Origin of the sequence: Shewanella alkalitolerans, from assembly GCF_019457575.1 — a bacterium.
Lineage (GTDB): Bacteria > Pseudomonadota > Gammaproteobacteria > Enterobacterales > Shewanellaceae > Shewanella > Shewanella loihica.
On the sequence record NZ_CP080422.1, the window covers coordinates 4,375,195 to 4,432,865 of the forward strand.

The window sequence follows — 57,671 nt, forward strand, 5'->3', positions numbered from 1 at the left end:
TCACGTTAAGTGAAAAGCCAAATTCTGGCGCCCCAGCAAGTAACTTGCTGGGGCTTTTTTTCGCCTGAAATTTAATTTAGAGCAAATACTTTAATTTAGGTGGGATTCGGGCTATCCTATGACCACTGAGAACTATTGGTCGATGACCGATGGAACTTGAGTCTTGTTGAAATTTAGCTTCTCCCCAAAAGAGCTAATGTATTTTTTGCCGATGGTGTAGCCGTCGGCATTTTTTTCACCTGCCACTTCTAATCAATTCAAAGAGTTACCCGCTAATAGCCTCTGCAGCTAAGCGTCTTAGTCACTAATAACCAGGCATAAAAAAACGCCCCCAATATGGAGGCGCTCTCTAATCACAAACAAAAGTTGTTACTCTTGTTCGGCGTCGGCCAAGGCCTCCACCAGCCAGTCCGGATGACACCATTCGTTAAGAATCCCCAGCACCTTAGGCTTGCCGGTTCCCTTCAGGGAAGAGAATGGCTCCACCTTCACGCCGTCGCCGAAGTCCGCCAAGGCCTTACGCACATCGTTAACCGTCTTCATTCGAGCACTCTGCGCCAACTTGTCACACTTGGTCAGCAAGGCCAGCACGGGAATATCGCAATCCACCGCCCACTCGATCATCTGCATGTCGAGATCTTTGAGCGGATGACGAATATCCATCAGCACGACCAGGCCACTCAAACAGGCGCGTTCCTGCAGATATTGCCCCAGCGCCTGCTGCCATTTCTTCTTCATGGCCAGTGGTACCTGAGCGAAACCATAACCAGGCAAATCCACCAGGCGTCTGTGCTCATCGAGCGCGAAGACGTTGATCAACTGGGTACGCCCAGGTGTCTTACTGGTTCTTGCCAGGTTCTTCTGCTCGGTTAATTGGTTTAATGCGCTCGACTTTCCGGCATTAGAGCGGCCAGCAAAGGCGATTTCGACGCCTACATCACCGGGCAAGTGCTCATCCAGATGCGCAATATCCGGCGCACTGATCAAAAACTTGGCCTGTCGAAAATCGATACGAGAATCAGTCACTACCCACCCCAAAATTTGTTATTTCTTCAGTTTAAATATCGAAGACTTGCTTACATTTGCACAATTTCGTGTAAAATATTACCCCGATCACATAAATCATATTTTATCACGCTTGCAGGTCACTCTCGTAAGCTCAGGACAAAAAATTTAACTAAAAGTTGGAACGCCATGAAAAAGTTCGCTATTGCGCTATCGATGTTAGCCACTCTATCAACTCCGGCTCTAGCAGCAGGTGATGCTGAAGCGGGAAAAACTAAAGCAATCATTTGTTCTGCCTGTCACGGTGTTGATGGTAACAGTATGATCGACATGTACCCCAAGATTGCGGGTCAACAAGAAACTTACCTGAAGAAGCAGCTAACCGAGCTGCGTCAAGCTGCCCACACAGGCGGTAAAGAAGGCCGTAACGATCCTATGATGAGCCCAATGGCGGCGGCATTGTCGGATCAGGATATCGAAGATTTGGCGGCTTACTTCTCTTCGCAAAAGCTTGCGATGAGCGAAGTGAAAGACGTGCCTGAACTGGGTGAGCAACTATACAAGGGTGGTGACGCCGTACGTGGTGTGACTGCATGTATCGCCTGTCACGGTCCTAACGGTAAAGGTTCTGAGGCCGCAGGCTTCCCAGCTATCGCGGGCCAACACGCTAACTACATCAAGATCCAGCTGAATAAGTTTCACGATACAAGTCGTAACAACGACCTAAACGGCATGATGCAAGACGTTGCCAAGAAGCTGACCAGCGAAGATATCGAAGCACTATCTAAATATATTTCAAGCATTAAGTAATTAATCGCTGGATAACGAAAGGGTGGTCTATACCACCCTTTTTAACCGCCCCAAGTTTACGTTTACGTAAACTGTTGAAAATTGATGCTTGACATAGATCACAGATTTCGTTTTAATTGTGCCCGTACCGAGGTAAACCCAGCTGTTTGTATAAAATCTACCTAATAACAATAAACAGATTTCGGTATGTGATTACATTTAAGATATAAGAATAAAGTTAAGCAAAAATAATAATAATTTTTTGACCACTCACTAAAAATAATAAGAGAAGTACTTCGCATCTGAAGTCGGGTCGTAATAACTTGGTAAGGATATTGGTTAGGAAGGCCAATGCGCTAATTAGCATTTTCCTTACGGTTCAGAAAACAGTTGAACTGCTTACTGCTGAACTTAATGTAAACCGAACAGGGATGGTTTATTAGGCGTCAAAGATGACGATATGGATTGTGATGTGTCAATGAAGACCATCTACGGAAGCTGTGGTCAGGAAGGCGACAGGGAAAGAAAAAAAGCGTCTGGAAGACCGAAAACGAAAATAACTATGCATGGAAAGCAGATTAAAAAATAAGATGGAATCCGACTGGGAGAGTCGCATAGCAAGTAAGGAAACTTGGAATCAGAATTGAGTACCTTTGGTACTTTTTGGAAGGCGACAGTGATACTGTCGCCTTTTTTTATATACGGCAAAAAATACGCTTCTGTTTCCGCTTGGCCTACAGTAAATTAAACCGGTTAGCAGCAATTAACCCAGCCTTTAAGAGTCATGCCCCAGCCATGCGAAGATGCCCCCTGTGCAGCAGCGAAGAGACCGCCCCCTTCTATCAAGATAGAAAACGCTGCATCTATCGCTGTAAGCGCTGCATGCTGCTGTTTGCCGATGCCAACTCTCATCTGCCGCCCAGCGCCGAGGTAAAACGCTACCGCTCGGCCAATAGTAAAGACAAGCCGCTGCAACAATTTCTGTCGAGCCTAATCACTCAGTGTGAGCAGCAGGTTCAGGGCCCATTGCTAGGACTCAACTTCGGCCGACTGCTAAACCCACAGGCGATAGACGCCATCAAGGCGCGAGGCCATCAGCTCAACCAGTATGATCCACACTTCGCCCCGGATCATACCCTGCTAAGACTCGAATACGACTTCATCTGTTGTTATCGGGTCTTCGAGCACTTTCGCTTTCCTGGAAAGGAGTGGCAGCTGCTTTGTTCCCTGCTTAAACCCGGCGGCTGGATGGCGATCAGCACCCAGCTGCTCACCGAGCTTCAGGGCTTTCCCAAATGGCACCACAAGAACAATCTGACCCATGTCAGCTTTTATCAGCAAGCCACCTTCCAATATTTGGCAAGCCAGGCCGAGTTTAGGCTATTATTCGCCTCGAAAGATCTCATTTTGGTGCAAAAACCAACAGGATCTGGTATAACACGCGACCCAAGTTCACTTATCTAACTCAGGGTTAGGTAGGTTCACGATTTTTTGTAGTTGAGATTAACGTTATGACCCGTAAGAAATCGCGCAAGATCAATGAGAATGCGCCAAAACGTCCGCCTAGAACCAAGAAAGAAGACCGTGTCGTCACGGGTAAGAAGCAGAAGTCGGGCAATAAAGCGGGCAGTCGTCATAACGAAAAGCAGATCCAACAGAAGCAATCGGGCACGGCACAGGCCAAAGATCCTCGCCACGGCAGCAAGAAGCCTGTCGCACTTGAGCTATCGACTAAGGCGCCTGTGGCCAAGCAGCCCAAGGCACCTAAGATGAGCGACGAACAGAAACTGCTGAAGCTAGAGGAAGATCCTAGACTCAACAAGCTGCTCGACATGCTCGAAGAGGGTCGGGATCTCAACGATGCGGATCAGGCCTGGTTAGAGAAGCAACTAACAGAGATCGAGCGCCTGATGGATCGCCTGGGCATCACAGAAGAGGATGACCTCGAGCATGTGATGAAGACCACGGTCGGCTCAGACGACGATCTGCTGGATAAGTTTGAATCTGGCGCCGATCTGCTCAAAGATTATCAAGATAAAGACTAGCCTCAGGCTAACCCAAATGGCATCGATTCGATGCCATTTCTCTATCTCGCCTCTGTGATTAACACCTAGCTAACCAACACCTCGGATTGCATTATGACTACGACACTCCTCATCCTGGGCGCCATCATCATCTTAGGCCTGGCCGCCTATGCCGCCAGCCTGTTACTCAAGCTGAAACAGCAAACCGCACGACAAAAAGCGCAACGCGAAGCCCAACAAGCCGCGGCGGACGCCAAGGAGCTGGAACTACTCGGCAACATTCACTATATCGCCGCCGCCATGCTCGAAGAGCGCTGTGAACTGTCAGAGGGCGTGATGCGTATCGGTAAGCTGTTCAGTATTCTCGGCCACACAGAGCAGGTGAAACACCAGTATCCGGCGCTCTTTAAGCATTATGAGATCATCGAATCCCACCCTATCATGGAGCAGCGTAAGGCGTTGGCCAAGCAGCAGCGTATGAAGCTAGACTTAGAGAGAATGAAGTCAGAATCGGCGCTGGAAGCCGAGATCATGGCCGAGGTGGCCCTGCTGGCCAAAGCCTATGCCCACCTCAGCCACTGACGTGAGTCGGTGCACAAAAACGGCTTAAGACCAAGACATTTAAGCCGAAAACAAGGATATTCGACAGCTAACATAAATTGCAGTGCTAATTTGCAACCTGGATCAATGTTATTCACTCAATAACATTGCATACTTCGCTAGTTGCTAATTTACCACCCTCGGAGGACACGCCTTGAAGCAGCCCACCCAAATTAGTTGGGATCAGTCAATGATCGAAAAATATAATTACAGCGGTCCTCGTTATACCTCTTACCCGACCGCACTAGAATTTGACGCCTCCTTCACCGAAGAAGACCTGCTCACCTCTATTGCCAACAGTAAGAGCAATAAACTGTCGCTGTATCTACACATTCCTTTCTGCGCTAAGCTCTGCTACTACTGCGGCTGCAACAAGGTGATCACCCGTCACCAGCACAAGGCCGACCAATATATCGAATACCTGGCGGCAGAGATCGTCAAACGCGCACCGCTGTTTAAGCATTATCAGGTCACCCAGATCCACTGGGGTGGCGGTACGCCAACCTTCCTCAGCCCAGAGCAGATCCTCAGGCTGTCGGCGCTGCTCAGAGAGCACTTTAATATTGCCGAAGAGGGTGAATACTCTATCGAGGTCGATCCACGCGAGATCGAACTCTCTATGCTAGACACCCTCAAAGAAGCTGGCTTCAACCGTATCTCGGTCGGCGTGCAGGACTTCAACAAAGAGGTGCAGATTGCCGTTAACCGTGAACAGGACGAGCAGTTTATCTTCGACCTGATCGCCAAGGCCAAAGCCATGGGCTTCGTGTCGACCAACATCGACCTGATCTACGGCCTGCCTCACCAGACACCGCAGAGCTTTGCAGAGACTATGCAGCGCGTACTGGATCTGTCTCCAGACAGACTCTCTGTGTTTAACTACGCTCACCTACCGGCACGTTTCGCGGCCCAGCGTAAGATTAAGGACGAGCATCTGCCGACACCACAGCAGAAGCTGGAGATGCTACACCAGACTATCGAGACGCTGACGGGTGCTGGCTACCAGTATATAGGCATGGACCACTTCGCCAAGCCGGATGACGAGCTTGCCATCCTGCAGAACGAAGGTCGCCTGCACCGTAACTTCCAGGGTTACACTACCCAGGAAGAGTGTGATCTTCTGGGTCTTGGGGTCTCCTCCATCAGCCAGATCGGCGATTGCTACGCCCAGAACCAGAAAGATATCCGCCCTTACTATGAGTCGGTGGATGAGAAGGGCCACGCCCTGTGGAAAGGCTGCAAGCTTAATCGTGACGACGAGATCCGCCGCGCCGTGATCAAGCAGCTGATCTGCCACTTCGATCTGGATATGGCCAAGATGGATGAGCGATTAGGCATTAAGTTTGAAGAGTACTTCGCCGAAGATCTCAAGCTACTTCAAACCTTTATCGACGACAAGCTGGTCGAAGTCAAAGACAGAAAGATCACAGTTGGCGAAACCGGCCGTCTGCTGATCCGCAACATCTGTATCTGTTTCGATGTCTACTTCCGCGACAAGGCACGTCAGCAGCAGTTCTCACGGGTTATCTAAACCCCGAACATGAAAAAAGCCGATGAATCATCATCGGCTTTTTTGTTTCTGCTTTCTTAGGCTTTGGCGGCATAGAGCGCCTTACGCTCGCTATCGGAGATAAAGGCCATCTCCACGCCGTTACGTTGCAGCTGTGCAAGCTCGGCATCGCTAAAGCCCATCTCCTGCTTCACGGTGCGATACTCGTGTTTGATGTCGATGGCACTCACGCCCGGATCGTCTGTGTTAAGACCGATCAACACGCCCGCCTCCATGAAGGTGCGCAGCGGATGCTCCTGATAACTGGTCACAGTCGAGGTGTGCAGGTTACTGGTTGGGCAGGACTCTATGCCTATCCTGTTGGCAGCCAGATACTCCATCAGCTTAGGATCGTGGATCGCATTGACGCCATGGCCGATACGGGTAGCGCCCAGCTCCTGAATAGCCTGCCACATACTCTCGGCCCCTGCAGCCTCACCGGCGTGAGCCGTAATGGCTAACCCTGCGTCACGCACCTTCTTGAAGTGATCGTTAAACAGGGCGCCCGGGAAGCCTAGCTCATCCCCCGCCAGATCCATCGCCACCAGATGCTGCTTATGGGCAAGCAGAGCGTCAAGCTCCTGCATGCAGGCATCCTGACCGAAAGAGCGAGACATGATGCCGATCAGGTTGATCTTCACCTCATAGTCCTTGAGCCCCGCCTTAACCCCGTCGATAACGGCTTCGACGACGCCTTCTATCGGCAACTTGTGGTTCATCGCCATATAGTAAGGACTGAATCTCAGCTCGGCGTAATCCAAGCCAGAGATTGCCGCATCGGCGACGTTCTCATAGGCCACACGTTTAACCGCATCGAGATCCGCCAGAACGGCAACCATCCAGTCGAGCTTCTTTAGAAAAGCCACCAGACTCGATTCTTTCCCCTGAATTTGAACGAAAGGCGCCAAACCTTCCAAGCTATCGGCAGGTAAAGCAATATTGTGTTGGTGGCCCAGGTCCCAAATCGTTTCCACCCTGACGTTACCATCAAGATGACGATGCAGATCCACCAACGGAATGGATGTATCAATCATATTTAACCCCTATTTGAACCCCTCAGCCAATATTGTTTTTTGTCTGGTCTGAAGTTGTTGCAACTATAACATGCATTTTTTAACGATATGCATGACTTATGTTCAGCTTTCGACTTAACTCTGCTGCAATACCTGCTCACAATTTATCTAGCGCCGTGGGTGACCCGCCAAATTGAATATTGCATAATCGTGAAACCCATTCCTGGGCCCATAATAATGACAACAGGACCACCCATGTATAAACCCTTAGCCCCTTGCCTACTCTTACTCAGCCTCACGGCCTGCCAAATGGCCCCTACGGCGGATGTCGCCACGGCGCCCAAAACCAGTGTCAGCCAGAGCCATCAGCAGTTACAGCGCATCATAGACGATGCCTGGCAACTTAGATTAGAGTCTAGCCCAGAAATGGCCTACGCACAGGGAGACGAGAAGGCGGCGGGTAAACTGGACGACCTCTCACCCGAGGCGCTGGCAAACCATAACCAGGCCGAACAGGCCCTGTTGGTACGCCTCAAGGCCTTGGATTTGGCATCGCTCGATAAGGCCGATCGCATCGACGCTCAGATACTCATCTATCAGTTACAAAACAGTGTCGATCAGTACCGTTTCCACGACCATTATCTGCCGATCACCGCAGAGAGCGGCTTTCACGCCTATATCGCCTCCATCGCCAAGGGAAACTTCAACAGCGAGGCCGATTACCGCAATTACCTCAGCAAGCTTGAGGCTCTACCCCGTTATTTTGCGCAGCAGACCTATTGGCTGAAACAGGGTCTGGCCGAAGGCATCACCCCGGCTAAGGTGGTCTTAAATGGCTTCGAAGAGAGCATTAGCGCCTTCATAGTACCGGTTGAACAGAGCGGTTATTTCAAGCCCTTCACCCACTTTCCCAAACACTTTACCGAGACTCAGAAAGCCGAGTTGACGGCGCAGGGCAAGGCTTTGATTGAGCAGAACGTACTGCCCAGCTATCAGGCCTTCTATGATTTCATGACCCAGGAATATATCCCAGGCGCACGCCAAAGTATTGCCGCCTATGATCTTCCCGACGGTAAAGCCTTCTATGAGAATCGCGTACGCTACTACACTACGCTGCCCATGACCGCAGACGAGGTGCACCAACTCGGGCTAAAAGAGGTTAAGCGCATTCGCGCCGAGATGCAGGCGATCATAGATAAGCTCGGCTATCAGGGCAGCTTCGCCGATTTCCTCCACTTCCTGCGCACCGATCCTCAGTTCTACGCCAAGACCCCGGAGCAGCTGTTGAAAGAGGCCGCCTATATCGCCAAGAAGGCCGATGCCATGCTGCCGAAGTTCTTCGGCAAACTGCCGCGCACGCCCTATGGCATCCAGGAAGTGCCCGCCGAGATCGCCCCCAAATACACCACAGGGCGTTATTCTGGCGCCAGTGGTGATGATCAGCCCGGCTATTACTGGGTCAACACTTATGCCTTGGACAAACGTCCCCTGTATGAATTAGAAGCCCTGACCCTGCACGAAGCCGTACCTGGCCATCACCTGCAGATCTCCCTCAACAAAGAGCTGACCTCCCTGCCGAACTTCCGTCGTTACAGCTATATCTCGGCCTTTGGCGAGGGCTGGGGACTCTACTCTGAGTATCTCGGACTGGAAGGCGGTTTCTACCAAGACCCCTACAGCAACTTCGGCCGTCTGACCTACGAGATGTGGCGCGCCGCCCGCCTGGTGGTCGACACAGGCATGCACGCCAAGGGTTGGACACGTCAGCAGGCCATCGACTATATGGCCGGCAATACGGCGCTGTCGCTTCACAATGTCACGACGGAGATAGACAGGTATATCTCCTGGCCGGGACAGGCACTGTCCTACAAGATAGGCGAACTCACCATCAAGCGTTTACGCGCCAAGGCCGAACAGGCACTGGGTGAAAAGTTCGACATCCGCGCCTTCCATGACGCCGTCTTGGCCAATGGATCTGTGCCCATGGCGCTGCTGGAACAGCAGATAGATGACTTCATCGCCGCTCAGGCCGCTCGCTAGCCCCTCCAGCGTATTAATGGCTTGAGGAACTTAGCCCCCTCAAGCCATTAATCGCCATAAGATATCGTGTTACACTCAGGCATCTTGTCCTTAATTCAGATCGCCCATGTCCACAGCCCCAGTCTCTACAAGCACTGACACTATCGCCACCTCACTGCCGGCTTTTTCCAGCGAACTGACTGACAATCGTCAGCAGCTAGATGCTTTCTGGCAGGGTGTCGAGCAGGGTTATATGACGACAGGCGATGGACTCAAGCTGGCCTACTGCGTGGCCGCTCACCCCGAGTCGAATCAGGCGATAGTGATCAGCAGCGGTCGTGTCGAGGCCTACCTTAAGTATCAAGAGCTGATCTTCGATCTCTATCAGCTGGGATATAGCGTCTACGCCCTGGACCACAGAGGACAGGGGCTTTCAGACAGGCTAACCGACAATCCGCACCAGGGACACATAGAGAAATTTACCGACTATGTGAATGACCTTGGCCACTTCGTCGATAGCCTAGTCATTCCCAAGCAACATGATAAGCTGTTTCTGGTGGGGCACTCCATGGGCGGCACCATAGCGACCCTGTATCTGCAGCAGGCACCAAATGTGTTTGATGCAGCCGTGTTATCGGCGCCCATGTATGGCATCTGCCTGCCTATGCCTAAGCCCTTCGTGCGTTGGTTGGCCGGACACCTGGACAATGGCTCGAGCAACAAGCCCAACTACGTCTTAGGGGGCAAGAACTATCAACCCGTCCCCTTCGAGCAAAACGAACTCACCCATAGCGCTAAGCGCTATCAAGACTATCGTCGGTTGTATGAGACCTACCCGCAGCTGCAGCTGGGCTCCCCCACCAACCGTTGGCTAACCGAGTCCCTCGATGCCTGCGAGCAAGCAGTAGAAGCCGCGAAACACACTCAGACGCCTATCTTGATCTTACAGGCAGAGGAAGACTCCATCGTCGACAATCGCGCGCAAGATGCAGCCAGGGGAGAGCATTGCCACCTGTTTAAGGTCGCCCATGCCCGTCATGAGATCTTTATCGAAAGGGATAGCGCCCGCAACCAGGCGCTGGGACAACTGGCAGACTTTTTCAGCCTACACGCTTGATAGCAGCGGCCTATCTCCAAGCCTTACCAGCAGGCGAGCCAACTCTTCGCCCGGCATGGGGCGGTGGAATAGATAACCTTGATACAGGTCGCAGCGATAAGCCTTGAGCAGCTCGAACTGAGACTGGATCTCCACGCCCTCGGCGACAAACTCAAGATTCAGGCTGTGAGACATATCGATCATGGCCTTGACGATAGAAGCAGAGGCCTCGCCATCACCCATGTCTCTGATAAAGCTGGCATCTAGCTTGAGGCGATTCAGCGGCAACTCCTGCAGATAGCTCAGCGAGCTATAACCCGTACCAAAGTCATCCACGGCGATGCTGATCCCCGCCTCTCTCAATTGCGTCATGGTCTGGCGCACCTGCTGCAGATCTGTCAATAACACATGCTCGGTAAGCTCAAGTTCGATATGGGTAGGGCTGATGCCTTGAGCCTTTAGCATGGCCAGTAACTTAGGTGCAAACTCATCCTGGTGGAACTGACGCGCGCTGACATTGATCGAGACCATAGGTGGGCGAATACCTTGTTCCTGTAACCCACGAATGAAACGGCAGGCCTCCAACAACACCCACTCACCCAGTTCGACGATCAGGGCGCTACCCTCGGCCACAGGGATAAAGTCGGCCGGCGAGATAGCCCCATGCTGTGGATGGTGCCAGCGCAGCAATGCCTCGACCGAGGCGATCTCGCCCTTGGCGTTTAGCAAAGGCTGGTAGAAGAGAGACAACTGATGACGTGCGACGGCGTGGACCAGCTCGGTGCGGATCATCAGATTTTGTGCGGCACGCTTATCCATCTCACTGCTGTAGACCACACAGGCATCGCGTCCACTCTCCTTCGCCTGAGCCAGCGCCATATTGACCCGTTTTAATTGTTGCTCCGGCGGGATCGCCTCGCTTGGATCGATGATGGCGATCCCCACACTGGCGGAGAGATTAAAGGTATGGCCACTGATGTGGAAGCTGCGGGCGATCAGCTGACGCATCTGACTCGCCAGGGCCTGAGCTCGACGCTGGGCACCGAGAAGATCCTCCGGCAGCTTCTTCACCAGAACCACGAACTCATCGGCGGCCACACGGGCGATCAACGAGTTAGAAGAGAAGTAACTGGATAACCTGGCAGCAATCTGGATCAGCAGTCTGTCGCCACCATGATGCCCGAGGGCATCGTTGACTACCTTAAAGTTATCCAGATCCAGCATAAACAAGGCCGCGCAGCTTCCCGACTCATCCTGCTGCTGATACAGGGCGTCCATCAAGGCCCGGCGATTGGCAAGATCCGTGAGCGGGTCGTGCTTGGCCTGATGCATCGCCGCCTTCTGGTTACGAATATCCTCTGTCACATCGGACAGCGTGCCTATCATGCGTAGCGGCTTACCCTTCTCGTTCCACTCGACTGTCATCCCCCTGTCGAGCACCCAGATGTAATGCCCCTGCTGATGACGCAGTCGATGCACGCTCTCAAACTCCTCGGTTTCCCCATTGAGGTAGGCGTTAAGGTTTTTGAGTATCCCCTCTTTGTCCTCGGGGTGCAGCCGGCTCTCCCAGGTTGCCAGCTCGGGCACTAAGTCTTCAGGCCCGTAGCCCAACATATCCTTCCAGCGGTCGGAGAGAAATACGCTATTGTCCTCCAGGTTCCAGTCCCAGATACCATAACGTGAGACCTCTACGGCAAACAGCCATCTCTGCTCGCTATCCTTAAGCTGTTTCGCCCCCTGTTGGAACCTATCCTTAAAGCGACTAAGATTCTGCTCCAGGCTATGCAATTCAATGAAGGGAGACTCGATTGTCTTTTGCCTGGAATCGGTTTCACGCTGGCCCAGGGCCGCCGCCTGGCGACTCAGATAGCGAATCGGCGACAACACGAAATAGTAAAACAGGCCGAGCAAGACCAAGGCGGTCGCCAAGGCAATCGCGCCCGTTCGCATCAAGCCGACTAAAACGGTTTCATCGCTAGCGGCCAGCATGGGCGCCATATCATATTCGAGATAGATGAGTTCGGGACGTTCGACCGACAGAGAGGAGAGCTGTGGGGTGATAGGATAATAGGCCTGGATCGACTGACGCTTATCATTGAAGTAGATGCGAGATCTGCCCTCTGCGACGCTGTCATCGTGGGCCAGGCTCTCGTAACCATCGATCACCAACTGCGCCGAGCTGTCGCGCCATACCCCATGATTTGCAAAGCGTATGTTACCCCTGCGATCGATAAGCGTATACACAGAGAGACGAATATCGCTACCGAGCAGGGCCAGTTCCTCTTCCACCCGCGTGAAGTCTTGCGCCTTGGCCGCCATCGCTACTAGGTGATTCATCCGCATCAGCCCCTGAGACAAGTGCTCTACCTGGGAGGCGGACACATAATCTCGACGTTGCTGACGCTCGACAAAGTAGCTACTGGTAATAAAAAACGCAAACAGCAAGACACACACCAGAGGTGCGAAGAGAATGAGCGAGGGACGTGAGAAAAATTTCAGCAAAGCCACTGCACCTAAAAAAGGGTCGTCAGACGTAACACATCTTATCAATACAGGATCAATTGCGTGTGTTTGTGCCGATTATGCCACATTTAAGTTACTTAGTGACTAAACATTATTGCATTTAGCTATAAGCATATAGAGATAAGCTAGGACGGCTTAAGCTAGTGAAAGCCAGAAACGAAAAAAGCCTCTGCACTCTTATGTACAAGAGCATGCAGAGGCTTTCGTCTTAATGTTGGTGGGCGCATATCGCAAAGTGATGGGCTCATGCGCGCGAAGTGAAACGAGCTGGGGAGGACGGGACTCGAACCCGCACTCTCACTTTCTATTGAGACAGAGCCTAAAAACGCCATGGAAGGAGTGAATGCTGTAGATTATCAGGAATAATCTCAGCACAGCTGAACTTCTGCTCTCGACCACAAGCTTTTTGCACACAACGAAAAAAGCCTCTGCATTACTGCAGAGGCTTTCGTCTTAATGTTGGCGGAGCGGACGGGACTCGAACCCGCGACCCCCGGCGTGACAGGCCGGTATTCTAACCAACTGAACTACCGCTCCTTTAGTAAAACGCTTACGCGGGATACTAAATTAGGCGCCTGGAAATGACCTACTCTCACATGGGGAGACCCCACACTACCATCGGCGCGATTGCGTTTCACTTCTGAGTTCGGGATGGGATCAGGTGGGACCACAATGCTATGGTTTCCAGACAAAATTGGAAATTCGGAAAGCTGTACTCTTTATTCAAGAGTCAATCTGAGTTCGCACTTCAATCAAGTACTTTGTATTCTTTTGATTCGGTAAACCATTACTTACTTTGCAGTAAAACCCTTTTGGGTTGTATGGTTAAGCCTCACGAGTCATTAGTACAGGTTAGCTCAACGCCTCACAACGCTTACACACCCTGCCTATCAACGTCCTAGTCTCGGACGGCTCTTTAGAGACCTTAAAGGTCTAGGGATGACTCATCTTAGGGCTCGCTTCCCGCTTAGATGCTTTCAGCGGTTATCGATTCCGAACGTAGCTACCGGGCAATGCCATTGGCATGACAACCCGAACACCAGCGGTTCGTCCACTCCGGTCCTCTCGTACTAGGAGCAGCTCCCTTCAATCATCCAACGCCCACGGCAGATAGGGACCGAACTGTCTCACGACGTTCTGAACCCAGCTCGCGTACCACTTTAAATGGCGAACAGCCATACCCTTGGGACCGACTTCAGCCCCAGGATGTGATGAGCCGACATCGAGGTGCCAAACACCGCCGTCGATATGAACTCTTGGGCGGTATCAGCCTGTTATCCCCGGAGTACCTTTTATCCGTTGAGCGATGGCCCTTCCATTCAGAACCACCGGATCACTATGACCTGCTTTCGCACCTGCTCGACGTGTATGTCTCGCAGTTAAGCTGGCTTATGCCATTGCACTAACCGTACGATGTCCGACCGTACTTAGCCAACCTTCGTGCTCCTCCGTTACTCTTTGGGAGGAGACCGCCCCAGTCAAACTACCCACCAGGCACTGTCCTCAACCCCGATTCAGGGGCCAGAGTTAGAACATCAACACTACAAGGGTGGTATTTCAAGGATGACTCCACGAGAACTGGCGTTCCCGCTTCAAAGTCTCCCACCTATCCTACACATGTAGGGTCAATGTTCAGTGCCAAGCTATAGTAAAGGTTCACGGGGTCTTTCCGTCTAGCCGCGGGTATACGGCATCTTCACCGCAATTTCAACTTCACTGAGTCTCGGCTGGAGACAGCGTGGCCATCATTACGCCATTCGTGCAGGTCGGAACTTACCCGACAAGGAATTTCGCTACCTTAGGACCGTTATAGTTACGGCCGCCGTTTACCGGGGCTTCGATCATGAGCTTCTCCGAAGATAACCCAATCAATTAACCTTCCGGCACCGGGCAGGCGTCACACCGTATACGTCATCTTGCGATTTTGCACAGTGCTGTGTTTTTGATAAACAGTTGCAGCCACCTGGTATCTGCGACTCCCGTCAGCTTAGAGAGCAAGTCTCATCACCAACAGGAGCGTACCTTCTCCCGAAGTTACGGTACCATTTTGCCTAGTTCCTTCAGCCGAGTTCTCTCAAGCGCCTTGGTATTCTCTACCCGACCACCTGTGTCGGTTTGGGGTACGATTCCTGCTAACCTGAAGCTTAGAAGATTTTCCTGGAAGCATGGCATCAACTACTTCATCACCGTAGTGACTCGTCATCAACTCTCAGTATTAGGTGCCCGGATTTGCCTAAGCACCCTACCTACAGCCTTAAACGCGGACAACCAACGCCGCGCTAGCCTAGCCTTCTCCGTCTCTCCATCGCAGTTAGCAGAAGTACGGGAATATTAACCCGTTTCCCATCGACTACGCCTTTCGGCCTCGCCTTAGGGGTCGACTCACCCTGCCCCGATTAACGTTGGACAGGAACCCTTGGTCTTTCGGCGAGGAGGTTTTTCACCCCCTTTATCGTTACTCATGTCAGCATTCGCACTTCTGATACCTCCAGCGTGGGTTACCCCTTCACCTTCAACGGCTTACAGAACGCTCCTCTACCGCACCAGCGCAAGCGCTAGTACCCATAGCTTCGGTGTATTGCTTAGCCCCGTTATATCTTCCGCGCAGGCCGACTCGACTAGTGAGCTATTACGCTTTCTTTAAATGATGGCTGCTTCTAAGCCAACATCCTAGCTGTCTAAGCCTTCCCACATCGTTTCCCACTTAGCAATAACTTTGGGACCTTAGCTGATGGTCTGGGTTGTTTCCCTTTTCACGACGGACGTTAGCACCCGCCGTGTGTCTCCCGAGTAGTACTCATTGGTATTCGGAGTTTGCAAAGGGTTGGTAAGTCGGGATGACCCCCTAGCCTTAACAGTGCTCTACCCCCAATGGTATTCGCTCGAGGCGCTACCTAAATAGCTTTCGAGGAGAACCAGATATCTCCCGGTTTGATTGGCCTTTCACCCCCAGCCACAAGTCATCACCGCATTTTTCAACATACGTGTGTTCGGTCCTCCAGTTGATGTTACTCAACCTTCAACCTGCCCATGGCTAGATCACCGGGTTTCGGGTCTACACCTTGCAACTAAACGCGCAGTTAACACTCGGTTTCCCTACGGCTCCGCTATTCGCTTAACCTCGCTACAAAATGTAAGTCGCTGACCCATTATACAAAAGGTACGCAGTCACGGTCTCAAGAACCGCTCCCACTGCTTGTACGTATACGGTTTCAGGTTCTATTTCACTCCCCTCACAGGGGTTCTTTTCGCCTTTCCCTCACGGTACTGGTTCACTATCGGTCAGTCAGGAGTATTTAGCCTTGGAGGATGGTCCCCCCATATTCGAACAAGATATCACGTGTCCCGTCCTACTCGTTTTCACCTAAAGTTAGTTTTCATGTACGGGGCTATCACCCTGTATCGCTGTGCTTTCCAACACATTCCACTAACACCCTCTAGGCTTAAGGGCTAATCCCCGTTCGCTCGCCGCTACTAGGGGAATCTCGGTTGATTTCTTTTCCTAAGGGTACTTAGATGTTTCAGTTCCCCTCGTTCGCCTCACTAAGCTATGTATTCACTTAGTGATGACACCTTATGGTGCCGGGTTTCCCCATTCGGACATCGTTAGCTCAAATGCTTGTTACTAGCTCGCCAACGCTTTTCGCAAGTTACTACGTCCTTCATCGCCTCTGACTGCCAAGGCATCCACCGTATACGCTTAGTCACTTAACCATACAACCCAAATGAGTTTCATCTGAGCTGCATCGCAACTAATGGTTTCAACTTTCGCCAAAAGAATACTCAAGTCACTTGATTAAAGTGTGTTTTGAGAACTCAATTATTTTCGCAATAACCTTTCGGTTATTACTATCAGCTTTCCAAATTTTTAAAGAACAAGCATCGTCGCTCGGACGTGCCACTCGCTCTAACAAGAACAAGTTATCTGTGTGAACACTCAACAAATATCAGTCAATCGTATAGGTAAGGAGGTGATCCAGCCCCAGGTTCCCCTAGGGCTACCTTGTTACGACTTCACCCCAGTCATGAACCACACCGTGGTAAACGCCCTCCCGAAGGTTAAGCTATCTACTTCTGGTGCAGCCCACTCCCATGGTGTGACGGGCGGTGTGTACAAGGCCCGGGAACGTATTCACCGTGGCATTCTGATCCACGATTACTAGCGATTCCGACTTCATGGAGTCGAGTTGCAGACTCCAATCCGGACTACGACCGGCTTTGTGAGATTAGCTCCACCTCGCGGCTTCGCAACCCTCTGTACCGACCATTGTAGCACGTGTGTAGCCCTACTCGTAAGGGCCATGATGACTTGACGTCGTCCCCACCTTCCTCCGGTTTATCACCGGCAGTCTCCCTAAAGTTCCCGGCATTACCCGCTGGCAAGTAAGGATAAGGGTTGCGCTCGTTGCGGGACTTAACCCAACATTTCACAACACGAGCTGACGACAGCCATGCAGCACCTGTCTCAGAGTTCCCGAAGGCACCAATCCATCTCTGGAAAGTTCTCTGGATGTCAAGAGTAGGTAAGGTTCTTCGCGTTGCATCGAATTAAACCACATGCTCCACCGCTTGTGCGGGCCCCCGTCAATTCATTTGAGTTTTAACCTTGCGGCCGTACTCCCCAGGCGGTCTACTTAATGCGTTAGCTTGAGAACCCAGTGTTCAAGACACCAAATTCCGAGTAGACATCGTTTACGGCGTGGACTACCAGGGTATCTAATCCTGTTTGCTCCCCACGCTTTCGTACCTGAGCGTCAGTCTTTGTCCAGGGGGCCGCCTTCGCCACCGGTATTCCTTCAGATCTCTACGCATTTCACCGCTACACCTGAAATTCTACCCCCCTCTACAAGACTCTAGTTGACCAGTTCGAAATGCAGTTCCCAGGTTAAGCCCGGGGCTTTCACATCTCGCTTAATCAACCGCCTGCGTACGCTTTACGCCCAGTAATTCCGATTAACGCTTGCACCCCTCGTATTACCGCGGCTGCTGGCACGAAGTTAGCCGGTGCTTCTTCTGCGAGTAACGTCACAGCTAACGGGTATTAACCGTTAACCTTTCCTCCTCGCTGAAAGTGCTTTACAACCCGAAGGCCTTCTTCACACACGCGGCATGGCTGCATCAGGCTTGCGCCCATTGTGCAATATTCCCCACTGCTGCCTCCCGTAGGAGTCTGGGCCGTGTCTCAGTCCCAGTGTGGCTGATCATCCTCTCAGAACAGCTAGGGATCGTCGCCTAGGTGAGCCATTACCTCACCTACTAGCTAATCCCACCTAGGTACATCCAATCGCAGAAGGTCCGAAGATCCCCTCTTTTCCCCCGTAGGGCGTATGCGGTATTAGCAGTCGTTTCCAACTGTTATCCCCCTCGACTGGGCAGTTCCCTAGGCATTACTCACCCGTCCGCCGCTCGTCAGCAAAGTAGCAAGCTACTTTCTGTTACCGCTCGACTTGCATGTGTTAGGCCTGCCGCCAGCGTTCAATCTGAGCCATGATCAAACTCTTCAATTAAAAGTTTTTGTGGACCTAAGTCCGACTCAATGAATTCTGATTCACATAAATGACTCGGAAGAATCATCTACATGTTTGTACATATTGCTATGAACACTCACTATCTCTAGTGAAACTAGATTTAGTAAATCATGCATTGAGATTTAAATCGTTTTCGATTAACTCAATACCTGTGAGTGCCCACACAGATTTCTTGTTTTATCTTGTTAAAGAGCATTGCATCATTATTTTCGATGCCGCCGCTGGCGCCGGGCCGTTGGCTTAGGGATGCGTATTCTACACTTCCCGATGTTGGCGTCAAGTGATTTTTAAGAAGTTTTTCAACTTTTCACTCGGACCATCTGAAGGCTGTTATCGTCGCTAAGCAGCGCCGTTTGCCGTGTCAGTGGGAGCGCATTATAGGGAGCAGAAACTTTTACGCAAGGGCTTTTTTAAAGAAAAGTGCTACTTTTGCATTGTTTGCACGCTTTTTCGCCTGACTAGCTACTTTTTCCCCATTATACTGGGTGACCCTCACTCATTTGGCCGTTTTAAGGACCTAGCCATGACAAAATCTATCCGTGCCTATAAGGGCGTTAGCCCACAATTTGATGCCAGTGTGTATATTGATGAAGCCTGTGTACTCGTCGGCGATATTGCATTAGACACAGATGCCAGCGTCTGGCCCATGGTGGCAGCGCGAGGCGATGTGAATCATATCCGCATTGGTAAACGTTCGAACGTGCAGGATGGCACCATATTACATGTGACCCGTAAGTCGGCCAGCCGCCCCGAGGGTCATCCACTGCTTATCGGCGACGATGTCACCATAGGCCATAAGGCGATGTTGCATGGCTGCCAAGTGGGTAATCGTATCCTTATCGGCATGGGCGCCATCATACTGGACGGCGCGGTGATAGAAGATGACGTGATCTTAGGCGCGGGTTCTTTGGTGCCCCCAGGCAAGACACTGGAGAGTGGCCATCTCTATGTAGGCAGTCCAGCTAAGAAGGTAAGAGCGCTGACCGAGGCAGAGATAAAATTCCTCCCCGAATCGGCCGACAACTATGTCCGCCTGAAGAACGAATACATTGAAGAGGCGTTACAGGATTTACCGACCTAGACGTTTATCGGCTGGCTGGACATAGTTAGGCCTTAACTAGCTAAACCTTAAAAAGCCTGGATTTAAAAGGCGTCGATATCTCGACGCCTTTATGACGACTAGAAGTAGTCAGTAGCGAAAGATAGCAGCGCAAATTAATCGACACGCTCTACCTGGATATGACCCTGAACGTCGAACGCCTCCTGCTCGATCAACTTTTCTGCCTGCTCCTCGATATCGAAACGAAACTGCTCAAACAAGGAAAGCGCCTGTTCGCTGTTGTTAATCTTCTCTGCCGCAAGATGCTCCAGCACCTTCTGCCCTATGTAGCAATCGATCACCATTCCTTGCTGCTGCGCCGTAAAATGAATGGCGCTTAGCTGGGCATCCCAGGTCAGTTGCTCGGTAAATATGATGCTTTGGTTCATGGCCCATTACTCCTGTTGCCAATCGATATGAGTGCTTATCACACCTGCGCCGCGAGGTCACTACGCAGCGTCGCCAATACGGGCTCGACGGCGGGCTCGACACCGCGCCAGATGGCGAAGCTCTTGGCAGCCTGTCCCACCAGCATCCCCAGACCATCGATCGTCTGACTCGCCCCCTGGTCTAAGGCCCAGCGATTAAAGGCGGTGAGCTCCCGGCCATACATCATATCGTAGCAGACGCTATGGGTGGCGATAATCGCCTTGGGCAGATTCGGCAGCTCGCCACTCAAACTGGCTGAGGTTGAGTTGATCACTATATCGAAGCTATGAGTCAGTTGATCCAAGGTACTGGCTTTCACCTGACCATAGGCCTTAAATGCCTCGGCCAGTTGCTCCGCCTTGCTATGGGTACGGTTATGTATTGTCAAAGAGTCGATACCGGCATTCAGCAGCGGCAATATGGCGCCGCGCGCCGCGCCACCTGCGCCGATGAGTAAGACACTCTTACCGCACAGGCTACCAAGGTGACGCTCGAGATCCGCCACCAGCCCCAAGCCATCGGTATTGTCGCCCTTGATGCGGCCATCGCCCAGGAGAGTGAGGGTGTTCACGGCGCCGGCAAGCTTGGCCTCATCACCCAGGCAATCACACAAGGCATAGGCCTGCTCTTTGAACGGCAGGGTCACGTTGGCCCCCTTGCCACCATGTTCGAAGAAAGCTTGCAGAGATTCGGCGAAACCATCGAGGGGCGCCAAGATGGCTTCATATTGCAGCGACTCGCCCGTCGACTTGGCGAACGCCTGATGAATAGCCGGGGATTTGCTATGCCCTATGGGATGGCCAAATACGGCGTATCTGTCTTGCACCTGCTGCGTCATGGGGATATGGTCTCTATTTGATTCGATTGCGCTCAGTCTACTGAGCTTTTTCGGTGAAGCAAAGGGTGCCAGCATGCAATCTCTTCAGGGAAACTTGGATTGATTGCGACCGGAGAATCGGCTAGTGTGCCGTTTGAAATCCAACACTGGTAAAACAGAGCCCGCGAGAGAGTCAGATGAAGTGGTTAAAAAAGATGATGGCTAAGCCTTCGGCCGAGCGCGATCCTCAGCAATCGAACGCCTATGACAAAATTGGTGGAGAGAAGGTGATCCGCGCGCTTGCCAAGCAGTTTTACCATCAGATGCAGACCAGCCCAGATACCCAGGCCTTACTGGCCATGCATAGATCCCCCATTGCCGAGTCGGAACAGAAGCTGTTTGAATTTCTCAGCGGCTGGCTGGGCGGCCCCCAGCTGTTTCATCAACGTCATGGGCATCCGGCCCTGCGCGCAAGACACATGCCCTTTAGCATAGACGAGACGATGCGCGATCAATGGCTACTCTGCATGCAGCGGGCATTGGCGATAGAGATTAAAGAGCCGCAACACAGGGAAGCCATCTACCAGGCGATCTCGACGCTCGCCGACCATATGCGCAACCAATAAAGTATTGCCATTGTCCTGATTAAAAAAGGGCTCATTTGAGCCCTTTTTTATATTCCTTATGCCTCTAACCACTCTCTCGGCTTGAGGAAATCGCTGTAAAGCTCGGCCTCTGGGCTGCCCGCCTCAGGGGTATAGGCATACTGCCAGCGCACCAGCGGCGGCATAGACATCAGGATAGACTCGGTACGACCGCCGGTCTGCAGGCCAAATAGTGTGCCTCTGTCATACACAAGGTTAAATTCCACGTAGCGGCCACGGCGATAGAGTTGGAAATCACGCTCACGCTCACCGTATGCCGTCTCTTTACGCTTCTCGACGATAGGGGCATAGGCCTTCAGGAAGCCTTCGCCCACCGCCTGCATGAAGGCGAAGCTGTTTTCGAACCCTGGCTCGTTAAGATCGTCGAAGAAGAGGCCGCCGACACCACGGGTCTCGTTACGATGTGGCAGGAAGAAATACTCGTCGCACCATTTCTTATATTTAGGGTAAACGTCTTCACCGAAGGGCTCACACAATGCCTTGGCACTCTGATGCCAGGCCACCACATCCTCTTCGAACGGATAGTAAGGGGTCAGATCGAAGCCGCCGCCAAACCACCAAACGGGATCCGCCCCCTCTTTCTCGGCGATGAAGAAGCGCACGTTGGCGTGGGTCGTCGGCACATAGGGGTTGTTTGGATGGATCACCAGGGAGACGCCCATGGCCTCGAAGCTGCGTCCGGCCAGCTCGGGTCTATGGGCGGTAGCCGATGCCGGCATGGCCGCACCTGTCACGTGGGAAAAGTTTACTCCGGCCTGCTCAAACACCTTGCCCTTAGTCAATACGCGGCTGGTGCCGCCACCGCCCTCTTCCCGCTCCCAGGAGTCGGCGACAAACTTGGCCTCGCCATCGAGTTGTTCCAGGCCTTCACAGATCCTTTGTTGCAGGTCGAGTAAGAATGCTTTGACTTGGGTGGCATCAGGCTTCATAAAAATTCCTTGCTATGGTTATCGTAAAATCTTTCCGCTGATCACATCTATGATGGTCGATGGTTTAGGCTCGGCGCCCAGGCTACCGGCCACCAGACCATCTATCTTGCCATCAAACTGACGTATGACTTCCTCTGGAGTCAAGGCGGGCTCTTCCCCGGTCAGGTTGGCACTGGTCGAGACGATGGGCTTACCCAGCGCCTGACATAGCGCCTGCACGCCAGGATGATTAGAGACGCGCACGGCGAGGGAGTCAAACTGACCACTCAAGAGGCTAGAGAGCCCTGGTCGTTTCGGCATGATGAAGGTAAAGGGGCCTGGCCACTTGTCGAAGGCCGACTGTAGCTGTGCCTCGGTGAGGACAGAACTATCGATATAGGGCGTTAACTGATTGAAATCGCTGGCGACCAAGATCAAACCTTTCTGCCATGGACGCTGCTTTAAATCCAGCAGCTTCTGAATCGCCTCATCGTTGTCGGGGTCACAACCCAGCCCATAAACGGCCTCGGTCGGATAGGCTATGACGCCTCCTTGCAGTACCGTTTCAACCAGGGCAGCGGGATCTTGCTGTAACATGTCGCCTTACCTTTCTGTGTTCAACGGGTCGACTTGACCCTATGGGTCGAGATTATACAGACAAAGCTAATACGAACAATGGCGGCAAAGGATAAACAGGCCCTATAGCGGGCGCTTGTACTTACAACTCTTTTGCGGACATTCCAGGCGCATACCGGCGGCGCCCTTGCGCTCGACTAAGATACCGAAGCCGCAATCGGGGCAGGTTTCCTGCACGGGCGGATAATTCACCAAGAACTTACACTTAGGATAGGCACTACAGGCGTAGAAGCTTTTACCGAAACGGCTGGTTCTATGCTCCATCACCCCTTTATGACAGCTGGGACAGGTGACGGCCTCGGCGGGGTCTTCCTGATCCTGCTTCTCGATATGCTTACAGTCAGGATAGCGGGTACAGCCGATGAAGATACCGAAACGACCCGACTTTACTGCCAGCTCGGCGCCACATTCTGGGCACTCTGAGCCTTCGATCACCTGAGACTCGATCGACTCGTGATGCACCAGGGGCCGGGTGTAGTCACAGCTGGGATAGTTGTTGCAACCGATGAATCCACCATGTTTACTGTTTTTCACCGACAGCTCACAACCACACTTAGGGCAGAGTTCATACTCTTTCTCCAGTGCATGCTCGTGTGAACTAAACAGTTGATCATCTATCTTAGACATGGTTTTCTCGACAGCCGGTGACTCTAGCTATTTTACCAAGCTCTACAGCGCCTTGGGAATCGAATGTGCACTTAATTTATAGCTAGTCTTCTTTTTGGGACTGAAGTATATTGTATGCAAAATAACAAGGAGACCCTATGTTGCGTCAATCCCTCTGCGCCCTCTTGCTCATCGGCCCCAGCCTCTTGGTGGGCTGCAGCGTCACTGCACCAGGACAGATAACCCCAACCCCAAGACAGATAGACTCGATCTTTATCAATGAGCTAAGCGCCTTACCGTCACAGCAGCTCTTCAGCCATGACCACCCCTTTCTCGATACCGCCAGCTTAGATAAGGCACTACAAGCCATCATGCAGAGCCAGGATGAGGCGAGCCTAGACGCCCTGCTCTATTACCTAAGGGCCTTTAGCTATTTCGGCCCCATGGATAAGCTGACCGATACCGAATATACCACTCTGACAGATGCCTTAAGCCGACTTGGTAATAGTCAGTTGATCGCTCAGGCGCCCAGATTACAAGAACACTTCGCGGTAACCCTGTATCGTTACTATGGAGTTGATGACAAAGATGACAAAGTCAATGACCAGCGCGCCCAGCAGCTTGCTAGCTTGCTCCCCCTACTGAATCGGCAACTACAACATGCCGCAAAGCAAGCGCCTAGTCAGGCAGCAGATTATGCCCTGTGGGAGACACTGAGAGCCTATGGCATGCTGCTCAATGTCGCACGCAAACAGCCTGAGGGCGCACTCAATAAGCAGTTGATCGCCGCCGAACTGAATAAGCCCCTGCTCGACTTTGCCGCCTCAGTACAAAGCCTGCATGGTCAGCAAGATTGGCCGAGAGCCAATGCCTATTGGGCACTGGGCCTCTACCGCCTGGCACTCCCCAGCGGCGAAGAGGGCAAGATCACTCCGGCAGAACAGGCACTGGACGATGCCATGGTAAGACTCGCCGAGCAGGATGTCGCCCAGCGTGGCGAGGCCGCCAAGACCACCTATACCTTGGGCTATCATGTGAACGCCTTCGCCGGTCTGGAGGCCTGCAAGGCCCGCAGCAGTGTCTGTCAGATACCCGAGCTGTCGCAAGTCTTACCCATACGCCATCAATGTTCGGATAGCCTGTATATCCTGGCGCAAGATCTCACCCCAGATGAACTGAGTATCAGCTGCACTAAGCTCACCTCACAGGAGGCCAATTTTCATCGACTGCTCGAGACTCAGCATCAGCCGACCGCCAACGATAACAATGACGCGCTGCAGGTAGTGGCCTTCAAGAATTGGAGCCAATACAACGCCTACGGCCAACTGCTGTTCGACATAGGCACGGATAACGGCGGCATGTATATCGAAGGCACGCCGTCAAATCCCGATAATCAGGCCAGCTTCTTCGCCTATCGACAGTTTTGGATCGCGCCTGAGTTTGCCATCTGGAACCTGAATCATGAATATGTGCACTATCTCGACGGCCGCTTCGTGAAATATGGCGGCTTCGGCCATTTCCCGCGCAAGCTGGTGTGGTGGTCGGAAGGGTTGGCCGAGTACGTCTCCAAGGGCAATGACAATCCATCGACCTTAAAGGTCATCAAGGCTAAATTCGATGAGGCGCCGGATCTCAAGACTATCTTCGCCACCGAATATAAGGACGGTCTAGACAGAACCTATAAGTGGAGTTACATGGCGATCCGCTTTCTGGCCGAGCATCATCCCAAGGAATTGGTACGTCTAAGCCATTACCTGAAGACAGATTATTTTGAGGGCTATGAGAAGCTGCTCGATGAACTCACAGAGCAGCAAAGTGCTTTTTCAAACTGGCTAACCGAACAGGTTGCCCAATTTGAGGAGCATGACACAGATAAGGCGCCCAAGATAAATAAGCTTAATCGCTACGCCTATCGCGATTATCTGATGCCGAGTCACCTCAAATTAGATGGGGCCCATCAACATTTTTAATCAAGCATTAAAAAAGGAGGCTCAGGCCTCCTTTCTTTTAAATCCGAATCGAGTCAATTAGGAATGTAGCCGACCATCGGGTTGCTCGAAGATCAGATCCTCCATCTGCTCATAGGCGGACTCATTGCCCGGCACATTAAACAACACCATGAGGATCACCCACTTAAGATCTTCCAGGATCAGCGCAGGCTCGTCCAGCTCCATCACGCGATCGATCACCATCTCGCGCAGCTCGACATTGAGCACCTTGATCTGTTCTAAGAAGAGCAGGAAACCACGACACTCGACATCTAACTTTTCCATCTCGGCCTGAGTATAGATACGGAAGGAGTGTTGATCATGATTACATAGGTAGGGTTGATCACTTTCTTGTAGCGATGCCAGGTGTTCTAACCAGGACAAGGCCTTGATAATCGCCGATTGATGAAAACCAGCGCGTGTCAGTTCTTGGGTCAACTCGTCTTCATCGACCAGTAACTCGACCTCACTGTGCACATAGTTTTCGAATAGATACATGAGGATATCGAACATGGCTAGCTCCTCTTAAGTCTTATATAACCACCGGGTACAGCTGAAACCCAACCTTGTAGTTCAAGTTCAAGCAACTGCTCTAATACTAGCTCTATCGTTTTTCCACTATGCTCGACCACCACATCTAATGGTGTGGCCTCATAGCCTACACTAGCTAACAGTGAGGCAAATGGCAAATCAGAAGCTAACTCCTCCCCTATATGGTGACGACGATGCAACTCTTCAAGGTGAAATTTTGATAAAGCTGCAACCTCTTCGATAATATCGGCGGCGCACTCCACCAATTTAGCACCATCTCGTAACAAATCATGACAGCCCTGATGATCCCCCGCCAGGATATTGCCCGGCACGGCAAACACCTCGCGGCCCTGCTCCAGCGCCAATCTCGCGGTGATCAACGAGCCACTCTTTCGCGCCGCCTCCACCACGAGCACGCCCAGCGACAGTCCGCTGATGATGCGATTACGCTTAGGAAAATTGCCCGCATAGGGTTTTATCTGGGGCCAGAACTCGCTGAGCACACAGCCTCTCTGCTGGATCTTCTCGTAGATGGGTTTGTGACGCTTGGGATAGACGACCTCTATGCCTGTGCCCAACACGGCCAGGGTCACGCCATCGGCATCTAACACCCCCTGATGGGCCGCGCCGTCGATGCCGGCCGCCATGCCGCTGGTCACCGCAACCTTGGCCGCGGCGAGTTCCTGGGCCAGTTGATAGCTTGCGGCTAATCCCGACTGAGACGCGGCGCGGCTACCCACCATGGCGATACAGGGATGCACCAAGGCGTTAGGATCGCCTTTGGCAAAGAGAATCGGCGGCGGGTCGTTGATCTGCAGTAGCAGACTTGGATAGAGAGTATCTTGGGGACAGAGAATATGATGGTGAGGCGCGGCGTCTTGCCAAGCTAACGCCTGTTCGACCAAAGAAAAATCGGGGGACAGCTTAGCCGTCAATAGGCGCTCAGGCAGGGGTAAGGCATCGGGTTCATGCTCCAGCCTTTGCCTGAGCTCTGCTACATCCATGTAGTTTAATAATTGTTTTACCCGGGCCGGTCCTAACCCGGGTACAGCAGAAACAACTAGCCAGTCGACCAGCTTGTCGTCGATGGCACTATTCGCTCGCTAACAGGGTGTCCGGTTGCAGCAACTTGTCATGGACGCGCACAGGCTTCTCGTTGATCAGAATAAGCCCCAAGCTGACACGGTCGAACACCTTGAATACCATCAGCTTACCGCGATAGATATCTGGCATCTTGGTGGCGTTATCAGACGAAATACTGGCCAGAAATTCCTCATAGGTGCTGCGATCCTTAGGTTGTACCGGCTTGCCGTCACCATCGATCACCACCTCGGCGCCATCGCGGAAGATGGAGAAAACATGGCCAGTCTCGACACCGTCTTGGCTACCACGGTCGATATAGACCACATCCAGCTTACCCATTTCGCGCATATCTTTATCTGAGGCGAGCACCTTACCAGGCGTCGTCGCCGCCTTAGGCATGAAGTACGCTGACATCAGCGAATCATCTTCGATAGGCAGCACACGATAACCCGCCTTGGTCTCGCGCATATTGCTCAGCAAACGCACCTTAGACACTGGGCCCGACTCTATGACACGGCCACTGGCGGTCAGAATCACCTCCAGCCCCAGATCATCGCCAGATTCGGCATCTTCAAACTGGCGTCCCTTGGCATAGACACCAAACTTGTCACCAAGAGTCAGTTCCCCTTGAACATAGATAACATCGTCAGTCACATGGTGCTTAGACTCGCTCTCGCCCCCCATAACCATAGGCTGCTCATCGAACCATTCGCCATCGACGACTCGGTTTTGCACCAGATAAGGCTGAATCAGGCTGAGATCCACGGCAGGAATTGCGCCGCCTTTAGGCAGGACACGTCCTTCGGGACTCTTACGAATATGAGGCTTGACCACCAATCTGGGTTCACCGTCGATAAAGACCAGGGTCAGTCTGTCTCCGGGATAGATAAGGTGAGGGTTGGCGATCTGTGGGTTAGCGCCCCAGAGCTTAGGCCAGCGCCAGGGATCCTTGAGAAATTGGGCTGAGATGTCCCAAAGGGTATCCCCTTTCTTCACCACATACGAATCGGGATGGCCAGACTTCAATGTCAAGGTATCCGCGACAACAAACGAACTACTAAAAATCATTAAACCGAGTAAAATTAGTCGTTTCATGGGGGTATCCATGCTGTTTGCCCTTTATATAGAGCTTTTACTGTTATTGAATGCCACTAAGGATTAAAATTAACCCATTAGCCTAAGTCAGTATAACCAACTGTCTCGAATTTGACAGACTTGTTAAGAGTTTATGTATGAGTTTACTAAAAGTTTTACGCTTTCCCGATGAGCGCTTACGCACGATTGCGAAGCCCATTACAGAATTTAACGCTGAGCTTCAGACACAAATCGATAATATGTTCGAAACCATGTATGAAGAGAAGGGAATTGGTCTGGCGGCGACCCAGGTAGATTATCATCATCAGTTGATCGTTATGGACCTGCAAGATGACGTAGAACGCCCTAAGGTTTTCATTAATTTAGAGATAATCGAAAAAAGTGGCGATTTTTGCAACGAAGAGGGCTGCCTCTCCGTGCCCGGCATCTACGCCAAGGTCGATCGCGCCGAGTTTGTCACCATCAAGGCGCTGGACAGAGATGGCAACGAGTTCACTTTAGAGGCTGATGGCCTGTTCGCCATCTGTCTGCAACATGAGCTTGATCACCTCAATGGCAAACTGTTTGTCGATTACCTCTCGCCCCTCAAGCGTCAGCGTATCAAACAGAAACTCGAAAAAGCCGCGCGCCTCGAAGCCAAACAAGGATAAGCCTCATTTGAAACCACTCAAGATACTCTTTGCGGGTACGCCAGACTTTGCCGCCCGCCATCTACAAGCCTTAATCGATTCAGAGCACCAGGTTATCGGAGTTTACTCCCAACCGGACAGACCCGCGGGCCGCGGTAAGAAGCTACAGGCCAGCCCGGTCAAGGCCTTGGCACTGGAGCATGATATCCCAGTCTACCAACCCGTGAGCCTGAGAAACGAAGACGCCCAGGCAGAGCTCGCCGCTCTCGGCGCCGACATCATGGTGGTGGTCGCCTATGGTCTGATCTTGCCTCAGGTAGTACTGGACACCCCAAGACTGGGTTGCATCAATGTGCATGGTTCCATCCTGCCTCGCTGGCGTGGCGCAGCGCCGATTCAGCGCGCCCTGTGGGCCGGCGACGCGGCAACCGGCGTCACCATAATGCAGATGGATATAGGTCTGGATACCGGCGACATGCTGCTCAAGACCCATCTGCCAATCGAAGACAGCGACACCTCTGCCAGCCTGTATGAGAAGCTGGCCGAGCAGGGACCTAGCGCCCTGATCCAGGCACTAAAAGGCCTCGCCGAAGGCAGCCTAACGCCTGAGCCACAGGATGAAGCCCTGGCCAACTACGCCGAGAAGCTCAGCAAAGAGGAGGCGCAGCTCGACTGGCGCAAACCGGCGCAGCAGCTTTGGCGTGAAGTTCGCGCCTTCAACCCATGGCCCGCGAGCCACTTCCCCCATCAGGATGCGGCGATCAAGGTATGGCAAGCCAGCGTGTCAATCGAGACGGCCAAACAGGCCCCAGGCACCATCATCCGCGCCGACAAGCAGGGCATAGCGGTCGCCACCGGCGAAGGCGCGCTGGTACTCGAAACCATTCAGCTGCCGGGCAAGAAAGCCATGGCGGTGGCCGACGTGCTTAACGCCCGCGGCGACTGGTTTACCCCGGGCACCCAACTACAAGGCGTCACCCCAGCAGATGAGGCGCAGGCATGAAGAACCTGCGAGCCCTCGCGGCCAGAGTCGTCTTCCAGGTATTAGAGAAAGGGGTCTCACTGTCCGTGGCCCTGCCCGAACAGCAGCAAAGACTCACCAGCGGGAAAGACAAGGCCCTGCTGGCCGAACTCTGCTATGGCGTGATGCGTCACCTTCCCCAGCTCGATAAACTGGTGAGCGACTGCATGAGCAAGCCACTCAAGGGCAAGCAGCGCATCGTACATCAGCTGCTACTCGTGGGATGTTATCAGCTCCATTTCACCCGTATCCCCGGCCATGCGGCGATCTCGGAAACCGCCGAGGCCTGTCGCCAGCTCAAATTCGAGGGATTGGTCAAGGTGGTCAACGGCGTGCTGCGCAACTTGCAGCGCAACCAGAAGCCGCTGCCCGAGGATAACGAGACCCTGGCCTTTAACACCCCAGCTTGGTTGATCAAACGCCTCAAGGCCGCCTACCCAGACAGCTGGCAAGAGGTGATCGCCCAGAGCCATCAACGTCCACCCATGTGGCTGCGCAACAATCAGTTGTCCCAGACCCGAGAGCAATATCTGGCGCTACTCGACGAGCAGGAGATAGCGGCGACACCGGGTACGAGCGACGACGCCATACTCTTAGATAGCCCGAAAGATGTCGGCCTGCTTCCTAGTTTTGCCGATGGCGCCGCCTCGGTGCAAGATGGCGCGGCGCAATGGGCCGCCAGCCTGTTGGCACCCGAAGCAAATGAACTGATTCTCGATGCCTGCGCCGCCCCCGGTGGCAAGAGCTGCCATCTGCTGGAGAGTCAGCCAAGCATAGATCTGGTGGCGGTCGACTTCGACGCCAAGCGCTTGGAGCGGGTGCAGCAGAACCTCGACAGATTAAGCCTTAAGGCCAAGCTAGTACATGGTGACGCCGCCAAGATAGACACCTGGTGGCAGGGCGATAAGTTCGATCGCATCCTGCTGGACGCACCTTGTTCGGCCACCGGCGTGATCCGCCGTCACCCGGACATCAAATGGCTACGAAAGCAGGCCGATATCGAAGAGCTAGCCACATTACAGTCACAAATTTTGGATCATTGCTGGCAGTGGCTTAAACCCGGTGGCACACTCCTGTATGCTACATGCTCAATTTTACCGCAAGAGAACGCCGAGCAGATCGCGGCTTTCTTAGCGAGAACCCAAGACGCAACCCTGGTTCCTATCGCACAACAACAAAACAGCGATGACATTGGCTGGCAAATCACGCCGGGCCAAGACAATATGGATGGGTTTTACTACGCTCGCTTGGTTAAGGGATAACGTTAGGCTATGAAAATTATCATATTAGGTGCGGGTCAGGTCGGCGGCACATTAGCCGAAAACCTGGTTGGTGAAAACAACGACATCACCATAGTCGACAATGACCGCGACCGGCTGCGCTCGCTGCAAGACAAGTATGACTTGCGGGTAGTGCTGGGCCATGGTGCCCACCCAGGTGTCCTTAAGGACGCGGGGGCCGAAGATGCCGATATGTTAATTGCCGTGACCAATAGCGACGAATGCAACATGGCGGCCTGCCAGATCGCCTTCTCCCTCTATGGTACCCCCACCAAGATCGCCCGTATCCGCTCGGAGCAGTATCTGGCGCTACGGGACAAGCTGTTTATCGACAGCGAGACCAAGCAGAGCGAGAACCGACCTCGTGGTGGCTTCATCATAGACGAGTTGATCGCCCCCGAGCAGCTGGTTACCTCCTACATACGTCGTCTGGTGGAATATCCAGGTGCCCTGCAGGTGCTGGAGTTTGCCGAGGGACGCCTAAGCCTGGTGGCGGTACGCGCCTATTATGGTGGCCCGCTAGTGGGTAACGCCCTGGCAGCCCTGCGCGAGCACATGCCAAACATCGACACCCGTGTGGCAGCCATCTTCAGACAGGGCCGTCCCATCATGCCAAGGGGTACCACCATCATTGAGGCGGACGACGAGGTATTCTTCGTCGCCGACAGTCGCCATGTGCGCGCCGTGATGAGTGAGATGCAGAAGCTGGACAACTCCTACCGCAATATCATGATCGCCGGCGGCGGTAACATAGGCCTGGGACTGGCCAAGCAGCTACAGCGTAATCATGCGGTCAAGCTGATCGAGCACAGACCGGATCGCGCAGAGGCGCTGTCTGAGAAGCTGGAAAATACCACGGTATTCTGCGGTGACGCTTCAGATCAGGAGCTGCTGCTCGAGGAGCATATCGACCAGACCGACGTATTTATCGCGGTCACCAACGACGACGAGGCCAACATCATGGCCGCCCTGCTGGCCAAGCGTATGGGCGCCAAGAAGGTGATGGTGCTAATCCAGCGTGAAGCCTATGTTGATATCGTCCAAGAAGCAAATATCGATATCGCCATCTCGCCGCAACAGGCGACCATCTCGGCGCTGTTAACCCATATTCGTCAGGGGGATATCTGTAACGTCTACTCGCTGAGACGCGGCGCCGCCGAGGCAATCGAAGCCATCGCCCACGGCGATCCCAGCACCTCCAAGGTGGTGGGCAAGCAGATCAGCGAGATCAAGTTGCCACCCGGTACCACCATAGGCGCCATCGTCCGCGACGACGAGGTGCTAATGGCCCACGATAAGACGGTCATCGAGCAGGGCGACCATGTGATCTTGTTCCTGGTGAACAAGAAATTTATCGGTGAAGTTGAAAAGCTGTTCCAGCCTAGTGCATTCTTCTTCTAAGCTACTCAAGAAGCCAAGACTTAAATCGCGATGCTAAATTTTCGGCCGCTACTCTTTATCTTAGGCGTGTTCCTGTCGACCCTGACCGCCTTTATGTTTTTTCCGCTGCTCTTCGCCCTACTCTATGGTGAGGAGACGGTGGGCGCCTTCATGATCGCCTCGCTGATCACAGGCACCTGCGCCAGCGCCTGTATGCATCAGGGACAGAGTGAAAACATCCGCCTCAATATCCGCGATATGTTTCTGCTCACCAGCCTGACTTGGTTTATCGTTAGCCTGTTTGCGGCCATGCCCTTCACCCTCTATCACGGCATCAACTACACAGACGCCTTCTTCGAGACCATGTCGGGGATCACTACAACGGGCTCTACCGTGCTGTCCGGCCTGGATACCATGGATCACAGTATTCTGATCTGGCGCTCGCTGTTGCAATGGCTTGGGGGAATCGGCTTTATAGTGATGGCGGTGGCCATTCTGCCGTTTCTCAACGTGGGGGGTATGCGGCTGTTTCGCACCGAGTCTTCGGACTGGAGCGATAAGGCGGTGCCTCGCACCCAAGATATGGCCAAGCACCTCTTCTATGTCTACATCATACTGACGGTCTGCTGCGGTGTGGCCTACCACCTGGCGGGGATGACCTGGTTTCAGGCGATCAACCATGCCATGACCACACTCTCCACCGGCGGCTATTCCACCTCAGACAGCTCCATGGCGGCCTTCTCTAAGCCCGCCCACTGGGTCGGCACCATTTTCATGGCAGCCGGCGGCTTACCCCTGTTGATGTTTGTTCACAGCCTGTCCCAGCGTTCGCTGCGGATCTGGAACGACGCCCAGGTGAAGGGCTACCTCATCTTCCTGGCATTCGTCTCCTGCAGCCTGGCCTTCTGGCTATGGCATGGACACGATATGACGGCGGCCGACGCCCTGCGTCTGGCCAGCTTTAACGTGGTCTCGGTGGTGACAACCACAGGCTACGGCCTCACCGACTACACCTCCTGGGGCGCGGTGGCCAACGTGGCCTTCCTCTTCCTGATGTTTGCCGGCAGCTGTTCGGGTTCTACCTCTGGGGGAATAAAGATCTTCCGTTTCCAGATCGCCATTGCCATCATGCGTGAGCAGCTGAAGCAACAGTTCCACCCTAACGGTATCTTCAAGGAGCGCTACAACGGACGCCCCATCACAGAAGATATCGTGCGCTCCCTGGTCACCTTCATCCTGCTGTTTATGCTGGTGATAGTGCTCTTGTCGGTGATCTTGGTGTCTACCGGACTCGACCCGACCACCAGCTTTACCGGCGCAGTCACTGCGGTGACCAATGTGGGCCCAGGGCTTGGGCCAGTGATCGGCCCGGCGGGGAACTTCTCCAGCCTGCCAGACATCGCCAAGTGGTCACTGGCCATCGGCATGCTGCTGGGGCGTCTGGAGATCCTGACGGTGGCGGTGCTCTTCCACCCTAACTTCTGGAAGTACTAAGCAAACTAGCGCAGGGCCCGACTAAACCCGATACTGGCCCCAGAGACTATGCTGCTCCTGGGTTAGGAAGGTCCAGGCCAGCACTCGAGTCAGCTTATTACCTTGGGTCATCTCAAGGGTCTCTACCCGCTTGGCGCCCACCTGTTCCAGCAGACGATAGCAGGGTTTGAGGTTTTCCTTCTTCGACACCAAGGAAGTAAACCAGAGGCACTGCGAGCCGAACTCCCGGCTCTCGCGGATCATCTGGCTAAGAAAAGCGAGTTCGCCCCCTTCACACCAGAGCTCAGCCTTCTGGCCGCCGAAGTTGAGCTTCTCCTGACCCTTCGTGACTTCATGTCCCTTGGCTCGCTTGTTGGCCGCCAGATTCTTCAGCTTACGCTCGCTACCTCTGCTCGCCTCCGCCAGCGAGGCATGAAAAGGCGGATTGCACAGGGTCAGATCGAACCTGTCCTCAGCCCTGATAATACCGGTAAAGATCTGTTTCGAATCTGACTGCAGGCGTAGGCTCAGCTTACCCGCCAGCTGTGGGTTGTTTGCTATGATCCGCTCGACATTCTTAAGGGACACCGGGTCGATATCACTTGCCACGAAGCGCCAACCGTAGACCTGATGTCCCAGCAGTGGATAGATGCCATTGGCGCCTGTGCCGATATCTAGGGCGACCACTCGCTCCCCCTTGGGCGCTCTCGTCACATTAGGCAGCTTGCGCTTACCCCCCTTGCTCGCGGGAGTCGATTCGGCCAGCAGATCCGCCAGATAATGCAGGTAGTCCACACGACCCGGGATAGGCGGGCAGAGAAAACCCTCGGGAATATCCCAATAGCTTAATCCATAATGCAGCTTGAGCAGCGCCAGGTTAAGCAGCTTCACCGCCTTGGGATCGGCAAAGTCGATTGACAGGTTGCCATAGGGATTGGGACGCACGAAAGGCTTTAGCTCCGGTGTGGTATCTATCAGCGCCTCGAAGTCATAGCCCTGCCCATGCAGGTTGCGAGGGTGCAACCCCTTGCTCGCCCCCTGGGTCTTGCCCTCAGCTGGCTTAGACTTGGCTTGTAGTTTTGCTTGTGGTTTCGATTCTGGCTTAGCTTTTGGCTTAGCTTTTGGCTGAGCTTTTGATTTAGATTGAGACGAAGGCTTTGGCCTTGAGGCCTTAGCAGACGGCTCTTGAGAAACAACTTTCTTGGCGCCGGGACGCGCAGGCTTTCGAGACGGGGTCATCAGGGGGATCCTGGCTGCACGCTCTGCATGCAGCCCATAACACATTAATCGTACAGGTATTTAGTAAACAGCAGGTTGACGATAAGCGGCTTGCCTATCTCCTGCTCCAGCAAACGATTCAGGGTATCGTAGCACTCGCGGCGGATCTCCTCCTTGCCGGTCAGAGACTTCACCTTATCTTCGGTCTGCGCCCCTAAGATCTCTATGATGGCGGCGCGCAGCAGCGGGTCGTGATGTTCCAATACGATCAGATCTTCCGGCACCTTCACCATGAGTTCGACACTGATCTTCACAAAGCCCAGCTTCTTACGATTGGAGATATAGTTAGTCACAATATCGGGCTCGAAACCGTAATAGGCGTAGGTATCGACCACCTCTTCCTCTTCGGCGTATGCCCCCAGGCTCAGTACACTGGTCACTAGCATGAGGCACAGCAGCGCAAACTTTTTCATATTAGACGAATACTCCGTTCATGATTTGATGGTCAACACTCGCTTTCTAGCCAGACGATACCTTATTTAACGGCACCAATACTTAGATGCTTTAGTACTCAAGGCTTTAATTACCGACATCAAAGCCTCGTCATGATAAACTGCTGACGTTTTTGAGTATTGTACCGAGAATTTAATGAGTGTGACCAGGTTAAGCTTCCCCTATGGTGAATCCATTCAATGGCATTCACCGGATCAAATTCCCCAGCTGCCACCGAGCCCTTTCAGGGAGTGGCTGTTAGCTTCCGGTAGTTTAACCCAAAAACTCAAGTCTCACTGCAATCAATTTGAGGTCAAGGTGTTAGGCGAGGCCATGTTGCCTCCCTTCCCGGGCGAATTGCCCCACCAAGGGCAAGCCTGGATTAGAGAAGTGCTGCTCTGTCTCGATGGAATACCTTGGGTATTTGCCCGCACACTCGTGCCCGGCGCCATGATGGACAGCGCCCAGGATAACTTCCTCTCGCTGGGCACCCGGCCCTTGGGCGAGCTGCTGTTCACCAGTGGCGATTTCACCCCGGGCAAGATAGAGGTCGGCGAGTTTACCGCCTGCGACTCCCTCGCCAAACTGATCGATTCGCTCGAGCAGGAGAGTCACCATCCCTTGTGGGGCCGCAGACGCTACTTCAGCCATGGAGACCAGCAGCTGATCGTCAGCGAGATCTTCCTGCCCAAGGCTCGCCAGCTCATCGACCGGCTGCCATAAAAAAACGCCTCTTAATGAGGCGTTTTTTGTTTAGCTTCTGCGGCGCAGTCCCAGGAGCATCAGCAATGACAGGCTGATCCAACCCAGACTACCACCACCCGAATCCTGCTTGGTCTCGACCACCGGCGGCTGCACCACGGGAGCGGTCACCGTCAGCGTCAGGCTCTTGTTCGCCTGATTATTGGCCTCATCGGTCACAGTCAAAGTCACTGTATAGCTACCCGCCGCGCCATAGGTGTGTGTCGGCGAGGCGGCCGTGCTCGTCTGCCCATCGCCGAAGTTCCAGCCATAACTCAGCGAGCCAACCCCTTGATTGGACAGGTTGCTAAAGGTCACCGTCAGATCGCTGGCCTTATAACTGAAATCCGCCACCGGTTGGATAACGACCGTCACCTGAGTGTTGGCCGTGACCGACTCACCGGCGCCATCTGTCACCGTCAGAGTGACTTGATAGCTTCCCGAGGTCTGATACACATAGGTTGGCGCCGCCAGGGTGCTAGCAGCGCCGCTGACACCGAAGTTCCAGGCATACTGATAGCTGCCGTCGCCGCCTGTCACGTTGGCGCTGAAGCTGACGCTCGCACCCTCTTGTGTCTTAGCGATAGAGGCGCTCAATGCCCCAGGCGCTGGCGGAGGCGTCACAGTGCCCGAATACTCGAAGCGTACCTTGGCGCTGCTGGAATCCTGGCTCTGGGTAACCACCTCCATGGTCAGGCCTAGCTCAGGCAGTATGATGCCCGCCTGCGGCTTGAGTGGCGCACTATAGTCCTGGCTGTCATCAAACAGGCTGTTGCCCACCAGATGGTCATCACCAAAATAGGTGGATTGGTTATACAGGCTAAAGGTGGCATCGCGGATCTGGGTCGCCGTGCCATTGGTGCCGATAAGCACCTGATCGGCATCGACTACGCCAATAAGGCCACTGCCTGGATGCTTGCTGGAGTTGTTGTCGGACTCGTTGAAGTTCTCCAGCCAGAGCAAGACACCCGGCTCGTAGGCATGACTCTTCAATCCGGCATCGACGCCGTTGTAGCTGCGCAGCTGCACCAGGTAGCGGCGCGGCTTGCCCGGACGGGTGTTATCGATTCGGGCAAAGCCACCGTTGAGTGCCATGGTATTTGGCTCCTCGGCGCCGTCGCTGTAGATAACCGACTCACCGTCGAGCACCTTAAGCTCATCGAACACGAAACCATAGTCGCCCACCGCCTCATCGGTGAAGTAGACGATGCTGATCTGACGATCGCTGCTGCCCGCATAGGCACTGAGGTCGAAGCTTAGCTCCACCCAAGAATCTGCGCCTTCGGCACCCGCCACATCAGAAGACTTACCCGTGATGATGTTCTTGGCATTATTGATGATGTTGCTGGCCTTGGTGTGATTACCGGCTAAGGCCACATCGCCCACCTTCACCTGCACATAATCATAATCTGTCTCTATGTTCCAGTGCGCCTTCATCTTCAGCGTCAGGCTGCTGCTCGCCGGAAAATCCAGGCTAAAGGAGGCCGCAGTGCTCAGCAGGTTACCCTGACCCGAATAGTACTGATAGCTGCCGGCATAGGGCTGCTTGAAGGGAATATTGTCCGAAGGCAAAGGAATAGAGATCAGGTTCACCAGGTTGGCATTGACGGCCTCAGCCAGCTGTACCTCCTGACCACCCGTCGGGATGGAGGCCAGATCCACCTGAGTCTCGTTGATCCACTTGCCCTTATACTTGTTTTGCAGGTAAGAGCGAGCATAGGGGCTAAAGCCTGTTGGCTGGCTGCCAGGGATATCCCCGGTCCAGCTACCGCCGGACATGATAGACCAGGAGCCCACGGGCGAACCGTCGCCGCTGTTGCTGGTGTCGTACTCGTCAGGCAGGCCTAGATCGTGGCCAAATTCATGGGCGACCACACCGGCGGCCGCATCTATGGGCTGAACCGTGTAACCAAACACCTTCTTGCCCGTGCCAGGGATCTCATAGCCAGGCGAATTGCCCTCGTAGACAAAGTATCTGTGCGACCAGATGGCATCATCACCCAAGACGCCACCACCGGCCTCTTCGCCTATGCTGGAGTGAAACAGCATCACATGGTCTATGTCGCCGTCGGCCTCATTGAGGTTGCCGTCGCCATCGAGATCGTAAGGGTCTTCCACGTCGAACGAGGCGATTTCGCTGGGCGTCATGCTGGCCAGCGCCTGGGTCACCGCCTCTTTCACCAGCTCGGGCACCGCCTTGTCGTCATCGTCGTTGTTGGGGTCATTCTGCCCGTAATAGGCCGCGTTTTGGTTGGCGGTATACCAGCCGTAGACCTTACCGGTGAAATAGAAGCTTCCGCCAGATTCTGCCTGATAGTATTGATACCCGGTCAACAGGTTCTGCCCCTGAGGTCCGGCAAAGCCGGTCGTCGAGAACATGAGATCCTGATAGTGGGCGACAGGGTAGCTCGAGTAATACATGGGCGTATCGGCGGCTGTCAGGCGGTTGTTGTCGTGGGGCAGATCGGGAAAGTCGATCAGCACACCCAATACCTTCACCGTCTTAGTCACATCTGCGTCGGCCTGGGGCGTCACGAAGGACATCACCCGCGCCTTCTGCTGGGCCTTCTGACGCATACTCTGCTGAGATTCCAGCTTGGCCTGAACCTGACCGCCTTTTTCCTGATAGCCCTTGGCTCTCTGGGTGTAGGCCTTAATCGCGGCGCGCTTCTCCGCCTCGCTGGCATCACTGGCCAACTCACCACGCTTCACCAGCCAATAGAGGATCTGCTGCTCGTTAATCACCCCGGCGTCGGCCACGCCAGTCACTTCCTTCATGGTGATCGGGGCGGCATTTGCCGACGCGCCAATCAGCAGGAGGGAGAGGCTCAATGCGGACAACGCACCGGCATAATACTGTCTCTTCATGCTAAAAATTCCTTGTGCCTGTATTTATCCCCAAACGGAACGCCTTCCCCGCTGGGTGACCCTAAGGCTGCCTAACTTAGATAATTTTAGTGGGGACTTGGGAAGGGGGCTAACTCATCGCTATAGGCATTTAGATTGCCAATAAAAATCGACACAAAAACGCGTGAGTTAAGCGGCCGGTGACTCGGCCAGACGGGTGTTAACGCCCACTTAGCGGCAAACGTAACAACAACACCCAAGGTCCACTACAAGACATTAACAGTATTTTTCCCTGTAGAGTAGAGTAAAAGTGCTATTTTTCACTAAAGAGGTATAGGTCAGCGGCTAAATAGCGAGAAGCGCGGCCAATCGCCATGCCACGCTTTCCTCTTATCTCTGCCTCAATCAGTGCTGAGCCAGCTGCGATAGATGAGCAGCAGCACAGAGGCGGACCAGCTAAAGTTGGTGCAGTGCAGCCCGTCCCCGGTCAGGGGATCATAGTTTTCCCGAATGGGGCTATCACCCAGTACACCTTCGGCTTCATTCACCAGCCGAGTGGCGAGGCGCCGCGCCAGCTCGTCGTGACCATAACGGGAGACTCCCTGCAGGCCAAACAGCGCCTGATCCAGCCAGACGGGACCGCGCCAGTAACGCCGCGGGGCAAAGGCCGAATTGTCGGCGCTCACCGTGGGAAAGGGCAGCTTAGTCCCGAAGTTCGAAGCGTTAAGCTGAGTGGCGATCATCCGCTCCGCCTGAGCCTGACTGGCGGCGCCGGACCACAGCGGCAGCCAGCCCTCAACCCCCTTGCCCTGGGCGATCATCAGATGTGAGCGCTCACCCGCTAAGCGTCTGTCGTAGAAGAAGCCACTCTGCTCATCGAAAAACTCGCTGCGGATCAGCTGTCCAAGGCGAGCCGCCTGCGCACGCCAAACCGCCGCCTCGCTATCTAAGCCCAGTAACTCGGCCATCTGCGCCAGATAGCCCTTCTCTGCATACAGATAACTGTTGAGATCCACAGGCTCTTGGGAGATGGAGTAACCCAGCAGTCGCCCCTTAGCATCATAATTTTCTAGCACCTGGAGCCCATCGCCCATGTCGAAGCGCGGCGCATTGTCCATGCCAGACTCCCAGGCCGCCGCCTCGATCACCGCCTCACTGTCCGGCTTACCCGGCTCGCCATGGCGGGGATGACGATTGGCTCCATATTCCGCAAGGCCGTTGTGGTTATGGTCTCGATTGCGATACCACCATTCATGGTAGGCAACCAGCTTAGGGTAGAGTCTGGTAATCAACGCCTTATCCTGGCTCTGCTGGTAGATCTGCCATACGGCCCAGGCCGCCAATGGTGGCTTGCCGTTACGCTCATTCCAGTTGCCCCCCTTGCCGCCGCGGCTGGCATCTGGGTTATAGAAGATGGCGTCTGGCAGGTTGCCCGCATCCTCGGGGCGCAGCGGGTCCTTGGCATCAAACTGATAGTCAAACATCGCCAGCACGTTCGACTCGGCCAGCGCCACATCGAACTGCGCCAGCGCCACCGCCTGTTTCCAGCTGTCCCAGGCCCAGACCCCGTTGAACCACTTATAGGTCACAGACGGGGTGACGGCGTCATGCAGCAGGGCGCCCGCTGGGCTACGCCAGTTGTGCAGCAGGGTCACCATGGCCTTGGCGGCCAGACGTCTAGCCGGTAGCTCGCCACCGCGTACTAGCTTATCCAGCCGCTGTTGCCAACGAGATTGATTGGCCGCAAGCTTCGCTGTCACTGTAGGCCAGTCAAGCTTAGCCGCATGCCTGGCCTCGACTTGAGTATGAAAATACTGGTGGGCGGCGCGTAGCACCACCGCCTCCCCTGGTGCCAGGGTCAACAGCCCACTGTCGGCGCGATAGCCCTGAGGGCCCTCTGTTGATAGGGTTACCGCCTGCTCAAACTGAAGCCGATAGCTGGCATCGTCCAGCTGCATCTGCCAGGTCTGATCTATGGGGGTAAACTGCCAGGTGACGGCGTCATCGGTCAGCACTCGCTTGTCGACCAAGCGATACTGTTTCAGTTTGGGATGAGTGGCGAAGGGACTGCCCGACCAACTCAGGCGCCAGGAGCCAGGCTTATCGCTCAGATTAAGTAACCTGGTCGAGACGATGGCGGTGCGATTATCGCTATATTCCAAGGTGGTGGAGAGCTCAAGATCCTTGAAACGAAAGCGCTGCACCAGCCCCCAGGGCTCGCTGTAGATCTCAACCTGCTCCGCCTTGGACAGATCCACACTCTGACCAGACTCCCCGGAAAACAGCTGCAGTTTCTGCAGACTATCGCTTAGATGCAGACTGTACTCCTGGGCGATAAACAGTGGCCCGGTGAAGCCACCATAGTAGGCGGACGAGTCCGGCAGATGAAAGCCATGCCAGGCGCCCTGGTCCATGTAGACGGCGGGAATCGTCAGGTTACCCTGTGGATCCCGCTGCTCCATATTATTTGGGGTTCCCCGATAATTAAGCAGATCCCGATATTCGCTGGCCTGCGCCGCAGAAACAGAGGGCTGAGAGCAGAGAAGAGACAGAGAAAGCAGCAGGAGGCGGCGAACAGATAGTGCAGGCAGACGCGTCATGGGGTCACTCAAGATTTAATTGAATACAATATCCAAATCATTCCAGAGTCGCTTGCCAGATGCAAGGAGATCTCTTACCTTCAAACAGCTGTTACGGCCTTAAGGCAAAGGATAAATCGCGACTGTTCAGGTCAAAAGAGTGAAGGCGCCGACCATTACGGCAAGCGCCCATGCCCCTTATGCGGCGTGAGCGATATATTTAGCCACGCCGTCGAGGAACATCTGCACCGAGATCATCACCAGCACCATGCCCATCAGGCGCTCCACCGCAGTCAGGCCCTTCTCACCCAGAAGTTTGGTAAACAGCTTATAGAAGAGCAGTATTACGGCGCTGGCCACCCAGGCAGCAAACAAGGCAATGGTCCAATCCATCATGCGCGAGCTGTCGGTATGGGCCAGCAGAATCAGCGCCGCCAACACAGATGGACCAGCCATCAGGGGGATCGCCATAGGCACGATAAAGGGCTCTTCACCAGCCGCCAGCCCCACCACGCCGCCTGGCTGGGGGAAGATCATCCGAATGGCGATAAGAAAGAGTATGATGCCGCCGGCGATACTGACCGACTCAGATCTCAGGTTAAGAAAGCTGAGAATCGCCTCGCCGGCAAACAGGAAGAGCAGCATGATGATCAGCGCGAAGATCAGCTCCCGCACCAACACCTTGCGCCGCTTCTTAGGTTCGATATGACGAAGAATCGAGGCGAAAATGGGTAAGTTCCCCAGGGGGTCCATGATCAAAAACAACATTACCGCAGCAGAAAAGATGTCCATAACTCAATATTCGTCAAAAGTTGAACCTATATTGTATAACTTAATGACAATATTAATCAGTAGCTAAGATAACAAAATCGACACTCTTCCAAGGTTTTTCCGCCGTCCTCGGGGGCGCCATCGGGCGCGCGCCATGTAAATTCTTTTTCCCCTCGGGTTAATTGTTCGATTGGCAGACATAAGACTGATATACTAGCTGGCTTTCTAGGCTCCCTTGTTAACACTTATATGTACTATCTCGTCGCCAGTTGTATTGCACTCCTGTTAGGCCCGCTCTTCTATCGTTTCTTTACGACAGGGACAGGTCTGCAAAAAGGCTTGGATGGTTTCATCTTCGTGTCCCTTGGCGGCCTGGTGCTGATCCATATTCTGCCCGAGCTCCTGGAGCACGGCGGTTTCCTCTCCCTGCTGTTTGTTGTCGTCGGCCTCTGGGGCCCGACCCTGAGCGAGCGCCTTTTTCACCGCTACTCAGAGGTCACCCATAACCTGACCCTGACACTCGGCATAGGCGGACTCCTGCTACATACCCTCACCGATGGCGGCGCCATGGTGCTGGCCCAGCAGGACGGTAACTCCAGCCTGTTGGCTCTTGGCGTGATTCTGCATCGTCTGCCTGTGGGGCTGGCGATCTGGTGGCTGCTCAAGCCTCAGGTCGGTAGTCGCTGGGCATCTATTGTATTGGGCGGCATGATGCTGCTGACTGGCGTGGGCTATTTCGCTGGCGAGCAGCTGCTAGCGCAGCTAAGCCTGGACAACACCGTCTATCTGCAGGCCTTCGTCACTGGCTCGATTCTACACGTGGTGCTGCATCAGCCCCATGGTCACACCATAGACGACAAACAGGGCAAGTATGAATATCAGGCAGGCATAGGCAGCCTGCTGGGTATTGCCCTGCTGTTTGTGCTGCTGGCGTTCGACTCCGGTGGCCACGACCATCACGAACACAGCCACAGCAGCGAGCAACTGCTGGACTGGCTGCTGACCCTGGCGCCAGTACTCCTGCTGAGCTATAGCCTGGCGGCGATGCGCTACCTGTTTGGCCTGTCGCCTCACCATGAACGCCTGAGCCAGCGCTGGCTGCAACGCCTGGCGGGGCCAGAGGCTCTGGTGATCACCCTGCTGCTGCTTGGGCCTAGCCTGGCATTTATCCAGCTGATCGGTCTGACATTGGTGGGGATCTTACTCACCATGACCCGAGTCGAACCCACAGATCCACATCATGGACTACCGGGGTCGGCCTGGCGCTTCGGCTTCGCCCACCTGGTGGATCGCAGCGCCCCCTGGATCATCCTCAGCCTGGTGCTGGCCAACCTTATCGGCCACCCGTCTGTGCCCCTCACCTCTCCTCTGGTGCAGGTTGGCGTATTGCTCCTGCTGCTTCTGCCGATGCGTTTCTGTAATCTCGGTGGCGCGGTATTGGCGCTGGCACTGGCCTACAGCGGCTGGACCATGGAAGCCGTGATGCTGGTGTTGCTGGCGGCCCCCGTCTTTAACCTGGCACAGCTGAAAATGATGGACTGGACCCAGCGTCTGGCGCTCACAGGGGTGATCGGCCTCTGCCTGCTGGGCACCCACTGGTTGATCCCTGAGTGGAGTCGGCTGCTCAGCCTGCCCGAGACGATCAACCAGCTGAGTCTGGCACTGGTCGCCATGCTGTTTGCCGCCAGCCTGCTACGACTTGGGCCGCGAAAGTTTATGGCCCGCATCATGTTGTGGAAGCCTAAGGCTCATGATCACAGCCATGCGCATACGAATAGTCATGACCACAGCCATGAACCTGCTAACGGTCATGAACACAAGCACAGCCATGAGCACAAGCACACACATCACCACGAACATGAGCACGGCCAGCACTAGGAGTTAGGGGATAGCTTTTCTCGCCACGGGGGGCTAAGTTAGAAACAAACGTCCCCTCTGGAGCCATCCATGTGCATTCTCTTCGTCGCCCTCGAGGTACATCCAAAGTATCCACTAATCCTCTGTGCCAATCGGGACGAGTTTCATCACAGACCAACGGAGCCGGCCCACTTCTGGCCGCCGGAGAATAGGCTGCTGGCGGGCAAAGATCTCGAGGCAGGTGGCAGCTGGCTCGGGGTGAATCGCCTGGGCGAGATCGCCGCACTCACCAACATTCGCGCCCCCGAGCTGCACGAGGCCAATCGCCACAGCCGGGGCGATCTGGTGATCAAGGCGCTGACCCAGTCCCAGACCATGACCACGGGCTGGCTCAGGGAGCACAGCCAACACTACAACCCCTTCAACCTGCTGTTCGGGAAAGACTTGGAGCTCTACTGCTACCACAGCGTCAGCAAGACGGTGAAGCCGCTGTCACCTGGCTTTCATGCCATCAGCAACGGCGCCCTCGACGATATCTGGCCCAAGATGGCCAAGGGGACCCAGGCGTTAGAGCAGGAGATCGGTCGAAGCGGCGAGATAGATATTCAGGCCCTGCTAACCATAATGACAGATGAGCGACAGGCACCCGATGCGGATCTGCCGCAAACCGGCGTGGCCCTGGAGTGGGAGCGGCTACTCTCCTCCATCTATATCAAACATCCGGAATATGGCACCCGCTCTACCTCCATCCTGCTGCGAGACAGTCAGGGCAGGTGTGAGTTTGTCGAGGTCAGGTACGATGGTAAGGGGAGAAACCTGGGCAGGCAGGTGTTTAAGTTTGAGACTGGCCCCGAACAAGGGGCCGGAGTGGACAGCGAGTCGCCTAAAACGGCCTAGTCCGACGAGTGATCGTGCGTGATCACCCACTTGTCATCTATCTTCTCCACCAAGAGGGTAAATACGCCGTTGGGCTTGTCTTTCACCCGAGTCAGCTGCCAGCGGCCCACGACGATGGCGGCATAGTTGCTCAGCATCTTGGTCTCTTCTATGGTGAACTTGAGCTGCCCCAGGGTCGCCTTATCGGGATAGTTCTTCTTGTAGGCCGCCAGCGTCTCGGCCCAACCATAGCGGAATTTATTGCCCGAGACGAAACGCATCTTGTCACTCTGCCAGTAGCCTTGCATATAGGCATCCAGATCGCCGCGATTCCAGGCCGCCTCCTGATCCCGCAGGATATTGGCGATATCGTCCGTCGGTACCGCCTGCACCGGGAGTCCCAGCAGCAGGAGCAGTAAAATCCATCCTTTTTTATGCATCATCCTCTCCAGAGGGAAATATTAGTTGTATTATATAATAAATGTTCACTAAGGCATTATCTTCTCTATAAAAATGCCTCGTTAGACCGATTCAGTAGAGCCTAATTTATGTTTCAATCTTTGTGTAAAGCTATCCTCAAACTCAGCGGCTGGACCATAGATGGCAGCCTTCCTGCTGCGCCTCAATATATCGCCATCGTCGGCCCCCATACCAGCAACTGGGACTTCATCGTCGGCGTATTGGCCAGGGGAGCCCTAGGGCAGAAGATCCACTTCCTCGGCAAGCATCAGCTGTTTATTCCCCCCTGGGGCTGGCTATTCCGCGCCATAGGCGGCACTCCGGTGGATCGCCGCAAGAACAACAACCTGGTAGACGCCGCGGCGCAACTGTTTCAGCAAGACCCTAATTTCAAGCTGGCCCTGGCACCGGAAGGTACCCGCAGCCCGGTGAAACGTTGGAAGACAGGCTTCTACCATATTGCCACCAAGGCGCAGGTGCCCATAGTCACTGTCGCGCTGGATTTTGCCGGTAAGCGAGTGGTGATCCCCGAGGCGATAAGCGTCACCGGCGATATCGACAAGGAGATGGCGCAGATCCTCGACTTCTACCGCACCATCAAGGGCCGCCATGCCAAGGCCATCCCCGACTACCACGCCTAAGACTGCCTAACAGATTGCCAAATCGGGTCGCACTGGTTATAGTGCGGCCATCGGCATTTTGTATACAATTTTCAGATGAACTTAGATACCTGGCTACTCTACCTGGCGGCGATCCTGCTTATCGCCATCTCTCCCGGCACCATGGCGGTGCTGTCCATGAGTCATGGGATCCATTTCGGCAAGGTGCGCAGCCTGGCCACCGCACTGGGTAGCGTCAGCTCGGCCCTCTTGTTGATGTTTGCCTCAGCCGCCGGCCTGGGCGCGCTGCTGAGCGCCACAGAGTATGGCTTTACCCTGCTTAAGTATTGCGGCGCGGCCTACCTTATCTATCTGGGGATCAAGCTGATACTGACCAAGGCCAGTGCCCAGGGGCTGGACCTGCAACACATCAAGGGTAAGGGCACGCCTAAGCAGATGTTTAAAGAGGCCTTTCTGGTGGGGATAAGCAATCCAAAGGATCTGCTCTTCTTCGGCGCCCTGTTTCCACAGTTTATCGATATCACGGCGCCCCAGGGACCACAGCTCGCCATACTGGCGCTCACCTGGGCCCTGGTGGATTTCAGCTTCGTGATGATCTACGCCAGCATGGCCAATGTGTTGGCCCCAAAGCTCAGGGCCAGCAACCGTCTGCATTGGTTCGACCGCACCAGTGGCGGCGTATTTCTCACCCTGGCCGCCATACTGGTCACCCGAGACTAACCCTTAAGACTACGCACATCGGCGCCGGTCGGTGCCTGGAAGGCCCGCAGGTTAAACTGCGGCAGAATCGCGTAGATATGGTCGAAGATATCCGCCTGAATATCCTCGTAAAACGCCCAACGGGTATCATTGGTGAAGATATAGATCTCTATGGGTAACCCCTCTGTGGTCGGCGCCAGCTGACGCACCAGTAGTGTCATCTCCTGATGCACCTTAGGGTGCTTACGCATATATTCCAGCAGATAGGCCCTGAAGGTGCCCACATTGGTGAGGTTACGGCTATTCACCGGCATGTCACCATCCTGAATCTTGGCGTTGAACTCGGCGATCTCCGCCTCTTTGCGGGCCAGATAATCCTTGAGCAGGTTGATCTTACCCAGGCGTTTAAGCTGTTCGTCACTGAGAAAGGCGATGGAATCGATATCGATATTCACCGCCCGCTTGATGCGCCTGCCGCCCGACTCTGACATGCCGCGCCAGTTCTTGAAGGCGTCGGACACCAGGGCGTAGGCGGGGATCATAGTGATTGTCTTGTCCCAGTTCTGCACCTTGACCGTGGTCAGCGAGACCTCCTCCACCGCACCGTCGGCGCCGTACTTATCCATCTGGATCCAATCACCCGGGCTGACCATGCGGTTGGCCGCCAGCTGAATACCGGCCACGAACCCCAAGATAGTGTCTTTGAACACCAACATCACCAGACCCGTGGCGACACCCAGGCCGCTGAGGAAGTAGACCGGCGACTGCTCCGCCAGCACAGAGATCGAGATGATGATGGCGACGAAGAACATAAACAGCTTGAGCAGCTGCACGAAACTCTTGATCGGCAGACGGCGGCTGATCTGGTTGACATCGGCGATCTCGTTACCCGCATCCAGCACGCTGTAGACGGCGCGCACGAAGAGGATCACTATCGCCACATCCAGCAATCTGTCCGCCAGGCTGCTGAGCAGAGGATGCTCCACCAAGGCCAACGGCAGCAAGATGTTGAGGATCAAGGCAGGCACTAGCTTGGCCAGCTTCTCCAGCACCCTATGCTGCATGAAGATGTCGTCCCAACGCACCTTAGAGCGCTGGATCACTATGTTCATTGTGCTCACCACGCCGCGTTTCACCACCACATAGCCTATGAAGGCGATCAACAGACAGGCAAAGACCATGACGCCGGTAGATACCCCGTCCGAGGGACTATCTATGCCGAAGTGGGTCAACCAGAGCGACACCTGTGCGCGTAATTCTTGATCCAAAATTCTCTCTCCTTGCAAATTCACCTTTGGTGGCAAATCAGATAATGAGCCTGCAACAAGGCCATTTCAGCACACCAACAAAAGCGATACAACTACCTATTTTAAAAGCTATTTTAGCCCATCTGATTGACTGTAATACAGAGATTCTCAACAATCCATTGTCCCGTGATGATGGAGAAAATTATGCTAAAGCCTCTACTCGGTGCCGTCTTGCTCGTCGGCGCCAGCCCCCTGTTGGCGGCAGACCAAACCCAGGGGCCAAGCCCCAAGACGGCCATCACCTTGGATTATATTCCGGCCGAGTCGGCGCTCTATGGTATCACCCTGGCACCCAGCCATTATGACAGGAATTATGCCAACTGGGGCTACTATCTGGGCTATGCCCAGAGCCAGAAACGGGACATAGAAGTGGAGGCGCCCAGCGAGGCCTATTCCCAGGACAAGCTGTGGCGGTTCGGCCTCAGCTACGGACTCACAGACAGCCTCAGCCTCTACGGCGGCGCCAGCGCCTACACCCAGGAATACTCTTACACCAACAATATCTCGCCGCGCATCGTCGACGGTAAGCCCACTTGGGAGACGGAGCGGGAGACCCGCTGGGGCGGCGAGCTCGGGGTCCGCTATCGACTTGGCCGTCATCTGGTGCTTGGCCTGGGTTATGACTCGGGCAGCCAGTCGGCAATCTTCAGCCTGGGCTACAGCAACTAAAATCCACTAATCGCGACCCAGGCATATAGGAATTTAGCGCGAGTTTGACTATGCTAGAGGCCACAGACAAACCGCTAAAACTGGTTAAATTCAATGTATAAAGCACTACAAAGCTGCGCCATCATGGCCCTCTTCCTCCTGATGGCTCCCGCCTTTGCAGCCGATAAGGCTGACGATGCCGTCGCGCTGATCACCCTGGAAAATGGCGCCACCGTCAGACTCAACGCCGACTTCACCTGGGAATATGTGTTCCTGACGCCCCAGATCTCTGCCACAACTGAAGGCCAGGCGATAGAAAGCCAAAGGACAGAGACAGTCCAGACACAGGCTAATACACAAGCCAATACTCAGGCCATCACACAAGCCGAACAGGCCAGTCAGCCCGTTGCCAAGGTGCAGCCTGTGGTGATCGCCAGCGGCCCAGTCGTTGGCGGCGCCATGACGGCATCGGCCATGGATCACGCCAACCTGCTGCGTTCCACCGCCAAGGGTGGCGCCAAGGTGAGCTACCTCAAGAGCCAGTGGGACAGCAAGGGGCGCCTGGGTCTCAACTTCGAGCTCAGCAGCAACAGCGAAGAGAACTATGTGATCATCGAGATGGAGATCGGCCTATATGCCGACTCGGGCGAACTGATCAAGACAGAGACGGTCAACGTCTGGCAGGCTATTTTCCGCGTACCGGAGACCTATCTGCGTAAGGGACAGACCCGCGACAGCGAGACCTTCTGGATCGAAGGCATAGACAAGGCCCGATGGAGCAAGGAGCTGATGACGCTGAAGATCATCGACATGAGCTCGCGCTAACTCAGCGCCATTCAAACATAAAAAAACAGGCCTGAATGGCCTGTTTTTTTATGCGTACGTAGCGGCCATGGTCTCTGGCATCTTGACCGCCACCATATGGCCGCGGGCACACAGCTTACCGTCTGCCGACAGGGCAATCTCCACCACCACCTTGCGGGGCTTCACCTCTTTGATCTCACCGACAAGCTCCAGCTCCACGCCCATGGGGGTCGGCGCCAGGTAGTCTATGTTGAGGGCGGCGGTGACAAATCTTGGCGGCTCATCCAGCTGCTCCCCCGCCTGTTCGAGCGCTCGCTGGGCGGCGGCGCTTGCACTGCCCGTACCGTGACAATCGATAAGCGAAGCGATAAGGCCGCCATAGACGAAGCCTGGGATCGCCGTATGAAAGGGCTTGGGCATAAAGTGGGCTATGGTCTGCTCGCCGCGCCAATAACTCTTGAGTTGATGCCCCTGCTCGTTGTTGCGTCCACAGCCATAGCAGTGGCTCAGGTCATCCGGGTAGGCATCCTGAAAGGCGATTCCCTGCATAGTAAACTCCTCGACAAATTGGCCTTCTACGCTAACGGGATAGCGTCCCCATGGCAACACAGACTTATGGACTAATACCTATCCTAGTTGGCCCTATACGCCAGCCAATAAAAAAGGGCCCTAAGGCCCTTTTCGCTCACAACATTTCCACTAGAGGCTAGGTAGCACGCCAGCCGGTAGATACTGGTTGTAGCTGGCGCTCAGCAGCAGGTCGGTAGCCGCCTCGATATCCGGACCGAAGAATCTGTCCTTATCATAGTAGGCCACCACCTCACGCAGCTCGGCCTTAGCCTTAGCCACGGCCGTCGCAGGCTGCAGCGGTGCGCGGAAATCCAGGCCCTGAGCCGCCGCCAGCAGTTCAACTGCCAGTACGCCACGGGTGTTTTCCGACATGTCGCGCAGACGACGGGCCGCGAAGGTCGCCATAGAGACGTGATCTTCCTGGTTGGCCGAGGTCGGCAGACTGTCGACCGAGGCTGGATGGGCGTAGGTCTTGTTCTCAGAGGCCAGGGCCGCCGCAGTCACCTGAGCGATCATGAAACCTGAGTTCACCCCGCCGTTCTCCACCAAGAATGGTGGCAGCTTAGAGAGGTTAGAATCGATCAGCAGGGCGATACGACGCTCGGCGATGGAGCCCAGCTCGGCCAAAGCAATCGCCAGGTTATCCGCCGCCATGGCCACAGGCTCGGCGTGGAAGTTACCGCCGGAGATGATGTCGCCGGTATCCTGGAACACCAGTGGGTTATCGGTTACGCCGTTGGCTTCGGTGGCCAGCACCTCTGCGGCGTGACGGATCTGAGTCAGACAGGCACCCAGCACCTGTGGCTGACAACGTAGCGAGTAGGGATCCTGCACCTTCTCACAGTTGATGTGATCTAGGCTGATCTCAGACTCTTCACCCAGCAGGTGACGGAACACGGTGGCCGAGTCGATCTGACCCTTCTGACCACGGGCCGCATGGATGCGTGGGTCGAACGGGCTACGGCTGCCCATGGCGGCCTCGACGCTCATGGCGCCGATCACCGAGCTGGCCGCAAACAGATCTTCGGCGTTGAACAGACCTTCCAGCGCCAGCGCTGTAGAAGCCTGGGTACCGTTGAGCAGCGCCAGACCTTCCTTCGCCGCCAGTTCGATTGGCTTAAGGCCAGCGATCTCCAGACCTTCGGCGGCCGAGATGATCTGCCCCTTGTAGCTCATCTCACCTTCGCCCAGCAGCGGCAGACACATGTGTGACAGCGGCGCCAGGTCGCCCGAGGCGCCTACCGAGCCCTTCTCGGGCACGCATGGGTAGACTTCGGCGTTCACCAGGGCGATCAGGAAATTGATCACCTCGAGACGAATACCTGAGAAGCCACGACTCAGGGAGTTGATCTTCAGCACCATCATCAGGCGCACGGTCGCGTCTTGCATATACTGGCCGGTACCGGCGGCGTGTGACAACACGATAGAGCGCTGCAGCAGCTGCAGATCTTGCTCACCAATTTTAGTGTTGGCCAGCAGACCGAAACCTGTGTTGATGCCATAGACGGTGCGGCCTTCGTCAAGCACCTTCTGTACCAGACCGGCACTGGTGTTGATGTCGGCAACCGCGCTATCACACAGCTCCAGGCTCACCTTGCCACGGCTGATGGCTCTTAGCTGTGCCAGGCTCAGGGTGCCTGGCTTTAATACTAGATGACTCATTATTACAACCTCTTGTTCTTATTGTTTTTATAGGTCGAGCATGGGCAGATCCAGGCCCTGCTCCTTGGCGCACTGCTTGGCGATCTCATAGCCCGCATCCGCATGACGCATCACGCCGGTGGCCGGGTCGTTCCACAGCACACGGCCCAGACGCGCCTCGGCTTCGTCGGTACCATCGGCAACGATCACCACACCCGAGTGCTGGCTGAAGCCCATGCCGACGCCGCCGCCATGGTGCAGAGACACCCAGGTCGCGCCGCTTGCCGTGTTAAGCAGGGCGTTCATCAGCGGCCAATCCGATACCGCATCGCTGCCGTCAAGCATAGATTCGGTCTCACGGTTAGGGCTGGCCACAGAGCCTGAATCCAGGTGGTCGCGACCGATCACGATTGGCGCCGACAGCTCGCCGTTTTTCACCATCTCGTTGAAGGCCTTAGCCAGACGCGCCCTGTCTTTCAGGCCGACCCAGCAGATACGTGCCGGCAGACCCTGGAAGGCGATGCGCTCGCGCGCCATGTCCAGCCAGTTGTGCAGGTGTGGGTTGTCTGGGATCAGCTCCTTCACCTTGGCATCTGTCTTGTAGATATCTTCCGGATCGCCAGAGAGCGCCGCCCAGCGGAAGGGACCTATGCCTTCGCAGAAGAGTGGACGCACATAGGCGGGCACGAAGCCTGGGAAGTCGAAGGCATTTTCCACGCCCTCTTCGAACGCCATCTGACGAATGTTGTTACCATAATCTGTGGTGGCCGCGCCAGCCGCCTGCAGGGCCAGCATGGCTTTCACCTGTACCGCCATCGACTGCTTGGCCGCCTTGACCACGGCCGCCTCATCTTTTTTGCGCATCTCGGCGGCGTGTTCTAAAGTCCAGCCCTGTGGCAGGTAGCCGTTTAGTGGGTCATGGGCCGAGGTCTGATCGGTCACTACATCCGGGGTGATGCCACGCTCTACCAGCTCGGCGAAGATGTCGGCGGCATTGGCGAGCAGGCCGACAGACACTGGCTTGCCGCTCTTGTTAGCTTCGTCGATCATCGCCAGCGCCTCATCCAGGCTAGTGGCCTTCTTGTCCACATAACGGGTACGCAGACGGAAGTCGATGCGTGTCTCGTCCACCTCACAGGCCAGTACAGAGTAGCCCGCCATAGTGCCGGCCAGTGGCTGAGCGCCACCCATGCCGCCTAGGCCGCCGGTGAGGATCCACTTGCCGCTGGCATCTCCGCCAAAGTGTTGCTTGGCCATGGCCACGAAGGTCTCGTAGGTGCCCTGGACTATGCCCTGAGAGCCGATATAGATCCAAGAACCGGCAGTCATCTGGCCATACATGGCCAGGCCCTTCTTATCCAGCTCGTTGAAGTGTTCCCAGTTGGCCCAGTGTGGCACCAGGTTAGAGTTGGCGATGATGACGCGCGGCGCATTGCTGTGGGTCTTGAACACGCCCACAGGCTTGCCCGACTGTACCAGCAGGGTCTCGTCTTCTTCGAGACGCTGCAGCACCTCAACTATCTTGTCATAGCATTGCCAGTCACGGGCCGCACGGCCGATACCGCCGTAGACCACCAGGTCTTCCGGACGCTCGGCGACATCTGGGTGCAGGTTGTTCATCAGCATGCGCATCGGCGCCTCGGTGAGCCAGCTCTTACAGCTCAGCGTAGTGCCATGTGGCGCTATGATGCGACGGCTAGGGTCGTGTCTCTTATCCATTCTTGCTTACCTCAATTTGCTGTCTCGATGACATTATTTTTATCTTTATTCAGTGACTTATTACCTATTGCAGCCTAAGTGCTGCTAAGGGAAACAGGCCGTTCCCAAATGGGTTTATCGCCTTACCGGTTAAAGGTCAGGTGTCCGCCGAGGCGGAAACGGCTGCCCGGATGCAGCAGGCGAGCGAAACTCACCACCCCCTGACGGGACCAGGTGCGACGCAGGATCTGCAGGCAAGGCTCGCTTTGGGTTATCTGCAATCGCTCGCGCTGAATATCGTCGGCCACCACGGCCTCTATGGTGTGGCGGGCCTCGGTGAGCGGCGCCACGAAGGAGAGATATTCGTGGGGCGTCTGCAGGCTAAAATCCTGGGCCAGATAGTCGGGCACCAGCTGGGGGTTAACGAAGCGCTCCTCCAGCTGCAGCGGTGTCCCCTGCTCGCAGTGCACCAGTACCGAGTAGAACACCTCGCTGCCCTCCTCGAGTCCCAAGGCGATGGCGATCTGCGCCGTGGCCTGGGTTAGGGTCAACTCAAGTTGCTCCACGCTGTAACCATGACCCCTGTCCTTGATCTCGTCGGCGATGTTGCGGATCGCCATCATGGAGGATTGCGACTTAAGCCCGGCCACGAAGGTGCCCAGCCCCTGGGAGCGCTCGAGCACGCCGGACTCGGTCAGCTCGGTCAGGGCGCGCCGCGCCGTCATGCGGCTACAGGTAAACAGCTCGGCCAGCTGGTTCTCCGACGGCACGCGGCTATGATGCTGCCACTCGCCGGACTCCACCTTGGTCAAGATAAACTGTTTGATCTCTGCAAACTTGGGCGTCGCCATCTCTGCTCCTCTGTGGGCGACCCGGGTGATGATTACTTCCCAGGCATCGCCGCAAACTCGATTACACTTTTCAAATGCTGAAAATTACCGCTATAATCCTAGCTTGTATATACAAGTAAATACAAGCTAGCTCACATAAATTTATTGCCGCCACCGTTAGGGCGCGCCAGTCGAGGGAAACATCATGTCTTGGGATCAGGTTTGGATTGACGTCAACATCGCTACTATGGACCCTGAAATTTCAGCGCCTTACGGTGCGATCACCGATGCCGCCATCGCCGTCAAGGAAGGCAAGATCGCCTGGATGGGTCCCCGTAGCGAGCTACCCGAGTTCGATGTCTTGTCAACGCCGGTTTACAGAGGCAAGGGCGGCTGGCTTACCCCGGGCCTTATCGACGCCCACACCCATCTGGTATTTGCCGGCAACCGCGCCAACGAGTTTGAGCTGCGCCTGCAAGGTGCCAGCTATGAAGAGATCGCCCGCGCCGGCGGCGGCATCATCAGCACGGTCAAGGCTTGTCGCGAGGCCAGCGAGGCCGAGCTGTTCGAACTGGGACGCCAACGCCTCAATGCCCTCGCCAAAGAAGGGGTGACCACGGTCGAGATAAAATCCGGCTACGGTCTGGACACAGAGACTGAGCTCAAACTCCTCAGGGTCGCCCGTGAGCTGGGCAAGCATCATCATGTGGATGTGAAAACCACCTTCCTCGGCGCCCACGCCATTCCGCCCAAGTACAAGGACGACAGCGACGCCTATGTGGACCTGGTGATCGACGAGATGCTGCCTGCTGTAATTAACGAAGACTTGGCCGATGCCGTGGACGTCTTCTGTGAAAACATCGCCTTCAGCCTGGAGCAGACAGAGCGGGTGCTGAGCGCCGCCAAAGCGGCCGGACTGGATATCAAGCTGCACGCCGAGCAGCTCTCTAACCTGGGCGGTTCGGCCATGGCGGCCAAATTGGGCGCCAAGTCGGTGGACCATATCGAATACCTAGACGAGGCGGGCGTGAAGGCCCTGAGCGAGAGCGGCACCTGCGCCACCCTGCTCCCCGGCGCCTTCTACTTCCTGCGGGAAACCCAGATGCCGCCTATCGACCTGCTACGTCAATACGGTGTGCCCATGGTGCTGGCCAGCGACTATAACCCTGGCTCTTCGCCGCTCTGCTCCAGCCTGCTGATGCTCAACATGGGCTGCACCCTGTTCCGCCTCACCCCTGAAGAGGCACTGGCGGGCATGACCCGCAATGCCGCCAAGGCGCTGGGAGTCGAGGCCACTGTCGGCGTACTCAAACCTGGCATGCAGGCCGATTTCTGCCTGTGGGATATCACCACTCCAGCGACACTGGCCTACAGTTATGGGGTAGATGTGTGTAAGGAAGTGGTGAAAAACGGGAACTTGGTTCATCAGTAAAGATGTTAGGCCGCCTGAGCGATGAGGCGTACTCATCATTTGGGCTGGCTCCTGAGCCAAATTTTTCATTTGATAGGTGTTTGAAAACCATAACTCTTGGGCAACCTATCACCTGCGGTGGGCTCATGTGCAAGCACTCTTTTGGCACGCAGCAAGCCCATCCCTGGGGGCTCTGCGGTGGCATCCATGCCACCGAAGGCCAAAAGCGTGCTTACACCCGGTCATCTGTCTCTTCGATTTGGCTTAATGGGTGAAAAACTGGGGTAAACTCACTCATATTTAAGTGGTTTCATGAGAGCCAGCTAGGAAGAATTCGACTTTACCGCAACTTTTACAAGCAAACATATCCAGGCTTTCTTTGTTCACAAAGAACTCAGCTAGGTTTCCCAATACGCCCCAGCGCACTCCTTCATGAAACTCTTTGGTACCGATAAAGGTCAATGACGTGTTACAGCGTAAGCAATCCAATGACGTGCTGACCTTTGCAATCGTCTTTCCTCTCTCGCAACTGCAATTCCAACAAACTTCGAAATCATCATCGTCGATCTCTGTCATACAATTTTGGCAAGTCCAAGCCATACAAACTCCTTAATTACTTACGCGATTCCTGTGAGTATCAACTCTCAGTAAAAGTTTTCATCTTAGTCTACATAGGATTGGTCCAAAAATGAAAATAACTGATGTTATGTCTCTACCCAGCAAAAATATTAAATCTTCTCACTTATTATCAATCGGTTAAGAAAGTTAATCGAAGAGGCGTTGGATAAGGTGTGTAGGTCTGTTTGAGGGTATCAAAAATAGGGCCGAAGACGTACCTGCACATACGGTCGTTCCATCGCATCCATGCGATCACGACATTTGTATATCCCTATACCGCACCCGCGGCAGGCGATTAACAGCAATTATGGTAAGATTTACAATTACCTATAAAAATGACAACTCAGCGCAAAGTTAATAATTTGCTCTTTACCTCACAGGCTCAGTTCCAAACCGTTATTAAAGAGAGCCCGCGCTAATCCCCACCATTCTGGGTCTCAAGAAGACCTCCCCTGACAACACCCGCCAAGTTGTATTGGCGGACACTTCACCGTGCCGTAGGAGCAGAAGACGCAGCAGTCGCCGGGGAGGGGTTTAAGAATCTCGTGGCAGCCTAGGCATTCGTAGAAGAACTGGCAGGCGTCCTGAGGCATGGTCTCCACACGCTTGTGACCGCAGTGGGGACAAGTGATCTCAGATTCGAGTTGGATTGGGTTCGCCATAAAAACCTCACACAAGGATCATCACCTCAAGTTACGCCGATTAGGCGCAAATAAACAGTGCCGGGCTCACATTGTAGGCCGTTGCCATGTCGACGAGTACCTAGACAAACCTTGCCTTAAGCTCCAACAACCAAAGGCAATCATGGGTCACTCAGAAGATAGCAAACAGACAAAGACAGGTCGACACACAGAGCAGCTGCAAAATCCACGCTCTCAAGCGATCATTAAGCCGCCTCGTTGTTGGCCAGGTCCTGGTTGTGATCTTGAATGAAGTCTTCCATAAACCAGGCGCAGAAGGTGTGGCGGCCATCCACCTCGGCCTTACCATAGATGGTGGAGGCCTGCTGGCGCACCGTCTTCTCCTTGGTCTGGCGCACCTCGGCGATCTCCTTAAAGCTGAGCCCCTTGAGGATCAAAAACGCCACCTGCTGCTCGCTCTTGGTGAAGCCCCAGGTATCGAACTGGCTGGCCACCGCCTGGCTATACTCCTGGCGGGCGGCGCGCATCTGAGTAGATAGGTTATCTATCTGCTTGTCG

The 57,671-nt window shown here is 54.5% G+C and carries 47 protein-coding genes, 1 tRNA gene and 3 rRNA genes (1 of these 51 running past the window's edge); 23 read left to right on the plus strand and 28 right to left on the minus strand.

The features are described from left to right. Positions 1-369 precede the first annotated feature (369 nt). Entirely contained in the window at positions 370-1,026 is a 657-nt protein-coding gene (gene yihA, locus K0J45_RS19035) for a ribosome biogenesis GTP-binding protein YihA/YsxC (protein WP_011867509.1), read from the minus strand. Between the two features lie 168 nt (positions 1,027-1,194). Between yihA and K0J45_RS19040 the strand changes: the two genes are divergently transcribed. The 5 genes from K0J45_RS19040 to hemN all read left to right on the plus strand — a co-directional run bounded on the left by K0J45_RS19040 (position 1,195) and on the right by hemN (position 5,949). After that, positions 1,195-1,815: a c-type cytochrome gene (locus tag K0J45_RS19040; RefSeq protein ID WP_220043703.1), complete on the plus strand. Its 621-nt coding sequence runs from the start codon at positions 1,195-1,197 to the stop codon at positions 1,813-1,815. A 774-nt stretch (positions 1,816-2,589) separates the two neighbouring features. Beyond that, positions 2,590-3,258, plus strand: a complete 669-nt coding sequence (locus K0J45_RS19045) for a methyltransferase domain-containing protein (RefSeq protein WP_220043704.1) — start codon at positions 2,590-2,592, stop codon at positions 3,256-3,258. A 47-nt stretch (positions 3,259-3,305) separates the two neighbouring features. After that, a complete protein-coding gene (gene yihI, locus K0J45_RS19050) occupies positions 3,306-3,839 on the plus strand; it encodes a Der GTPase-activating protein YihI (protein WP_220043705.1) in 534 nt (177 codons plus the stop codon). 93 nt (positions 3,840-3,932) lie between these two features. Then, positions 3,933-4,400: a DUF2489 domain-containing protein gene (locus K0J45_RS19055; RefSeq protein WP_220043706.1), complete on the plus strand. Its 468-nt coding sequence runs from the start codon at positions 3,933-3,935 to the stop codon at positions 4,398-4,400. Between the two features lie 172 nt (positions 4,401-4,572). Then, complete coding sequence (hemN, locus tag K0J45_RS19060; protein ID WP_144201261.1) at positions 4,573-5,949, plus strand: oxygen-independent coproporphyrinogen III oxidase; 1,377 nt, start codon at positions 4,573-4,575, stop codon at positions 5,947-5,949. 56 nt (positions 5,950-6,005) lie between these two features. Here the strand turns inward: hemN and add are convergent, their stop codons facing one another. Continuing rightward, complete coding sequence (gene add / locus K0J45_RS19065) at positions 6,006-7,001, minus strand: adenosine deaminase (protein ID WP_144201259.1); 996 nt, start codon at positions 6,999-7,001, stop codon at positions 6,006-6,008. Positions 7,002-7,235: 234 nt separating this feature from the next. On the opposite strand from add, the gene K0J45_RS19070 reads away from it, so the two are divergent. Together K0J45_RS19070 and K0J45_RS19075 are read left to right on the plus strand one after the other, a co-directional pair. Beyond that, the gene (locus tag K0J45_RS19070) at positions 7,236-9,020 is read left to right on the plus strand and encodes a DUF885 domain-containing protein (RefSeq protein ID WP_220043708.1); all 1,785 of its coding nucleotides are present in this window, start codon (positions 7,236-7,238) and stop codon (positions 9,018-9,020) included. A 106-nt stretch (positions 9,021-9,126) separates the two neighbouring features. Next, complete coding sequence (locus K0J45_RS19075) at positions 9,127-10,116, plus strand: alpha/beta fold hydrolase (RefSeq protein ID WP_258406729.1); 990 nt, start codon at positions 9,127-9,129, stop codon at positions 10,114-10,116. Here K0J45_RS19075 and K0J45_RS19080 read toward each other — a convergent pair. The 5 genes from K0J45_RS19080 to K0J45_RS19100 form a co-directional block, all read right to left on the minus strand. Continuing rightward, positions 10,105-12,597 carry a putative bifunctional diguanylate cyclase/phosphodiesterase gene (locus K0J45_RS19080; protein WP_220043709.1) on the minus strand — a complete coding sequence of 831 codons (2,493 nt, stop codon included), beginning with the start codon at positions 12,595-12,597 and terminating at the stop codon, positions 10,105-10,107. The genes K0J45_RS19075 and K0J45_RS19080 overlap by 12 nt on opposite strands. Positions 12,598-13,078: 481 nt before the next feature. After that, positions 13,079-13,155: transfer RNA gene (locus K0J45_RS19085), tRNA-Asp, on the minus strand. Positions 13,156-13,191: 36 nt separating this feature from the next. Next, a 5S ribosomal RNA gene (gene rrf / locus K0J45_RS19090) occupies positions 13,192-13,307 on the minus strand. Positions 13,308-13,439: 132 nt separating this feature from the next. Next, positions 13,440-16,332 (minus strand): 23S ribosomal RNA (locus tag K0J45_RS19095). A gap of 250 nt (positions 16,333-16,582) precedes the next feature. Next, positions 16,583-18,125, minus strand: a 16S ribosomal RNA gene (locus K0J45_RS19100). The 16S, 23S and 5S rRNA genes sit together here with 1 tRNA gene alongside, the layout of an rRNA operon. Positions 18,126-18,669: 544 nt before the next feature. On the opposite strand from K0J45_RS19100, the gene K0J45_RS19105 reads away from it, so the two are divergent. Next, positions 18,670-19,227, plus strand: coding sequence for a gamma carbonic anhydrase family protein (locus K0J45_RS19105; protein ID WP_011867519.1), 558 nt, complete (start codon positions 18,670-18,672; stop codon positions 19,225-19,227). A 134-nt stretch (positions 19,228-19,361) separates the two neighbouring features. On the opposite strand, the gene K0J45_RS19110 is transcribed toward K0J45_RS19105, so the two are convergent. Together K0J45_RS19110 and aroE are read right to left on the minus strand one after the other, a co-directional pair. Further along, positions 19,362-19,634 (minus strand): DUF1488 family protein, encoded by a 273-nt coding sequence (locus K0J45_RS19110; protein ID WP_220043710.1) that lies wholly within the window; start codon positions 19,632-19,634, stop codon positions 19,362-19,364. A gap of 38 nt (positions 19,635-19,672) precedes the next feature. Continuing rightward, complete coding sequence (gene aroE, locus K0J45_RS19115; protein ID WP_220045363.1) at positions 19,673-20,500, minus strand: shikimate dehydrogenase; 828 nt, start codon at positions 20,498-20,500, stop codon at positions 19,673-19,675. 188 nt (positions 20,501-20,688) lie between these two features. On the opposite strand from aroE, the gene K0J45_RS19120 reads away from it, so the two are divergent. Next, on the plus strand, positions 20,689-21,117 hold the full coding sequence (locus tag K0J45_RS19120; RefSeq protein WP_220043711.1) for a group II truncated hemoglobin: 429 nt from the start codon (positions 20,689-20,691) through the stop codon (positions 21,115-21,117). 56 nt (positions 21,118-21,173) lie between these two features. Here the strand turns inward: K0J45_RS19120 and hemF are convergent, their stop codons facing one another. The 3 genes from hemF to K0J45_RS19135 all read right to left on the minus strand — a co-directional run bounded on the left by hemF (position 21,174) and on the right by K0J45_RS19135 (position 23,327). Next, on the minus strand, positions 21,174-22,085 hold the full coding sequence (hemF, locus tag K0J45_RS19125; protein WP_220043712.1) for an oxygen-dependent coproporphyrinogen oxidase: 912 nt from the start codon (positions 22,083-22,085) through the stop codon (positions 21,174-21,176). Between the two features lie 18 nt (positions 22,086-22,103). Further along, positions 22,104-22,661 (minus strand): L-threonylcarbamoyladenylate synthase type 1 TsaC, encoded by a 558-nt coding sequence (tsaC, locus tag K0J45_RS19130; RefSeq protein ID WP_011867524.1) that lies wholly within the window; start codon positions 22,659-22,661, stop codon positions 22,104-22,106. Positions 22,662-22,763: 102 nt separating this feature from the next. Then, entirely contained in the window at positions 22,764-23,327 is a 564-nt protein-coding gene (locus K0J45_RS19135; RefSeq protein ID WP_220043713.1) for a DNA topoisomerase family protein, read from the minus strand. 137 nt (positions 23,328-23,464) lie between these two features. Between K0J45_RS19135 and K0J45_RS19140 the strand changes: the two genes are divergently transcribed. After that, positions 23,465-25,276, plus strand: coding sequence for a collagenase (locus K0J45_RS19140; protein ID WP_220043714.1), 1,812 nt, complete (start codon positions 23,465-23,467; stop codon positions 25,274-25,276). Positions 25,277-25,333: 57 nt separating this feature from the next. Here the strand turns inward: K0J45_RS19140 and K0J45_RS19145 are convergent, their stop codons facing one another. The 3 genes from K0J45_RS19145 to K0J45_RS19155 all read right to left on the minus strand — a co-directional run bounded on the left by K0J45_RS19145 (position 25,334) and on the right by K0J45_RS19155 (position 28,015). Then, positions 25,334-25,807: a DUF494 family protein gene (locus K0J45_RS19145; protein WP_011867527.1), complete on the minus strand. Its 474-nt coding sequence runs from the start codon at positions 25,805-25,807 to the stop codon at positions 25,334-25,336. A 2-nt stretch (positions 25,808-25,809) separates the two neighbouring features. Next, the gene (gene dprA / locus K0J45_RS19150) at positions 25,810-26,829 is read right to left on the minus strand and encodes a DNA-processing protein DprA (protein ID WP_220043715.1); all 1,020 of its coding nucleotides are present in this window, start codon (positions 26,827-26,829) and stop codon (positions 25,810-25,812) included. Between the two features lie 88 nt (positions 26,830-26,917). Further along, positions 26,918-28,015, minus strand: a complete 1,098-nt coding sequence (locus K0J45_RS19155; protein WP_220043716.1) for a LysM peptidoglycan-binding domain-containing protein — start codon at positions 28,013-28,015, stop codon at positions 26,918-26,920. Positions 28,016-28,140: 125 nt separating this feature from the next. Here K0J45_RS19155 and def point away from each other — a divergent pair, with 125 nt between their 5' ends. Genes def through K0J45_RS19180 form a run of 5 tightly spaced genes read left to right on the plus strand, consistent with a single transcriptional unit; the run spans position 28,141 to position 33,807 of the window. Then, positions 28,141-28,653 (plus strand): peptide deformylase, encoded by a 513-nt coding sequence (gene def, locus K0J45_RS19160; protein ID WP_011867530.1) that lies wholly within the window; start codon positions 28,141-28,143, stop codon positions 28,651-28,653. 7 nt (positions 28,654-28,660) lie between these two features. Beyond that, positions 28,661-29,635 (plus strand): methionyl-tRNA formyltransferase, encoded by a 975-nt coding sequence (fmt, locus tag K0J45_RS19165; RefSeq protein ID WP_220043717.1) that lies wholly within the window; start codon positions 28,661-28,663, stop codon positions 29,633-29,635. Further along, positions 29,632-30,915, plus strand: a complete 1,284-nt coding sequence (gene rsmB / locus K0J45_RS19170; protein WP_220043718.1) for a 16S rRNA (cytosine(967)-C(5))-methyltransferase RsmB — start codon at positions 29,632-29,634, stop codon at positions 30,913-30,915. Before fmt ends, rsmB begins: the two co-directional genes overlap by 4 nt. A 9-nt stretch (positions 30,916-30,924) precedes the next feature. After that, positions 30,925-32,334: a Trk system potassium transporter TrkA gene (gene trkA, locus K0J45_RS19175; RefSeq protein WP_011867533.1), complete on the plus strand. Its 1,410-nt coding sequence runs from the start codon at positions 30,925-30,927 to the stop codon at positions 32,332-32,334. 30 nt (positions 32,335-32,364) lie between these two features. Further along, positions 32,365-33,807 (plus strand): TrkH family potassium uptake protein, encoded by a 1,443-nt coding sequence (locus tag K0J45_RS19180; RefSeq protein WP_220043719.1) that lies wholly within the window; start codon positions 32,365-32,367, stop codon positions 33,805-33,807. A 21-nt stretch (positions 33,808-33,828) separates the two neighbouring features. Here K0J45_RS19180 and rlmF read toward each other — a convergent pair whose 3' ends face one another. Both rlmF and K0J45_RS19190 read right to left on the minus strand, forming a co-directional pair. Further along, entirely contained in the window at positions 33,829-35,025 is a 1,197-nt protein-coding gene (gene rlmF, locus K0J45_RS19185) for a 23S rRNA (adenine(1618)-N(6))-methyltransferase RlmF (protein WP_220043720.1), read from the minus strand. A 44-nt stretch (positions 35,026-35,069) separates the two neighbouring features. Further along, a complete protein-coding gene (locus K0J45_RS19190; protein WP_011867536.1) occupies positions 35,070-35,477 on the minus strand; it encodes a flagellar basal body-associated protein FliL in 408 nt (135 codons plus the stop codon). A 175-nt stretch (positions 35,478-35,652) separates the two neighbouring features. Between K0J45_RS19190 and K0J45_RS19195 the strand changes: the two genes are divergently transcribed. Further along, positions 35,653-36,219 (plus strand): chorismate--pyruvate lyase family protein, encoded by a 567-nt coding sequence (locus K0J45_RS19195; RefSeq protein WP_220043721.1) that lies wholly within the window; start codon positions 35,653-35,655, stop codon positions 36,217-36,219. Between the two features lie 30 nt (positions 36,220-36,249). Here the strand turns inward: K0J45_RS19195 and K0J45_RS19200 are convergent, their stop codons facing one another. From K0J45_RS19200 to K0J45_RS19210, 3 genes are all read right to left on the minus strand, one after another. Continuing rightward, positions 36,250-39,105 (minus strand): immune inhibitor A domain-containing protein, encoded by a 2,856-nt coding sequence (locus K0J45_RS19200; RefSeq protein WP_220043722.1) that lies wholly within the window; start codon positions 39,103-39,105, stop codon positions 36,250-36,252. Positions 39,106-39,485: 380 nt separating this feature from the next. After that, the gene (locus K0J45_RS19205) at positions 39,486-41,684 is read right to left on the minus strand and encodes an MGH1-like glycoside hydrolase domain-containing protein (protein ID WP_220043723.1); all 2,199 of its coding nucleotides are present in this window, start codon (positions 41,682-41,684) and stop codon (positions 39,486-39,488) included. A gap of 177 nt (positions 41,685-41,861) precedes the next feature. After that, positions 41,862-42,455: a YhgN family NAAT transporter gene (locus tag K0J45_RS19210; protein WP_144204141.1), complete on the minus strand. Its 594-nt coding sequence runs from the start codon at positions 42,453-42,455 to the stop codon at positions 41,862-41,864. A 228-nt stretch (positions 42,456-42,683) separates the two neighbouring features. Between K0J45_RS19210 and K0J45_RS19215 the strand changes: the two genes are divergently transcribed. Further along, positions 42,684-44,312 (plus strand): ZIP family metal transporter, encoded by a 1,629-nt coding sequence (locus K0J45_RS19215; RefSeq protein ID WP_220043724.1) that lies wholly within the window; start codon positions 42,684-42,686, stop codon positions 44,310-44,312. Positions 44,313-44,381: 69 nt separating this feature from the next. Continuing rightward, a complete protein-coding gene (locus tag K0J45_RS19220; RefSeq protein WP_220043725.1) occupies positions 44,382-45,188 on the plus strand; it encodes an NRDE family protein in 807 nt (268 codons plus the stop codon). Here K0J45_RS19220 and K0J45_RS19225 read toward each other — a convergent pair. Then, positions 45,185-45,607 carry a YybH family protein gene (locus K0J45_RS19225; RefSeq protein ID WP_011867543.1) on the minus strand — a complete coding sequence of 141 codons (423 nt, stop codon included), beginning with the start codon at positions 45,605-45,607 and terminating at the stop codon, positions 45,185-45,187. The genes K0J45_RS19220 and K0J45_RS19225 overlap by 4 nt on opposite strands. A gap of 108 nt (positions 45,608-45,715) precedes the next feature. Between K0J45_RS19225 and K0J45_RS19230 the strand changes: the two genes are divergently transcribed. After that, entirely contained in the window at positions 45,716-46,267 is a 552-nt protein-coding gene (locus tag K0J45_RS19230; RefSeq protein WP_220043726.1) for a lysophospholipid acyltransferase family protein, read from the plus strand. 75 nt (positions 46,268-46,342) lie between these two features. Next, positions 46,343-46,966, plus strand: coding sequence for a LysE family translocator (locus K0J45_RS19235; RefSeq protein ID WP_144204137.1), 624 nt, complete (start codon positions 46,343-46,345; stop codon positions 46,964-46,966). Here the strand turns inward: K0J45_RS19235 and K0J45_RS19240 are convergent. Then, entirely contained in the window at positions 46,963-48,213 is a 1,251-nt protein-coding gene (locus K0J45_RS19240; RefSeq protein ID WP_220043727.1) for a mechanosensitive ion channel family protein, read from the minus strand. The genes K0J45_RS19235 and K0J45_RS19240 overlap by 4 nt on opposite strands. A gap of 183 nt (positions 48,214-48,396) precedes the next feature. On the opposite strand from K0J45_RS19240, the gene K0J45_RS19245 reads away from it, so the two are divergent. Together K0J45_RS19245 and K0J45_RS19250 are read left to right on the plus strand one after the other, a co-directional pair. Beyond that, on the plus strand, positions 48,397-48,921 hold the full coding sequence (locus tag K0J45_RS19245; protein ID WP_220043728.1) for an outer membrane beta-barrel protein: 525 nt from the start codon (positions 48,397-48,399) through the stop codon (positions 48,919-48,921). Positions 48,922-49,014: 93 nt separating this feature from the next. Next, a complete protein-coding gene (locus tag K0J45_RS19250; protein ID WP_220043729.1) occupies positions 49,015-49,725 on the plus strand; it encodes a DUF3157 family protein in 711 nt (236 codons plus the stop codon). Between the two features lie 48 nt (positions 49,726-49,773). On the opposite strand, the gene K0J45_RS19255 is transcribed toward K0J45_RS19250, so the two are convergent. The 4 genes from K0J45_RS19255 to hutC form a co-directional block, all read right to left on the minus strand. After that, positions 49,774-50,253, minus strand: a complete 480-nt coding sequence (locus K0J45_RS19255) for a PaaI family thioesterase (RefSeq protein ID WP_220043730.1) — start codon at positions 50,251-50,253, stop codon at positions 49,774-49,776. A gap of 150 nt (positions 50,254-50,403) precedes the next feature. Further along, complete coding sequence (hutH, locus tag K0J45_RS19260; RefSeq protein ID WP_220043731.1) at positions 50,404-51,936, minus strand: histidine ammonia-lyase; 1,533 nt, start codon at positions 51,934-51,936, stop codon at positions 50,404-50,406. Between the two features lie 27 nt (positions 51,937-51,963). After that, a complete protein-coding gene (gene hutU, locus K0J45_RS19265) occupies positions 51,964-53,634 on the minus strand; it encodes a urocanate hydratase (RefSeq protein WP_220043732.1) in 1,671 nt (556 codons plus the stop codon). A 122-nt stretch (positions 53,635-53,756) separates the two neighbouring features. Next, positions 53,757-54,464: a histidine utilization transcriptional repressor HutC gene (gene hutC / locus K0J45_RS19270; RefSeq protein WP_220043733.1), complete on the minus strand. Its 708-nt coding sequence runs from the start codon at positions 54,462-54,464 to the stop codon at positions 53,757-53,759. A gap of 184 nt (positions 54,465-54,648) precedes the next feature. On the opposite strand from hutC, the gene hutI reads away from it, so the two are divergent. Continuing rightward, positions 54,649-55,875, plus strand: a complete 1,227-nt coding sequence (gene hutI, locus K0J45_RS19275) for an imidazolonepropionase (protein WP_220043734.1) — start codon at positions 54,649-54,651, stop codon at positions 55,873-55,875. A 1,034-nt stretch (positions 55,876-56,909) separates the two neighbouring features. On the opposite strand, the gene K0J45_RS19785 is transcribed toward hutI, so the two are convergent. Together K0J45_RS19785 and K0J45_RS19280 are read right to left on the minus strand one after the other, a co-directional pair. Next, positions 56,910-57,134: a GDCCVxC domain-containing (seleno)protein gene (locus K0J45_RS19785; RefSeq protein WP_258406731.1), complete on the minus strand. Its 225-nt coding sequence runs from the start codon at positions 57,132-57,134 to the stop codon at positions 56,910-56,912. A 224-nt stretch (positions 57,135-57,358) separates the two neighbouring features. After that, positions 57,359-57,671, minus strand: partial view of a helix-turn-helix transcriptional regulator gene (locus tag K0J45_RS19280; protein WP_220043735.1) — the 3' portion only. 218 nt of this gene lie beyond the right edge of the window; 313 of the gene's 531 nt are visible here — the last part of the coding sequence; its start codon lies beyond the right edge, outside the window — the gene reads right to left on this strand; the stop codon is at positions 57,359-57,361.

Excerpts from the sequence above, each read along its gene's own strand:
- tsaC (WP_011867524.1), bottom strand. The coding sequence starts at position 22,661 with ATGTTACAGCAAGATCCCGCTGCCCTGGTTGAAACGGTACTGCAAGGA.
- def (WP_011867530.1), top strand. The coding sequence starts at position 28,141 with ATGAGTTTACTAAAAGTTTTACGCTTTCCCGATGAGCGCTTACGCACG.
- K0J45_RS19110 (WP_220043710.1), bottom strand. The coding sequence starts at position 19,634 with ATGAACCAAAGCATCATATTTACCGAGCAACTGACCTGGGATGCCCAG.
- K0J45_RS19210 (WP_144204141.1), bottom strand. The coding sequence starts at position 42,455 with ATGGACATCTTTTCTGCTGCGGTAATGTTGTTTTTGATCATGGACCCC.
- trkA (WP_011867533.1), top strand. The coding sequence starts at position 30,925 with ATGAAAATTATCATATTAGGTGCGGGTCAGGTCGGCGGCACATTAGCC.
- rlmF (WP_220043720.1), bottom strand. The coding sequence starts at position 35,025 with ATGACCCCGTCTCGAAAGCCTGCGCGTCCCGGCGCCAAGAAAGTTGTT.
- K0J45_RS19785 (WP_258406731.1), bottom strand. The coding sequence starts at position 57,134 with ATGGCGAACCCAATCCAACTCGAATCTGAGATCACTTGTCCCCACTGC.
- hutC (WP_220043733.1), bottom strand. The coding sequence starts at position 54,464 with ATGGCGACGCCCAAGTTTGCAGAGATCAAACAGTTTATCTTGACCAAG.
- K0J45_RS19135 (WP_220043713.1), bottom strand. The coding sequence starts at position 23,327 with ATGTCTAAGATAGATGATCAACTGTTTAGTTCACACGAGCATGCACTG.
- K0J45_RS19055 (WP_220043706.1), top strand. The coding sequence starts at position 3,933 with ATGACTACGACACTCCTCATCCTGGGCGCCATCATCATCTTAGGCCTG.
- K0J45_RS19220 (WP_220043725.1), top strand. The coding sequence starts at position 44,382 with ATGTGCATTCTCTTCGTCGCCCTCGAGGTACATCCAAAGTATCCACTA.
- K0J45_RS19255 (WP_220043730.1), bottom strand. The coding sequence starts at position 50,253 with ATGCAGGGAATCGCCTTTCAGGATGCCTACCCGGATGACCTGAGCCAC.
- K0J45_RS19045 (WP_220043704.1), top strand. The coding sequence starts at position 2,590 with ATGCGAAGATGCCCCCTGTGCAGCAGCGAAGAGACCGCCCCCTTCTAT.
- K0J45_RS19105 (WP_011867519.1), top strand. The coding sequence starts at position 18,670 with ATGACAAAATCTATCCGTGCCTATAAGGGCGTTAGCCCACAATTTGAT.
- K0J45_RS19205 (WP_220043723.1), bottom strand. The coding sequence starts at position 41,684 with ATGACGCGTCTGCCTGCACTATCTGTTCGCCGCCTCCTGCTGCTTTCT.
- K0J45_RS19070 (WP_220043708.1), top strand. The coding sequence starts at position 7,236 with ATGTATAAACCCTTAGCCCCTTGCCTACTCTTACTCAGCCTCACGGCC.
- rsmB (WP_220043718.1), top strand. The coding sequence starts at position 29,632 with ATGAAGAACCTGCGAGCCCTCGCGGCCAGAGTCGTCTTCCAGGTATTA.
- K0J45_RS19250 (WP_220043729.1), top strand. The coding sequence starts at position 49,015 with ATGTATAAAGCACTACAAAGCTGCGCCATCATGGCCCTCTTCCTCCTG.
- K0J45_RS19120 (WP_220043711.1), top strand. The coding sequence starts at position 20,689 with ATGAAGTGGTTAAAAAAGATGATGGCTAAGCCTTCGGCCGAGCGCGAT.
- K0J45_RS19225 (WP_011867543.1), bottom strand. The coding sequence starts at position 45,607 with ATGCATAAAAAAGGATGGATTTTACTGCTCCTGCTGCTGGGACTCCCG.
- K0J45_RS19190 (WP_011867536.1), bottom strand. The coding sequence starts at position 35,477 with ATGAAAAAGTTTGCGCTGCTGTGCCTCATGCTAGTGACCAGTGTACTG.
- K0J45_RS19235 (WP_144204137.1), top strand. The coding sequence starts at position 46,343 with ATGAACTTAGATACCTGGCTACTCTACCTGGCGGCGATCCTGCTTATC.
- K0J45_RS19215 (WP_220043724.1), top strand. The coding sequence starts at position 42,684 with ATGTACTATCTCGTCGCCAGTTGTATTGCACTCCTGTTAGGCCCGCTC.
- add (WP_144201259.1), bottom strand. The coding sequence starts at position 7,001 with ATGATTGATACATCCATTCCGTTGGTGGATCTGCATCGTCATCTTGAT.
- K0J45_RS19155 (WP_220043716.1), bottom strand. The coding sequence starts at position 28,015 with ATGGATACCCCCATGAAACGACTAATTTTACTCGGTTTAATGATTTTT.
- hutU (WP_220043732.1), bottom strand. The coding sequence starts at position 53,634 with ATGGATAAGAGACACGACCCTAGCCGTCGCATCATAGCGCCACATGGC.
- hutH (WP_220043731.1), bottom strand. The coding sequence starts at position 51,936 with ATGAGTCATCTAGTATTAAAGCCAGGCACCCTGAGCCTGGCACAGCTA.
- K0J45_RS19195 (WP_220043721.1), top strand. The coding sequence starts at position 35,653 with ATGAGTGTGACCAGGTTAAGCTTCCCCTATGGTGAATCCATTCAATGG.
- hutI (WP_220043734.1), top strand. The coding sequence starts at position 54,649 with ATGTCTTGGGATCAGGTTTGGATTGACGTCAACATCGCTACTATGGAC.
- K0J45_RS19075 (WP_258406729.1), top strand. The coding sequence starts at position 9,127 with ATGTCCACAGCCCCAGTCTCTACAAGCACTGACACTATCGCCACCTCA.
- K0J45_RS19245 (WP_220043728.1), top strand. The coding sequence starts at position 48,397 with ATGCTAAAGCCTCTACTCGGTGCCGTCTTGCTCGTCGGCGCCAGCCCC.
- K0J45_RS19145 (WP_011867527.1), bottom strand. The coding sequence starts at position 25,807 with ATGTTCGATATCCTCATGTATCTATTCGAAAACTATGTGCACAGTGAG.
- K0J45_RS19140 (WP_220043714.1), top strand. The coding sequence starts at position 23,465 with ATGTTGCGTCAATCCCTCTGCGCCCTCTTGCTCATCGGCCCCAGCCTC.
- K0J45_RS19230 (WP_220043726.1), top strand. The coding sequence starts at position 45,716 with ATGTTTCAATCTTTGTGTAAAGCTATCCTCAAACTCAGCGGCTGGACC.
- K0J45_RS19200 (WP_220043722.1), bottom strand. The coding sequence starts at position 39,105 with ATGAAGAGACAGTATTATGCCGGTGCGTTGTCCGCATTGAGCCTCTCC.
- yihI (WP_220043705.1), top strand. The coding sequence starts at position 3,306 with ATGACCCGTAAGAAATCGCGCAAGATCAATGAGAATGCGCCAAAACGT.
- K0J45_RS19040 (WP_220043703.1), top strand. The coding sequence starts at position 1,195 with ATGAAAAAGTTCGCTATTGCGCTATCGATGTTAGCCACTCTATCAACT.
- dprA (WP_220043715.1), bottom strand. The coding sequence starts at position 26,829 with ATGGATGTAGCAGAGCTCAGGCAAAGGCTGGAGCATGAACCCGATGCC.
- hemF (WP_220043712.1), bottom strand. The coding sequence starts at position 22,085 with ATGAAGCCTGATGCCACCCAAGTCAAAGCATTCTTACTCGACCTGCAA.
- K0J45_RS19180 (WP_220043719.1), top strand. The coding sequence starts at position 32,365 with ATGCTAAATTTTCGGCCGCTACTCTTTATCTTAGGCGTGTTCCTGTCG.